Source organism: Chitinophaga sp. RCC_12 (assembly GCF_041360695.1).
GTDB lineage: Bacteria > Bacteroidota > Bacteroidia > Chitinophagales > Chitinophagaceae > Chitinophaga.
In genome coordinates this window covers 692,059-749,729 of sequence record NZ_JBFUPS010000002.1, presented here as the reverse complement: position 1 = coordinate 749,729, position 57,671 = coordinate 692,059, and the positions used below count along the sequence as shown (strand labels likewise).

Sequence of the window (57,671 nt, the reverse complement as noted above, 5' to 3'; positions counted from 1 at the left end):
TCTGCTGCGGCACTCATAAACTCATGTATTGCTCCGGTTGGAAATGTTGCATTCGGAAAAGCAGCTGTAACCCGCCCAAGTCCCATATCCACACTCGTATTACTGGCTTGTTTAAAGCCCTGCAAAAGGAGAATATCCCTTTGCAAGCCGGCAATAATAGCTGCTTTATCTGCGGGCATAGTTGACAGCTGGTTTAAATACTCACGACTAATTTATTTAGCAATAATACTAAATAAATTAGTATTTCATCAATATTCTTTCCGGATATATGTAACTTGTGGTCAGCATAATTTAAAGTGCATCGGCATGTTACAGAACAGAGTTGATCCATCCGGTAATATTATCCGGACAGAAGCGAGGGGGCTATTTATGGGCAACCGGGGTGTTTTACATAACGACAACAAAGAAATTGTTAGGCCTTATAAGATCAAGACCTGGATTACCTGTGTGCTGGCATTTAAAAACAGGAGAAGACCCGTAATGGCTCCTAACCGGTATACAGAACTCTTTTTTATGGATGAAGCAACTTCCTTTGCTGCCGGCCACCGGCCTTGTTTTGAATGCCGCAAAGCAGAAGCGCATCAATTTAAATCCCTTTGGTTGAAAGGTAATCCGGATAAAGGGTTTAACGAAAAAACACTTATTAAAGAGATAGATAACATCCTCCATGCAGAAAGGATAGATGAGCATAATTCAAAAATTACATTCAGGGAACGTCCGGAAAACCTGCCCGACGGCACATTTGTGCGCATCGGGGAGGAGCCTTATCTTCTTAATAAAGGGCTGCTATATTTATGGTCGCCCGGTGGTTATGCAAAAGGCATCCCTTTGCCGGGAAGCGGTAAATTACCTGTTTTAACGCCGGCCTCTGTGGTGAATGCCTTCAGGGCAGGCTATGTTCCTCAAATGGCCATTTAATAGGATTAAGGGCAAGAAACGGGTTCTTTCAGATGTGCGTGGATGGTAAATTTGTATCATCATAAAAAAATAAAAAGATGACATACTATCATAAAATAATGACTTCTCCCGTAGGGCAGCTTACGCTGATAGCGAGTGACAAAGGTTTGGCCGCAGTGCTGTGGGAAAATGAAGTTGCAGACCGCGTACCAATAAGCGCCGGTGCAAACGATATACATCATCCTATCCTTTGCCAGGCAGAAGAACAACTCAATGAATACTTTGCCAAAAAGCGAACTTCTTTTACCGTAGCACTGGATTTTGTGGGAACTGAATTTCAAAAGAAGATATGGAAAGCACTACTGACGATTCCTTTTGGTGAAACAAGGACCTATGGCCAGATCGCCAAACAAATTGGTGATCCGAAAGCAGTACGTGCTGTTGGTGGTGCAGCCAATAAAAATCCCATTTCTATTATTGCTCCCTGTCACCGGGTGATAGGCGCTTCCGGAAAACTAGTTGGATTTGCAGGTGGTATCGCCAATAAAAGCCGCTTACTTCAATTAGAAAATAGTGTTAGTCCCACGTTGTTTTAGGCACTTGCTGACGTGGGGAGTTTATACTATCTTTCCACAAACCTGAAATAAGTGTTGCATACCTTTTCAACAGAAAACTTTCACTCCATTTGTGATCAACTATGTACCCAGGATCCGGAGTTAGCCCTCATTGTGAAAACATACGGCTATCCGCCGATGTGGACAAGACCAAATACATTTGAAAGCCTGATACACATTATCCTGGAACAGCAGGTATCGCTGGCTTCCGCCTTAGCGGCGCTCAATAAATTAAGAGAGAAACTCACCAAAATTACACCCGCCAAACTGCTGGAACTCACGGACGAAGAATTAAAAGCCTGTTATTTCAGCCGGCAGAAGATGTCGTATGCCCGGTTTTTAGCCCAGGCCATTCAAAGCAAAGCATTCAACCCTAAAGCCATGGAAAAGCTACCGGACGAAGAGGTAAGGAAAGCGCTGGTAGCGCTGAAAGGGATCGGTAACTGGACAGCGGATGTGTACCTGATGTTTGTATTGCAGCGCGCGGATATTTTTCCCATCGGAGACCTGGCGGCTGTGAATGCACTCAAGCAGGTGAAGAAATTACCTAAAGACACTCCTCCAGAGAAGCTACTGGGAATATCGGCAGCATGGCAGCCTTACCGGACTGTTGCCACGATGGTATTATGGCATTATTACCTGTCGTTGCGGGTAAAAGACACTTCCGCAGAAACGGAGAAAATAAAGAAGGCGATAACGCTTTAGGGACGGATCATACCGTGCTTAAGTACGGCTTAAAGGTGGACTTGATCAAAATCACTTAACAGGAGTTATTTCATCAGCAATTTTAATACTTCTTCTTTGCGTTGACGGGAAACAGGTACCTGGCTGCCATCTTCCATGGAAATGGCGCCACCTTCTGTTTTTATCCAGGCTGTAATTTTGTGGCTGTTCACCAGGTGGGACTGGTGGGTGCGTATAAAATGTTTATCTGCCAGCAGGTCGTTGTATTCTTTAAGGGTTTTACAAACGATCAGTTTTTTTTGACCGGAGATGTATACATGCGTGTAGTTTCCTGCCGCTTCTAGGCGTACAATATCTTCCGGCAGGGCAAAAACAATTTTATCCGCAAGCGGGAATGCAATACGGTTTTCTGCCATGGGCTTGCCCATATTGGCCACCAGCTCCCGCAAACGGCTGTTTTCCTGCTGGGGAAGAATCTGTGCAATCGCTTTTTCCACCGCGCCGGAAAGTTCCAGTATATCTATAGGTTTCAGCACATAGTCGATAGCGCAGGCTTTTACTGCCGCAATACCATAGTGGTCATAGGCTGTTACAAAAATAACTTCAAAGCGCCTGTTGGCAGGAAGTGATTGCAGCAGCTGAAACCCTGAACCTCCGGGCATTTCAATATCGAGGAAAAGAAGGTCTGGTTCCAGTTGTTTGATGAGCCTGAGCGCACTCGCCGCAGAATCAGCTTCTCCGACGATGTCAATAGCCTGGCAGTATTCGCCCAGGAGTACGCGCAGGTTATCCCTGCTTTTTGCCTCGTCGTCTACAAGAATACTCTTTATCTTCATACACTTTCAATTGGAATAGTGAGTAATGCCGTTGTGCCGTTTCCGTTACTGATATGCAAACTAGCGGTTTGTCCGGCGATACTAAAAAGCTGCAGTCTTTCCTGTACCAGTTTTAGTCCTACACTTTTGTGCGCGCCGTTGCCAGCTTCCGGATGATATCCCGGGCCATTGTCGTACACTGCAATCAGTAGTGCCGCGCCTTGTTTCCCGGCTGTAATGCGGAGTAAGCCTGCTTTTCCTTTGGAAGAAATACCGTGCAGGATCGCATTTTCCACCAGCGGTTGTAAAATCATGCCGGGGATATCTACCAGGTCAGTAGCCAGTTCTTCGGGGATATCCATTTCAAAGGAGAAATCAAAACGCAGTTGTTCAAGCTCGCAGTAAAGGCGTATAGTGGCCAGTTCATCTGCCAGCGTGATCATATTTTTTTCCGCATTATGCAATACGCTTCTCAGTAACAACGAAAATTTTACAAGATAGGTATTGGCAGCTTTATATTGGCTGGTGTTGATCAACGATTGAATGGAGTTCAGCGCATTAAAAATAAAATGCGGATTCATCTGCGAGCGGATGGCTTTAATTTCCAGTTCCCGGATCGCGGTTTTCACGGCCTCCGCCCGCTTAATCCGCTGAATGCGCACCCGGTAAATCCAGATGCCCACCAGCACAGTAAAGAGGATGGAGCCAAGGCTCCATCCAATAATATTCATCACGCCGGATTTTTGCAGCGCCGAAAAGCGCGGTGCTTTTGCTGCATCATCGATGGCCGTATTCAGGTCATCCCATAAGTTGTCGTCGGAATAGATATGATCTGATATTATTTTTCCCCATTGATCCAGTACTACAACATTTTTCTTTCCCATTTCGGATATCCCGTATACTTCATAGTTTTTATCTCCCTGGCTTTTTATTTCAATACTGCTAAAGTTGGGCAGTGTTGCGAGTTCCGGATCATGTTGGCGGTTAAGGCCAGGCTCATTGATCCATGCGAACACAAAGGTTACTTCGGGATGCCTTTTAACCATTTTAACCAACGCACTATCCTGAAAGTAGCTGGCATGGTCAAATATGAGACAGGTAGTTTTACCATGCTGAGATTTCAAATCATACGTTTTGCCATTGGCCAGCGACAGAATCGGGTATGGCGCTGTATTACCCGGCGCCCAGTGTTCCATGAGCTTCCAATCCTTTATAATGGGTTTAATGATGCTGCTGTCGTCGCAATTACGAATAAAGTCTTCGAAATAAGGTTTCAGCCGCTGATTTTTTACAAAGCTATTTGCTTTCATACTTTCACTGATCCCTTTTGATAATTTATAGTACAATGGGTATCCTTTCAACATAGAAAGCAGGACAAAGTAATTACTGTAAAAGGAAGATTCTTCTGAGCTGCCGCCAGCAGAGAGGCCGATGCGTGATTGTTGATAAATCAGGAGCCAATCGAGGTATTGATGATAAAAGGAGAAATGATTGTCGTGATAAGAATTCATTGCCACCGGCATTGTATCAATACCGGTGGTAATCATTTCCGGTATGCCCTCAAATGGCCGTTTTTCCGGGGCTACCCGGTAGCCATGATTGTACAGAAAAACCAGCCAGTCATCCGCAATACGGTATTGCCAGTTGGTTTTATAGTAGTCGATACTTTCGGGAGATGCCTTTCCCTCATAGCTTTGCAGCACAGCTTTGAATCTGGCATTTGCGTTTTCCTGTGCGGCCAGCACTTCGGGTAACGTTTTGTTTCTGTACATGGTATTCATGCCTTCGTCACCGTAAAAGATGTCATCCATCTCGTCTGCCAGCATGGAACTCCATTTGGCACTGCCCGATAGCTTTCTGGGCCGCAGGGAAGTATCAGCATCCGCTTCAATGATCAGCGTATCGCCTGGTGCTAAGAAAGCATACCCTCCGTTATTTTCCATAGCAATATACCGGCGTTCCGGTTTTGTTAACAGCAACGGACAATAAAATTCTCCCCGGCTATTAACAGGAAAGCTGAGAGTGCTGTCTCCCAGTTCAATTTCCACTTGCTTTTTGTGAGCGTGTGCCAGCGTGCCTTTTATCAATGCATTGCCTGCAACCGGAAAGGACGCACCGGTAAGCAACTGGGCGTATTGATATTCGGTTTTGGCAGGAATGAGGCCAGGTATGCCGTTGTTGGCGCTGCGTAATTTCAGCATCGCTTCTATCGCGGGGCGCAACTCCTCCGGCGGCATAGGTGAGAAAGTTGAACGGATGGATATGCCGACCTGCTTCTGAGGACTATAACTCGTCATCAGCACCGGCAACGGTGGTTGATCTTTGTCGGTGGTAAGTGATACGATTTCGCCGTTGGCTGTAATTTCCAGCCGGAACATCCCTTTGGGCGGCTTTTTATCTAACCCCTGTTTATAAGGCGGATAATAACTATCATACCCCATCCAGCCGAATTTCTGACTGTGAGGAGTATATGCCACCACTCTTTCCTGGGTGATGCTGTATTGCTGGTTGCCATTAGGCAACTGGTTCTGTAACCGGTACCGCAGCACATACCGGCGTTGAAACTGTAATAACGGCTCCATTACCGGATAGTAATTATTATCCTTGTGCTTCGTGATCTGCATATCAAACCAGTCGCCCGGTTTCAGGACAAAGTAGCCGGGCTTGTCCTGTGCGGGCAGCAGGTAGGGCAGGCAAAGCAGCAACCATAGATAAACTGTTCTTTTCATGATACAATAATTTTATTGTACCAAAGCTATCTTTATCAGAAGCCCGGGTTACATCCACTTAGCAAACGGTAAAGCTGACTGAATATCCGGTGAATATATGACTGAAACGGGTATTTTACGATTCTTTTTAAGCAGTATGGCCAGTGCAAGCTTGGGGCATCAGAGCTGATTTCGACTGAAAGATACTTTGCCCGGGTTGGGTTGTCTCCGCAGGCACAGTACGCGAAGGCGTTGATTGATTTTAAAAGAAAGTTTACACCACAAATTTATTAAGTGCGGTATGTAGATATTAGATACTAAATAAGTACTATTATAATTCATTTAGCTTTAGCTTTGCATTATGTTTTATAGAAGAAAAGTAATATTGAGCCTGCTACAAATATTTGAAGATCAATTAGATAAAATTAGTCTTCAAAAATTATCGTTTCTATTGTGCCAAAGACAAAAAGAACCGGAATACGATTTTGTTCCGTATAAATTTGGATGTTTTTCATTTTCATTAACTGCTGATTTAACAGCAATGGTTAGTAAAAATATTTTGAGTGAAACTGAAAGTCACTTTATTAAAAAAGACAAACAAGAATATTTTAAGACACTAAAAGAAGAGGATAAAAAAATAGTCCTAGATATTAAAAGACTATATGGAGAAATGAATAGCAATGCGTTAATGAAGCATACATATATCAACTATCCATACTGGGCAATCAATAGTGTAAAAGCAAAAAGTATCTTATCCCCGGAAGAATTGGTAAATATTGAGCTGAGTCGTTCAATTAGCCTTATTGAACCTGGATTATTTACAATCGGTTATGAAGGTATTTCTCTAGAAGCCTATTTGAATAGGCTTATAAAAAATAATATCCACATTTTAATTGACGTTAGGAATAACCCGTTAAGCATGAAATTCGGTTTTAGTAAAAACATGTTGCGCAAATACTGCGCAAGCTTAGGAATTGAATATTTGCATTATCCTGAAGTGGGGATTCAGTCTGACCAGCGTCAACAACTTAACAGTCAGTCAGACTATGACAACCTATTTAGTGCTTATTGTAAAGTGAATTTGACAAAAACTAAGCCTACGCAGAGTAAAATTTTTGACCATATAAAACAGGGAAAAAGAATAGCGCTGACTTGTTTTGAAGCCAACATCTGCCAGTGTCATAGAAAACATTTGGCAGAAGCCATTGGGCGGCTTCCTGGATTCATTTATGAAATAAAACATATTTAAAGCATGCCCTTAACAAAGGTTTTAGTCACAGTAAAGACGTACCCAACAATATCTTCAAAGTATGAAGAATTAGTTTGTACCGCTGGATTTCTGGAAGATGGAACTTTCATCAGAATTTACCCAATCCAATTTAGAAAGAAAGAGTACTCTCAACAATATAAAAAGTACGAATGGATTGAAATTGACATTGTTAAGAATAAGAGTGACTTCCGCCCCGAGAGCTACAGGCCATTCTCACACGATACACAAATTAGTATTGTAGGACATATTGATACACGTAACCATTGGGACGAAAGAAAGAAATATGTCTTAGGGAAAATCTATTATAACCTATCGGAACTAATAGCAGAAGCAAAAAACAAAAAAATATGTACGTCCCTCGCAGTTTTTAAACCTACTCAAATCATTGATTTTGTAGTTAAGCCAGTTGAAAGAGAGTGGGATAAAGCAAAACTGGCCAAACTGGAAGAGGAAAGGAAACAGGGCAACTTATTTACACAACCAGAAGACCCATTCAAAGCAGTACCCAAATTGCCATATAAATTTTCTTATAAGTTTAATGATAAACAAGAAGTTGAAAGTACCATGATGATTGAAGATTGGGAAATAGGGCAATTATACTGGAACTGCCTAAAAAAGTATGAAGGACATGATCGGGAGGCAAAAGCAATTGCAGACGTAAAGAAAAAATATTTCGATGATTTTGCCTTAACAAAAGATCTGTTTTTTTATTTAGGAACAACGCAACTACATCATTATACATCCCACAATCCGTTTATTATAATTGGTACTTTTCATCCCACACTTCCTCCTCAAAATAATAAACCGATTCAAGGGTCCTTATTTATATAAAAAAGTGATTAATACAATAGACGCATCGTTCTCAATTTGTATAAAATCTATTCCGGGACGACTGTAGTAAACTGTTGGTTCTCCCTCATTTTCTTTGACCCCTTCAGCGGTGATATCAGCCAATATAAAAGATTGGCTGAGAATACTTTTCAGCGCGTTGATCTCCACACGGATAAAGGCCAGATTAATGAGGAGGAAACTCTCGTCAAATAAATCAACCAACAGTTTTCAAAAACATGTATCAAAACATGCCCCAAATGAAAAAAGGCTTTCCGCGTCAAACCGCTGAAAGCCTTTTCTACTGCGTGGTCCCACCTGGGCATGATCCAGGGACCCCCTGATTATGAGTCTCTAAAAAGCATATTTTCAGTTACTTTCAGTTGTTGCTAATTACGTCCAAAACGCCCATCCCTACAGGTTTTAAGGAATTTAATACTTAAATTTATATTCAGTCAATTCGGCTTGTTTTTCGAAAACATGTATCAAATTATGTATCAAATTTTTTAAGCCAAAATTATCATGAAGAAAGATAGGGTTAATGTGAAGGTGGTCCCAGATGAACGACGGTCTAAAAATGACAAACGATTTCCCCTTAAACTACGGATTACATATAAAGGCGTTCGGAAGTATTACGCCACCGGTTATGATTCCACCGAAGAAGAATGGGATATGATCAACAGCGCAGACGCTAAAGCTTCCCTCAGAAAGATAAAACAGGAGATCGGCATCATAGAAAAGGACGCGCAAAAATGCTGTGACGACATTACCCCGTTTTCTTTTTTTCAGTTTGAGAAAGCATTCTTTGGTGAAAAGATACAGTTTGAGAATGTAGAATCAGCATACAAGGACTACATAGCGAAGTTAAAGGCCAATGAGCAGTTCGGAACCGCGGATTCCTATACTACTTCGCTCAATTCTCTGAAACGGTTTAAAAGTAAGCTTCACTTTGAGCAGGTAACTAAGGAGTTTCTTCATAGCTTTGAAACCTGGATGCTGGCTGCCGGTAAGTCCGTTACTACCGTGGGCATATACCTACGCCCGCTCCGGACCATTATGAATATTGCCAAAGAAAACGGTATTATCAAACCAGAAGCTTATCCTTTCGGGAAGCGTAAATACATCATCCCGACTGGCAGGAACATCAAAAAGTCCTTGACCAAGGCGCAGATTAAACAAATCTTTGATTACGAAACCGAGCCAGGCTCCGGGATGGAGAAGGCTAAAGACTTCTGGATCTTCAGTTATCTCTGCAATGGTATCAATATGATGGATATTGCCATTTTGAATCAGAAGGACATTTTCACGTCCTATATCACCTTCATCCGGGAGAAGACCAAAAGAACTACCAAAGGGAATCCTATTACCATAACGGCTACCAGGAACATTTATATAAATAGGATCTTGGCAAAATGGGGGCATGGGCCTGCCAATGGAGATGATTTCGTTTTTGATATTGCGGAAAAAGGGGATTCTCCGGCGCTGATACGGACTAAGGTGAAGCAGTTTACTAAGGTGACTAATAAATGGATGAAGAGGATAGGAGAGGCACTGGAGTTTGAAATGCCCGTGACGACTTATGTGGCTAGGCATTCGTATGCGACTATACTAGTGCAGAGTGGAGCGCCGCTGAAGCTGGCTAGTGCGAATTTGGGGCACCAGAGTTTGATTACGACAGAGCGGTATTTTGCAGGGTTTGAGCTATCTACTCAAGCACAGTATGCAAAGGCACTTATAGATTTTTGACACAAAATATACCCTGTAATGAATTCTGCTCTAAATAACGAATACTCATTTAATTCTATTTATTATCTTTTGAATTACATTGTCTCTAAAAAAATTTTATTAAATCTATTTTTCCTCTCCCCCAATTTATCACTTTTCCTGTTTTCATGTTAAAGCTACATATGAACATATGCTACGTCTGTAAAAAATCATTTGTCCCCAAAACTGAATTAAGTGAAGGAAACATAAGTTTGGAGCACATAATCCCAAATAGTTTAGGTGGCTCCTTAAAATCAAAAGAATTACTGTGTAAATCTTGTAATTCAATGTTTGGGGAAACCTGTGATGCACATCTTTCTAAACAATTCTCTCATATCGCTAGCTTATTGATGATTGAAAGAGACAGGGGTGAAATTCAACCAATTAAAGGTGGGAAAAATGAAGATGGAGATTATACCATTCACAGTGGTTACAAACCCGCTATTGCTCATCCCATATTTAATAAAAAGGAGATTGAACCTGGAAAAACAAAAATAGAGATTACGGCAAGAGATTTAACCGAAATGAAAAAAATTCTATCGGGGTTAGCTAGAAAAAATCCAGGTTTTAATGCCGAAGAGGCAATGAAACGCGTTCAAATAAGCAAAGAGTATTTAGCTAAACCTATTCAATTAAATTTTGGAATTGGAGATTCTCAGGCATTTAAAGCAATAACTAAAATTGCCGCCAATTACTATGTACATACTCAAAATGAATGTGAACAAATTTCAAAAGTTATAGAATATCTTAAGACAGATGTCGATGCAGAGATCACTTTTCATTATAATCCGAATGAAAAACTTTATCCGTTAGAAGATAATGAGGTCTGTCATCTACTGCACCTTGTAGGCGATAATATCAATAAAATACTATATTGCTATATTGATTTGTTCAGCTCATTTTCATTTCTTGTCTTACTTTCTGATAACTATACCGGCCAATCTTTTTCTAACACATACGCATATGACATTTTAAAAAGAAAGGAAGTTTCAAAACCAATCTTTCTTAATTTCTCAAAGAAACAAATCCATTCGATATTAAGTAAAAATGAAATACTTAATGATAATGAATCCGTTACTAATAAATTGAACCGATTAGCAACTATAATTCACAAACTGCATAATGATGTGGTAATTGGAAAATTATCTCAGATCGCAGCAGACAAAACTTTAAAAAGACACCCTGAGGGCACTCCCATTTCTAAGGAAATGCTAAATGAATATCTTGCAGAAGTTGCAGAATCGTACGCAAGCTTTTTATTAAGAGAATCGAAGATAAAAAAATGATAATATGTCAAATACCAACAATCAAAAATTCAAAATTTTCATTATTGTTCCTATTTAGTGCATAATTGTATTTCCCCAAATTTATTGATTTCACATTTCTCTTATATGCTCTTACAGTACTAATTATATCATCTATTGAGGGAATTCCATTACTCCTATATGAAACAACTATTATAGAATCCTTATGCTTATTTATTAAAGAGTCTAGGTCATTTAAAAAATTAATTTTAGACTCAAATTCATGATTTTTATTGATCAAAATCTCCTTATTCCTTGATAAGGGGTTTATGAACTTCTCGATATCATGATAGTGAACTAGGCCTTCTAAAAAATGGTATTTTGCATGATAAGATACGTGATCATCATTTCTAAAATATGGAGGATCAATATAAACTAGGTCGGCAGTTTTCTTACAACTAAGTGCAGATGTGTTCAAAGAAAGATTTTTCTTCCCATTGCTAAATACCAGTGTATCCAGTTCATTTAAAAATTTTGAAAATAATTCTTCAAATGACCGCTCCCAGGTAACTTTATTCCCAAATCCACCTCCATTAAAATTAACCCGCAGATTTAGATTCTTTCTATGAAATAAATTATAGGGCCTTTTTATTAGGCAGGCTTGAAACAAAAGATAATAAGCGCTTGCTTTTTTTTCATTGTCATCAAGCAGTTCAATATTCTGTACAATAATATCAATTTGTTTATTCTCCTTTGGGGTAAAATAGATATCCTCAAAATTCTTTTCTATTATCTTCTTATATTTTATCCCCCTTTTTGCTTTTAAAAGATTATTAATGTCATCCTTGTTTAGCTTATTAGTATCATTTTGAATCAGTGCCTTTCCAATAATAGAATTAAAGCTAAATATGTCATTATAAATTACTCGCTTATTCTTTGCTTTAGCATAATATGAGAAAATTGCTGATCCTCCGAAGAGATCTAGTACAGAGTTAAATTCCAATTGCAAAGATTCCAACTCCTTCCATATACTTACAATTAATTTCCTCTTAGACCCATAATACCTTGTAACTGGCAAATTTATTTCTGACATATTTTTTCTATAAGTGACTTGAGAGTTTCATACTCCGGTTCTGCGATACAAGTTAGAAGAGCATTATTATGTTGTGCAATGGGTACTTGAAAATAATAAGGAACAGTTCTCACACCTTCTCTTTCAACATTATAACCTGGAACTTGATTAAGATTAATAAAATATTGTTTTAGCTTACAACTATCATCACTATAAGGCGATACGATGTAAAACTCAATTGGTAAAATACCTTCGATAGGTTTTAAGGCATCAAGTATTTTACTACATTTAACCAAGTACCCCTCTATATAATCATTTGTTAACTTGGTCTTAGCCTCAATAAAACAAATTTTCTTGTCTGTTTTTATTACGCAATCGATCTCCCCTAATGAATCGGTATTGTAAAACACTTCAAAATTAGTAATATAATTAAGCTTTAATTCCTCCACCGCAGTTTCTAAAAAATCTTCAAAGTAACTTGACATAAAGTAAAAGGCAATCTCCGGCTTTAAAACCAATACCTTTTCTTGAGGCTGTTTCGTAGGGCTTGCATCACTTCTGAAAAATTCAAATCCTTTTTCTGTATCATCGTCTTTGATCCAATGAAGTAAATTAAAGCTTTTTCCAATTTTCGTATTAGTATAAATACCAAGTGCGGTTTTCCCTTTGGCAGATGAAATATAGAAATCGTAATCTTTAATATGATCCAATTTCTTAACAACGCTAACCTCTTCGAAAAAATGTGAAAATTGTGCAGGTACAACTATACCTTGTATATAGTGGTTCTTCTGAATAAATGATAGTAACTTATTCAGTTCGGCTTCTTTAATAAATGCCTTAAACTCTCTCAATTCTTTGCTGTCTCCACCAGACTTCCTAGGAAGTCTTTTGGTAAACAAAAAATGCATTTGAAACCAAAAATAATCAAGAAAAAATTCCGGCTTTATCAGTGGCTTTAAATCATCTACAGAACTAGCAGTCAAAAAAATCAGTGAATTATATTTTACTCCAATTTCATTTTCATTTTCTTTACTGGCATCCAGTACTAAACTTATACTAGGCTCCTGTGAGGGGTCTATCTGAATTTCAAATACACTCTGAAATTTCGAATGGCTAATCCAAACGTCTTCGCTCTCGATAACATCTTGTTGTATTAAATCCTCTATTAAAAACTCAATTGGAACGTAAGGCAGCACCCCTCCCTTGGATTCTGTTAATTTCACTATATTAGAAAGATGCTCGTTGAATTTAAGAACTACAAGTCTCCCTAATATCCCTTTCAAACTTTCAAAAGCAACATTATCTATTAAGAAATTAAAAAATTGCTTTTCTTTTATTAAGTTAGTGATGCTCGTTTTTATTGCTTTACCCTTATCGGCAACGCTATTAAGGCAATAAATTAATTTCTTTGGCTTATATAAAAATAGTATGCCGGTTCTGTTTAAATCTATTTGATTTATAATATCAGCACTAACATAGTCAGAAATAGCAGCCGCAATTTCCAACAATATTGCAGGTTGGTCGATATTCTCATCAGCAGAAAACCTATAGCCAATCCTTTCTAAAAACTCGTCTTTAAACAATTTTGAAACATGGAAATCTTTTTCCATGTTTGCCCCCAAATCGTAGAGCAAAGTGCAGAAAAATTCAATTGAAGTACTTAAATCCACATCATATTTATAGCACTCGATATTACTTACATTATCAAACATACACTATAAATTATTCTTTGTATAGGTTGCAATTAGTTTGCTAACTTGTTCCTGATATTCAAAATTATCTTTATATATATTCAGCATTATGAAAAGTTCCTCTGGATCATAATCGATAATCTCAATTTGATAGATATCAGAACTCAGCCTAATAGAACTTTTGCGCAATTCCAGTTTAAATGGAGCGTATATTATGACATCATTTTCATACTTACCTATCAATGTATTTAACTTCCTATTAATGCCGTCGATGTCTTGTTCCTCATTAAATAGAAAAAAATGAGTCTTATTATTTCTCAAATCAATAAATGATTGGTTATCACGCCTATCCAGTTTGACCTCTCCAAAGTTGGCCTCCAGGTAGTAATTTAACGGATCGAAAAATTTCTGGTGTAGCGATTTAAATGCACCTTCTAATTCAAGTCTACTACGCGTTTCTTCAAAAATGGCCTTGAGTCCTTGTTCACGAGTCAATAATTCTTGCAGTGAAATTGTTTCAGTTTCATTGAGCAACAATTCAATAGCATTTCTAAGTAAATCTCTATTCCTCTGATGTCTTTTTTTCTCAAGCTGAATAACCATCGGGCCTAAAGCATCTTCTTTACCTGCAGAAAAGAAATCATTCAAATATGTTATCAATTCGAGTAAATCTGCATTTTCACTAATTACAGGCAAAGATTTAATATCAGGTTGAATTCTTGTAAAAAAAGCTTCATTAGCTTCCTGGATAATTTTGGTGCCAGCAGCATCAGTTAAACATGTTATCAGTAGATGCCCCTTAATCTTATTAAACAAATCTATCAACTCACGATATGATGTTAGAAAGCGATTAAATCTCAATTTTGATTTTTCTTGAATCTTTTCAACTTCATCAATTGCAAAAATGAAATAATTCCCTGATGCAGCTAGAATATTAAGAAACAAAACCAATACTTCACGTTTATTAAAGCTTTGCAATTGCTGAAGACCAAAATGAGTATAGTGTCCTTTTGTGTATAATCTACCTGTCCCCAGATAAATCAATCTTCTTAAGTCTTCGCTACTTCCCACAATTTCACTAGAAAATAACTTCTCCGTATATTCTCTAATTCCGGAAAAATCATCTCTATATTGATTTGCAAGGTCAGAATAATTTACACCTTGCCCATGTAATTTTGAAATCGACTGCTCAAGTAAAGGAGTGGCGTGATCTTGAATTATTTTCAGCAAAAACAACACGATATCTGGTTGTTCGATATCAGCCCTTGAATAAATTACCTTTGGACCAACATTCTCTTCAAAAAATAATTGTAAATACTTTAGAAGGTTAGTTTTACCATTTCCATACTGTCCAATTATTAGATTAGTTTGCATTCTTTCACCATCGATATCCCGTAGTTTATCAGCTAAAGCTGCCTTTACTTCATTTTGATCAATGATAAAAAAAGGCAATTCAGGAACTTTACCCTCCTTCAAATCCATTCTTACAATATCAATTGTCTCTGGACGGGGCTCCAGTTTATCCCATAATCCATTAATATTCATAAGACTATTTAATTTTCATTTTAAGAACAGGAATGCCACGAATATCAAATCGCTTCCGTCGATCAATTGAACTTACTATATTACTAAAGAAAATATGTTTCTTCCTTTTTTCGTTTTCGTAATACTTATTTACAAAGCTCTGAAATGTTTCAAAGGACATTCTAAATCCTTCCTTTAAATCATATAGATTAACAAACCCAAGTTCGCCTTTTCCTTCTTTTATGCAGTCACAGTATCTTTCCTCCAATACACTTCTTTGGCTATTATATAATTGCTCCTTCTTAAACTTATCACCTACGTATAAATTGAATTTTCCTATTAGATCTTTGTACCATTGAGAATAACTTTCATTTGAGTGAATAACATCTTGATAGTTTTTTCTTATTATCATTCTTTTATCCAAAAGATCAAGAGTACTCAACCAAAAGTTGCGAACAGTATTATAGTTTTCTAAGCTTGATTTTGTAAAATTAAAATGTCTAATCCCATAAAAATCGTCCAAAAAATCAAATTGATTTTCGATATAGTCGGAAAATTTATACTCGTAACTCAATCTCTTAAATAGACACAACGTAATAAGAAGTAAAAAATCAACCTCCAATAATTTCTTATAGTAAAAATCTTTTTCTTCTTGCTTATAGTTTGTAAATGACGATTCAATTGCTAAAAGGGTCTTGCCATCCTCTGTAAGAGTATTGTTTTTATCAACTAGCCCCAATTTATCTTTGGTAAAATTCACATAGTATGAGGCACTTTTATAAGTAGAATAAATTTGTTTCTCAAGTGCAGACTTGTTTTTCTTTCTTACTGCATCTTTAATGAACTCAATCCTCTCTGGTTTCTTGAGCAGTTCAAATGCTTTTATAACCTCTACAATTGCCTCCTTACTTGGTAAACCCGTAAAATCCTTAATCGCGTTTTTTGCGTACAAATTTGAAAGCTCATCAAGAAGATGAAAATAGAATTCAATGTTTATTACTGAACTGGCCAATGGCTTTTTTTGTTCATTAATAAAATCGCAAACCAGCCTAGTAACTTTTAAAGGCTGATTGAACGGTCTATGTAAACTTGTTATAAAGGGGGGTGTTGCCATTAATTAATCAAAAAAACTTCAATATAGCACAAATAGGTATTACTGGGACTTCTTTTATATCACATGTCTATTTTTTATCTTTATATATCTATGTAATTCAATAATGTTATCAGTGAATTTAGATCAGACAAAACCTTCTTTAAAAAACTCCTCCATCGTCATTCCAAAAGCACTAACTACCTTCACTAAACTACTAAATCTCAAATCCTTCCCTTGCTCATACCTCCCAAACTGCGCCCGTGGAATATTATGCTCATATGCAAAATACTCATAACTGGTATACCCCGCCTTTATACGCAAATCTTTAATCCTCGCCCCCAATTTTGTGAGCTGGTCATCTGGATCAAGTTGCACTTTTTCAGTGTTTTTCTTTTTACTATCCATATACTAAAATAAATGAATAGTTTACACATAAGTAACCATTTATATGTTACTATTAATAAGAAACCACTAATAAACAACTACACATAAGTAGCTAAATTCAGTTCTTTTTATTAATTTGCTTAAAAACCTAACAATATGATCAAGCCATCAGGTTAAAGAAAATCAAAGTACTATTTTAGCGATCTAAAGATATTTCAAGCTTCTTGCTTTAGATCTCGTCCTGGTAAAACTGGTAATTTGAAAGGCGACGAGGAGAAAAGTGGGTAGCCCATGCTATGACGCATGGGCTCACTTAATCGTCGCCAGGTATACCAGTACCTCCAGGGCGTTAAGTTGGGTCCTGCGTCTTTTTCATTTTAGGCCCTTCTCAGAATTCACAATTAAACGTTTCAGTTTGGAGTTAAACGACCTTCTCAGGCCGTATAGGAATGGTTTTGTCCCAAAACACATTAATAATAAAACCTTATCTCTTATGCAAAAAAAACAAAATCACCTTTCACCAAAGAAGGCGTGGTTAGAGAAACCATTTAGGCTAACTGTTGGTGAAATGAAGAATCCTCTATCTGTTTTAAAGGGATTTTTTAATACCTATGATCTCCTGAATGTCAATGACCACATTGGTAAATTACTCAATAGCTTTCCCGATGCAGATCCCGAACTTTTAGAAACTATCGAATTTGTTCAAGATCTTGAAAGGCTAATCGAAGCCAATCATTTCCTATTGAGAAAGAGTACCAAGAAAGTTAGAACCTCTCAATAAATTCAATTACTAGGGGCTAAAACTCTTAGTCTATTAATAATACTAATCATCTCCTAACTACATAGAACACAATTATGAATATGTCAATAAATGCTTTATTACAGATACATACCTTATTCTCTAAACTCCCAATTACCTTCAGAGAAAGGGTTTGCGAGGAATGCAATTGGAGTTTACCAACATTCTATAGAAAAATGAGGACGCGGGACGCGGAACGTGATGGTAAAGTCGTTCCAGCTTTAAGTAATGCTGAAAGAAAGACCATCATTCAGCTTATGAACGAAGTTTATTCTCAAGCTGATATTGAGATAAACGAACTCCTATCTGAATAATACAACGTATAAATGCTGTCGATTAAATGGCCAAATAATAGCCATAAAATTGACAGCATTTACCATTCCTGCTCAGTTACTTGTCATCAATGTTGTCATAATATCAAGTATCATTATCGCCAATTGCTAAAAACATAAGGAATAATAGCAGGAATTATCACCATTAATAGTGCAAGAAAACATGCCATTGCCATTATAATAATGGACTTCCAAGTGGGATTAATAAAATTGAATTTTACACCAAAAAATTTAATCTCAATCAATACTTTCATATATAAAAAATTTATTTCAACGAAGGTATCGGGAGTGAGAAATTTAAAAAAGGACAGGAGGAGCGCTATAATATTTATTTAATAATCAATCATTTATAATAATGAGATGATTTTCAGTATTTCCTCATTTTCAAAATAGATAACCTCATAATCAATGTCAATACACAAAATAGGATCACAAAACCTTGAGCAATAAAAAATTTCCGTGACGATCTTTCATATACCCCGATAGCGCTTCTTCTTTTTCTTCTTCTTAAACTGGTTCAATAGGGCCAAATCTTCACCATAATTAATGTAAACAGGGCTGAGCAAATCCCTAATAATATTGCTAATCCAAATTCCCGTTTGCGTTGCTGCGCGTACCTCGCTAAGGTCTGGTTGCGCAAGCCAATTACTAAATGTTCCAGGCTTTCTAACTGAAAGTGAATATCCTGTGAGCGCTGAAATAAACTTTGATACTCCTTGTTCAATCTGGTTAGGTGCTTTTGTTGTTCCTCTCTGTATTGCGTCTGACTGGACTGATGCCAGGCCTGAATTTCCTTTGTAAGCGAGAGAATTTTCTCCCAGTCTATTAGCTGAGTCGCTGGATTTTGTTCTAATGTTTGCCTGGTAAATTGCTGAATTATCTCTTTCTTGTTCATAGTGGATTACATTTTTTACACTTGACCATTTATAATCATTTCCTAATGTCGCGCCTTTAAAAATCATTCCCTCGTAGCTATAGCTAATCCCACTTACGAAGCCCGTTTTAGCTTGATTAAATAAAACATTAACGCCTCTTTTTCGCAGTGTTTCTATAAAATCCACTGTTGTCAAACGATGTTCTAAGGTACTTTTCAATATTACCTGGAGCTTCATTTTAGTCGAAATTTCTCCCGTGCGTTTCATCATCTCAAGCTCGTTCTTAGTCATAGCACGCTCCTTTGCCTGGTTACTGGACTGTACTTTGGTTAAGTTGTACTTAATTTCAAGTTGCCTTATAACTCTTTCGCTCCGGGCAAAATCCTGACTATCTGATAAAGCTTTACCATCAAAACCGATACGATTTACAAGGATATGAAGGTGCGGATGATCGGCATCCCGGTGGCGAAAAATGATGTACTGATGCTGTGTGAAGCCGTTTTCTTGTAGGTAATCGTTTGCAATTGCCAACATTTTTTCATTGGACAAATCTTCTTCCGGGGGGAAATTTAGAGAAGTATGATAAAAATATTTTTGCAAATTGGGGCGAAGAGCTTTTATCATGGCTACTTCTTTCATGATACTTTTCTCAGATAATCGGGAAAAATTACTTTCCAAAATCTCTGCAACGCCGTTGTTTACCTTCTCAAGATTGTAGCGCAATGCTCCACGGAAGCCTTTACCTTTCACCTGATCTGCCGTCATCGAGAAGAATTTTTATAGTTTTTTTGACCGTTAATGATAGATGCGTTAGTATAGTTAGATAGTCTCCGGGCATCTCTTGCTGGTTAATTCTATGGGTAGCCTGATTTAAATTGACACCGATTCTATGTAGTTCTCGGTATAAATCGGCTTCAATGGGAGACTGCTTTAGCTCTGGAAACTTACCGCTAAACATCTTCTGTCGTATCAAATTCGCCGGGCTTAAACAGCAGGATCTGGCCAGCACACACACCTTTTCATGCTCGATTTTAGTAAGCCTGATATTAACCTGTACAATCCTTTTTTCTTCCTCCTTTGCTTTGGGTCTTGCCATAATTATTAAAATTTTGAACGAAGTGAAAATTTTATCTCCGCCGACAAACTGTGGGCAAGCCGTTGTAGCGTAGCGAAAACATGGCTTGCTCCTCACATTTTTTCAAGGCCCTTTTGTTCGCAGACCTTTTCTGACCTTGTTATGATCATGGATAAGCCAATCGTTTAAATCTTTGCTGCCTTTATAGAAATCACTTCTATCAATGTACCGGTTACTCCACTGTAATGCCTGGGCGGTAAACTTTCTACCAGCATTGTCATTATCTAATACAAGGTGGATTTGTTTATGCTTCTCCATTAAAGACCGGCTTTTCTCAAAAAAGGAAAGGGAATTAAGCACAAGGCAATTTGTCAAAGGAGCCTGCTTACTATTGTTTATAGTTTGAAAAGATAAAAAATTGAAAAAGCCCTCAAACACTACTACCTCATCAGTGGAGTTATCTATAAAAGAAATGTCTTTAGGTGAGCTACTGCCTTTAAAATGTTGGCTGCGTAGTTCATAGCCTCCGGCCTTATTTGGGAAACCAATAACTGTATATTTTCTACCGTACAAAAGGAAATCTACCTCCCGGCAAAATCGATCAGCAATATTCAGCGGAATAGTTCTCCGATCCAGGTAAGTCAATAAAGATTTATCTGACAATGAGCGGCTTTCGAGAATCAGAACCTTACCGTCTGATCTATCTTTCTTTTCAACAGCCAAAGAAGGCGGGTGAAAAGAAAGAGCAGGGGAGAGGGGTTGCAGAGATAACCGATCCAGTAAATCTCGAATGCTACAATTGAAATAAAGCAGCCCAAAGTCTATCAAATTTCCTCCCTTACCTATTCCGTGATCATACCAAACATTCAACTGTCTGTTTACCTTGAAGGAGGGGGTCTTTTCCTCCCTTAGCGGTGACAAATACCAATAATCCTGGTTGCTTATCCTCTGGGGTTCATGTCCCAACTGAGCCAGGTATTGCACCATGTCCCGCTGCTTGAATTCCTTTATTGATCCATATTGAATATTCATCATTCTTTTTTATTAAATCAAAAGAGTCGTGATTTAAGAAAGTAGTTTACTGCCCTTACTTCCTTACTTAAATAGTTGGGCTTCAAGTAGGAGAAGTAACCATAAGTAGGTATAAGTAATCAGTGCTTACTTATGAAAATCCTTTATCCTGGCTGGTTCCAATCCTGAAGTAAGCAAGTACCTGGTGGGTTAATTTTTATTATAGTTTTTGAGATAATAGGCTTTAATGGGATAATCCTTTTCTTTTGAGTAGCGGTTATCCCGTACATATTCAAGCATCCGCAGCGCCTTTCCCAGTTGTTGGCTGGAAATCTTTAACAAGCCATCTGTTTCTTTCCTCAAAGCCACCTCAATTTCTCCCGTGGTAAGGAACAAGTCATAATCTTCCTTCATTCCGGGTCTATAGAATTTCATAAGTAATTCCATTTCCGGGGTGACCATTGTAAACTGTCGGTTCTCCTCCTCGTTTTCTCTGACCTCCTCGGCAGTGATATCGCAGGCAAAACCCGTTTTATATAACGCGTACGCCTGGGACCAGACATCGTCTATATTCACTTCCTGAGAATAGTTCCAGTCTATGCCCGATATCTCAAAAGGTATCCATCGAACATTTCCGGTGGGATCTGTCAAAAACTCCGTCATATTGGTAGATCCTATAAAGCTGGCGCGGCGGGATAGTTTCTTTGCTTTCCGCTCATAGGGATGTCGTTCCTTTACAAAGGATTTGCTTAGAATACTTTTCAGTGCGTTGATCTCCACGCGGGTAAAGGTGGCCAGCTCGTCCAGGTTGATGAGGAAGTTTTCAATTAGTGCAATGAGGCTATCTTTATCAAAGGAGATATTTTCCGCCATATAGTTTTTAAGGGCCGGCGGACATAAATAACGGATAAAAGTCGTCTTGCCAGAATTCTGCATCTCATGCACCAGAATAATAGCATTCTTATTACAATACTGATCTTCCAATGCGCATTTAATAGCCCTGACCATCCATTTCTTAAAATGCCGCTCAAAACGAGACGGATTCCGGGCTTTAATATAGCTGCTTAATTGCCCGATGAAATCCCCGTTCTCTGCGCTCCAAACAGGCAAATTTTCGAAGTAATTGATAAATGGGTTATACCTGTCTACATAATCAGATTTAAGCAGGTAGATAAGCTCGTTTAGGTTAATCTTAAAGCCTTCCAGGTTCAATTGACGGTAAATATTAAACTCATTAAGTTCTTCCCAACTGGTGGATAATTGCTTTTTGAATTCAATACTCCCGGTAATCTCGTTTAGCCGAAAGTAGAATTGTTCCGACAAGTACTTTTCCAGACGGATATGCTCTTGCTGCTTTTTATTTGTATCCTGGGTCATGCTATTACTGTTGAAGAGAAGGGAAATACTGGATTATAAAAGATAGGCTACGGCTTCCTATAGCGCTTTCTGCTGGCCAACATAAGATTTCCGGGAGTTGTCTCCGCACTTCCTTTTCGACTAAATTCCTCCACCCATAAAAGCAGTGCGGATAATTTCACGACATAGCTTTTGCCCACTTTAATAGCAGGTAGATTGCGGTGATGTATGTAATACCGGACTGTCCCAACCGGCTTTCTTACAATACCTGCGGCCTCTGGAAGATCTAATAACCTATCCGGGCTTTCATTCTGGGGCTTTGTTGATTTTTTTGAATTTTCTGATAATGTGTTTACAGTTGTCTGTAACTGTTCAATTTTGGTGAGAATCAGCTCAAATGGGTTAATCGTTTGCATCACAGTCGTTTTTAATTGTTACTAACTGAATGCAATTTGAGTCGGAATGCTGCTTTAATCAGGGAGATTGGGGAATGAAATCAGGGAATCAGGGAAATTCCTGATTTATCATTTTAACTTATTTATTTTCAATTTGTTAAGCCGGTCAGAATATTTGATAAAACTATTATCCTGCCTAAATTCTGAGAGAAATGAGTTGAATTTCGCAATACTATTGCCGCTGTAAGTGAAATAAGCCTCGAAAACCTGATCTAACGAATAGGCTTGTACGAAATAATTACGTTGGTAGAAGAAATCAATCATGGCAGCAATACAGCCGTTAAAACCATGTGGGTTCCTGTTGTCTTTTGATTTCTTGACAGGTGCAAATATATCAAACCTAAATTCTGCTTCCAGTAACTTGTCCTTAATAAATTGTAGCGTTTCGAGTGAGCTACCATTTGTGGGAACAATCATATCCAAGAGGGTAGGAGCTGAACTAGCCCCTTGAACTAAGCTATCCGGCTCAGGTAGAGTAGGTGTAATAGCCCTTTCTTCCAGGGCTAATTTAATCGCCTCTCTGTTCTCCTGGTCAAGGCGATACATATCCTCATATTTCTTTGATTCCCGCAAAGATTTATCCTTCAGGAAGCAAAATTGCAGCTCCTCATCTGCCTCTGGAAGCCTGGCATTATCATATGGGAGATAGTTCTCTGTCAAAAGCTGTAAACAATGACGTAGTACTGTATAAGATAATACCGGAACCTGCTGGATAAGCTTTAATCTGAAGCTCTTATTAAAAGTCCAAAAAATATACTTGGCTATATCTTCGAAGTAGTTAATATTCCAGAACGAGTCTACTGTGATAGAGTAGGGGTTGCTAAGTAGGGTTATGCAGTTACCGGTTCTTATTATTTGTGCAGCATATAAGTCATACCAACCAATTCTAAAGTTAAACTTACTAGTTGTTTTTCCTTCGACAGGAACTTCATTTAAGTAATGATGATTGGATAAGAATTTTGTTGGGTAACTAACTTTAATATGACCTTTCATATAATCTTATGTTAAGTGAAAAATTATGGTTTGTCATACTGTGTACTCTCTAAATTTTATTTATTTAAAAATATTTACCAAATCATTTTTTAAATCTCCATATCTATTATATTTTATAACACTATGTTTCTTAATGCAATATGATATTTTTTAATAAGTCAATTTTCATTAACGTCCAGTTAACTAATTACGGGAACAGAAAATCTTCTTTTGTATAAGAATGCTTGAAATGAGAAAGAATGTCATGCGGTAGAGACACCATAACATATTAAAATGAGGGCCTACCAACAAATTTTAAATCTTAGTACTAAAATAATATTCATCACAATAAATTTCACAAATGAATAAAGCCGATCTATTAGAAAGAATATCAAGAGATGCTGGAATTAGCAAACCGCAAGCATTGATTGTAGTAAACTCCCTTATTAAATCAATTAATTCGACTTTAGGAAAAGGAGAAAAGGTGACTTTAGTAGGTTTTGGAACATTTTCAATTTCAAAAAGAGCAGCGAGAACCGGACAAAATCCACAAACTGGCAAAATAATCAAGATTGGAGCGAAAAAAGTGGCAAAATTTAAAGCAGGAAAACAACTCCAAAGTAAAATAGGAGGGGGTACAGATGATACAGGACCTATGAAAACAAAAAAATAATATGAAACTGAGCGAATACAAAGAAACATCCAAAAAATATACTGAGAAAGCTAGTGAAATAACCAGACAACTAACCCTAGCTGGGATCGCAATCATTTGGTTGTTTAAAAACACTGGCATTAATCAACCTATTTTGGGAAAATTTCTAATTTTCCCTTTGCTATTCCTTTCTCTGGGGCTAATATTTGATCTACTTCAGTATGTAGTTGGAGGGCTTACCTGGATCTGCTTTTTTAGAAAAAATGAAAAAGTAGCTGCTAGCAATGATGTCGATATAAAAGCTCCTGAATATTTAAATAAGCCCATTTACTTTTTCTATTACGCCAAAATAGTTTGTATGATTGGGGCGTATATATTTCTTATTGCTTTTATTTCAGCTAAATTATAATCAAGTCTAAAATTATTTTCACTATACAAACTGTCAAGTAATCGTCAAAAATGAAATAGTCCAATTTTCAAAAACATGTATCAAAACATGTATCAAATGAAAAAAGGCTTTCCGCGTTAATCCGCTGAAAGCCTTTTGTAGTAAGTGGTCCCACCTGGGCATGATCCAGGGACCCCCTGATTATGAGTCAGGTGCTCTAACCAACTGAGCTATAGGACCTGTTCCGAAGAACGAATTCCCCTTTTCAGGGGACGGCAAAATTAATTATTTTATTGAATTAACCTAAATTTTTTTTTAATCCCAACGCTTACGCATATACTTAATAAATTTGCGGCATGCAAGGCATAAAGAACATTATTTTCGACCTGGGTGGCGTTATTCTGAACATCAACTACCAGCTTACCAACGAGGCATTTATTGCGCTTGGCGTGAAGAACTTCAATGAGTTGTATTCGCAGTTTCATGGTTCCAGCTTATTTAACGGCCTGGAAACGGGGCATGTTTCCGTGGAGGAGTTCCTGGCGGAAATGCAGCGCCATGTGCCGGAGGGAGTTACGGGTGAGCAGATAACAGCGGCGTGGAATGCGATGTTGCTGGATTTTCCTTTGCAGCGGCTGCAGTTATTACAGCAGTTGCGGCAGCATTATAACCTGTATTTGCTGAGTAATACCAATGCGATACACCTGGAGGCTTTCAACCGGTTGTTGCAGGAGAGCAGGGGAATTCCTTCGCTGGGCAGCTTTTTCGACAGGGCTTACTATTCGCACCTGATGGGACACCGCAAGCCGGACAAGGAGTCGTACCTGATGGTGATGGAGGAAAACGGGTTATTGCCGGAGGAAACGTTGTTTATAGATGATACGTTGCCGAATATAGAGGGAGCAAAGGCGGTAGGGTTGCAAACCATTCATCTGCAGGCGCCCCGAACGATTATGGATATTTTTCAGCCTAAAAAGGCGTTATAAAAAAGGCCGGTGATGCACCGGCCTTTTTCTATTTAACATCTTCAAAATCGAGGTAATCTCCTTTGTCCACATTTTTAGGTTGTGGGGTGGGAGGAGGTTGTGGACCTTTTGGTCCGCCATTTTGCTGTTCATACTGCTGACGCATATGATCCTGCATATCGCTCATTTGTCTGCGCACTTGCTTGGTAACCCTGTAGCCTGGTATGATCAGGTCGAATACCAGTTTGTACAGCAGCCAGGCCAGAATTATAGAAACAAAAAATCTTAACATAATGACACGAAGGTAGCGGAATATCCTTTTCGACCTCCTGAAAATCACCTCATTTTAAGGTTTTTTTAACTTTCAGGGAGCATTTAAAGTCCAAGTAAAGCGGCTGATGCCAGGGATTCTTTTTTATTGAACTGCCAGGCCATTTTGCGGGCGTTGATGGCGTCAATAATGGTACCGATGCCGCAGAAACCAAGGGTGATAAAATATACAATTCCCATGGCGATCTGGTCTACCAGGAAGCGTTGCACGCCAGCCACGCCCAGGAAACCTATGAGGCTGCAGATAAGGATTGTTTGCGGATCTTTACGTCTGCCCTGGTATACGGCCAGGAACCGCTGCTTGTTTTCGGCAGAATAGCTCTTGGTCAGTTCCTGTAGCCACATCATTTCCTCGGCTTCAATTCCGGGGAGCATCGCAAATGAAAAGTCGTTCATAGTGTTGGGTTTATGATTGTTTGAAATCAGCATATTGATACCGGGCCAGTTGCACGGTGCGGTACAGCAGCACGGCTACTACCAGGGGAGCAAGCCAGTGATGTTGAATGGAGGCAGTCCATTGTCCGTGTAAAAAATAGTGGATACCATGACCTAATCCGCAGCCGGGGCAAATAGGAAGACCTATATTTTTAAAGAAACACAGGCTGCCGGCATTTTCGTCGGGCGGCATCATATACAGGAGGGTCAGGCCCAGGGGCCATGCCAGCAGTTCGATATTTATTTTTCGCCAGAAAGCGGTCGCCACGTCAGATATTTTAAAAACACATATGAATGATGGCAGAGCATCTTACATAAATATTTACATACAAGTTAAAGAAATAGTTTTTCAATCAAAATAAAATCCTAATTTTGTATAAGGAAAAATGATTCAAACGAAGGGGACGAGATATTGTCCCCTTCGCGCTTTTTGTATGGCAAACGAACACGTGATAAAAACTATCCGGGAAATGGCAGAAGGACTGCTGGCGAATAATCCCGACAATTTTTTGGTAGACATCAGAATTAAGCCCACTAACAATATCAAGCTCTTTCTGGACGGGGATAAAGGGGTGCCGGTGGCTACACTGGTGTCATTCAACCGTCAGTTATATCCTTTGCTGGAAGCGGCTGAACTGTTCCCAAATAACGATTTCTCCCTGGAAGTTTCGTCCGCAGGCCTGGATGAACCGCTCAAACTGCACAGACAATACCTTAAAAATATTGGACGCAAAGTGGAAGTTACCCTGCTGGATGGCTCTGTAAAAGAGGGCACCCTGCAAACGGTAACCGAAGATGCTATTAACATCGAGGAACTGATTGGCAAGAAAAAAGAAAAGAAGTCAACTGATTTAAAACTTAATGAAATAAAGCACATAAAGGTGTGCATCGTGTTTTAAAATATAACAACTAAACATGGCTAGTATTAACTTGATTGAGTCATTTACCGAGTTCAAGGAGGCGGAAAACATTGACCGTCCTACATTGATGAAGGTCCTGGAGGATGTGTTCAAAACGCTTCTGCGGAAAAAATATGGCTCAGATGAGAATTTTGACGTGATTGTAAATACCGAAAAAGGTGACCTTGAAATATTACGCCGTCGAACCATCGTAACGGATGGGGAAGTAGAAGATGATAATGCACAGATCGCATATTCCGAAGCTATTAAGGTAGAACCGGATTATCAGGTCGGTGAGGATTTATATGAAGAGGTAGAGATCATGGATTTTGGCCGCAGGGCTATCCTGGCGGCAAAACAAACTTTATCTGCCCGTATCGGCGATCTGAAAAAGAACATCCTGGTAAAGAAATATGCCGACAAAGCAGGTGAAATTGTAAACGGCGAAGTATACCAGGTTTGGAAAAAAGAAGTTTTATTGCTTGATGATGAAGGGAATGAGTTAATTTTGCCTAAATCTGAACAAATCCCCACAGATTATTTCAAAAAAGGGGAGAACGTAAGAGCGGTGGTGAAGAAGGTTGAAATGAAAAACAATGCCCCACTCATCATTCTCTCCCGCACACATCCATCCTTCCTGGCTAAATTGCTGGAAATTGAGGTGCCTGAGATCTTTGACGGGCTTATAGTGATCAAGAAAATTGTTCGTGAACCGGGAGAAAGAGCCAAAGTGGCTGTTGAATCCTACGATGACCGTATAGATCCGGTAGGAGCCTGTGTGGGTATGAAAGGAAGCCGTATACATGGCATCGTGCGCGAATTGAGAAATGAAAATATAGATATCATTAACTTTACCACCAACATTCAATTGTTGATCCAGCGTTCTTTAACACCCGCCAGGATCAGCCGCATGGAAGTGGATAACGAAAACAAATACGCTTCCGTTTACCTCAACCCTGACCAGGTATCACTGGCTATCGGTAAAAAAGGAGTAAACATTAAGCTGGCTTGTGAACTGACTGGTTTCGAGATTGATGTATTCCGTGATGAAGCGCAGGAACAGTCTGAATTTGATATCGATCTGGAAGAATTCTCGGATGAAATCGAAGAATGGATAATAGATGAGCTTAAACGAATAGGTTGTGACACTGCCCGCAGCGTATTGGAGCTGACCGTTGAAGAACTGGTTCGCCGTTCGGATCTGGAAGAAGAGACAGTGCAGGATGTAAGAAGAATATTACAGGAAGAGTTTGACAAAGAATAAAGCCGAGCCACAACCCTTCCCAGGTAAAGGCCTTATTAGAAAGGGAATTGATTTTTTCGAGTTATTGTTTAAACGTAAAAAAACATCCCGTTTTGAAGAAACGGGAAACAGGGGAGGCCCGAAATACGATATGCCTGAAACAACAAACAACACACCACGATTGCTGGCTGCAGCCAAAGAGTTTAATATTGGTAAGGAAACCCTCATCGATTTCCTTGGCAATAAAGGCTTTGATATGGACGGCTTTGGTTCTCCCAATGCCCGTCTTACGGCTGTTATGTACACAGCACTGCAGTCGGAGTTCCAGCAGGACAAGGCTAACAAGCGCAAAAGCGACCAGATAGCCCTGCCTAAAGGAAGCGTGTTAGAAACGATGAAGAAGAAAGAGAAGGAGGAAGCGGAAGCGGCGGCTAAAAAGAATACCACCAAAGAAAAAGAAGAGGCTGCTCCTGCTGCTAAACAGGAAGCAAAACCTGAACCCAAACCGGAACCAGTTAAGGAAACCCCTAAACCGGAACCGCAACCACAGGCGAATGTTGCCCAGGCAACTCCGCCTCCCGCAAAGGAAAAAGCTGAACCGAAGCCTGAACCACCCGTTGTTACAGCTCCCCCTGTTGCGGAAGTTCCCAAAGCACCGGCAACGCCTCCTCCGGCAGAACCAGACGCGGTGAAGAAAACGGATTCGCCGAAAATCAACGGCCCTAAAGTGATCACCACTATCGATCTGGACGCATTAAACCGCAATAAAAAACCAGTTGCTAAAAAAGCAGACCAGGAAGAAACTCCGGCTCCGCAACCAGAAGCAGTGAAACCACCGGTAAAAGAAGAAAAACCGGCTCCCGTTACACCCGCTCCCCCAGTTGCTGAAAAACCGGAACCTAAACCCGTTCCTGCCCCTCCCGTACAGGAAGCAACTACAGCGCCAACTGAAAAACCAGTTGAGAAAGCTGATAAAGCTGAAAAAGTGGAACAGGCCCCTAAAGCCGAAACCTCTCCATCAGCAGAGAAAGTAGCGAAAACAGAAAAGACCGATACGACAGACAAAACGGAAAAAGCCGCACCGGTTGAAGATAAACCTGTAGTTAAAAAAGTGGAAGAAGTATTACAAGCCGCAAAACCGGCTGCAGTCAAAGAACCGGCGCACGTTCCTGTTAAACATGTCGTAAAAACGGAAAATCGCAAACCCTCTACTGCCGAAAACACCCCACCAACACCTCCCCCCGCGGCCCCACAGGCACAGGACGAGGCTGCTGGCTCTGCGGTGATCGAAAACATTCAGGCCGAAAAACTAACCGGCCCGAAAGTGATCGGCAAAATTGACCTGCCAGTTCAGTCTGACAGACGCGATAATAACAAGAACAGCAACTTTAGCCGGGACGAGAAACGCAAACGCAAGCGTATCATCGTGGAAAAGAAACCTGAACCCGTTCAGCCTAAAGACTTTAAAGAAGGTGACCGCAAAGAAGGCGGCGCCCCAGGCGAACATCGCCCGCATCAGCATGGTGGACAAGGCGGGAATCGCCCTCACCACGATAACCGCGGAGGTGGACATCAGGGCCAGGGCGGCGGAAATCGTCCGCAAGGCGATAACCGTACCCATAACCGTCCAGGCGGCACCAACACAGGTACCGGCGGCGGTGGTAACTACAACAGACCTGCCGGACAAGGCCAGGGTCAGGGCGGAGGCTATAACAGGCCCGCCGGACAAGGCGGTCCAGGCGGCGGAGGTAACAGACCAGCCGGACAAGGTGGCGGTTACAACCGTCCAGGCGGCGGACCAGGTGGTGGCGGCAACAGACCCGGACAAGGCGGTGGCTATAACAGGCCAGGCCAGGGTGGCGGCTACAACAGACCAGGTCAACACCGCGGTGAGGATAAACGTACTACCGAAGAAAAAGAAATCGATAAGAACGAGATCCAGAATAAGATCAAGGAAACAATGGCCAAGCTCGGTGGCGGCGGTCGCGGTAAAAACGTGAAAGCTAAACACCGTAGAGAAAAACGTGAGGAAAGAGCCAACCAGAAAATTAACCAGGGCGACGGAGACAACAAACTCCAGGTAACAGAATTCGTTTCTGTATCCGAACTGGCTAACCTGATGGATGTAAGCTTCGCGGAAGTAATCTCTAAATGTATGGGCCTCGGTATCATGGTATCTATCAACCAACGCCTCGATGCGGAAGTAATAGAACTGGTGGCCGGCGAATTCGGATACGAAGTTGAATTCATTGGTCTGGAAGATGCAGAAGAAACCGATGATGAAGATGAAGTAGATGATCCTGCAGATCTGGTTCCACGTGCACCGATCGTAACCATCATGGGTCACGTCGATCACGGTAAAACCTCCCTGCTCGATTACATCCGTAGTGCAAACGTGGTAGCCGGTGAAGCCGGTGGTATCACCCAGCACATCGGTGCGTACCAGGTAACAACTGCCAGCGGCAAAAAGATCACCTTCCTCGATACCCCAGGTCACGAAGCGTTTACCGCGATGCGTGCCCGTGGTGCCAAAGCAGCGGATATCGCTGTAATCGTGATCGCTGCTGATGATGCTATCATGCCGCAAACAAAAGAAGCCATCTCCCACTCACAGGCAGCCGGACTACCAATGGTGTTCGCTATCAATAAAGTGGATAAAGAAGGCTCCAACCCTGAGAAAATCAAAGAACAACTGGCCGGCATGAACCTCCTGGTAGAAGATTGGGGCGGTAAATACCAGAGCCAGGAAATATCTGCCAAAAGCGGGTTAAATATTGATGTGCTCCTCGAAAAAATATTACTGGAAGCGGAACTGCTGGAATTGAAAGCCAATCCCGACCGCGAAGCCTCCGGAAGTATCGTGGAAGCTACCCTGGATAAAGGTCGCGGTTACGTTGCCTCCCTCCTGGTACAAAATGGTACCCTCCGTCAGGGCGATACCATCGTATCCGGCTCCTTCTTCGGAAAAATCAAAGCCATGTTCAACGAACGCGGCCAGAAAATGGAAGAAGCAGGACCATCCATGCCGGTACAGGTACTCGGCCTGAATGGTGCACCACAGGCAGGTGAGAAGTTCAAGATGTACTCCGAAGAATCCGAAGCCAAAGAAGTGGCTAACCGCAGAGCACAAATCGTTCGTGAACAAGGTATCCGTACCAAGAAACATATCACCCTGGATGAAATCGGCCGCCGTTTGGCACTGGGTAACTTTAAACAGCTGAACCTCATCATCAAAGCCGACTTTGATGGTTCCGTAGAAGCGTTGAGTGACTCCCTGCAGAAACTGTCTACCGAAGAAATCGTGATCAGCATCGTTCACAAAGCAGTAGGTCAGATTACAGAATCCGACGTATTGCTGGCAACCGCTTCTGACGCCATCATCCTCGGATTCCAGGTACGACCTTCCTCCCAGGCTGCCAAGCTCGCGGAGAAAGAAAATATCGAAATCCGTAACTACTCCATCATCTATGACGCGATCGACGAAATCAAGAGCGCCATGGAAGGTATGCTGGAACCAAAAATCGAGAAGAAAGTGGTGTGCAACGTTCAGGTGCGCGAAACTTACAAATTCGAGAAGGTTACCGTGGCAGGTTGCTTCGTTATCGATGGCAAGCTGACAAGAAACACCCGTATCAACGTGGTGCGCGACGGTATCGTGGTTCACACCGGCGAACTCGGCTCCCTGAAACGTTATAAAGATGACGTGAAAGAAGTGGCCGCTAACATGGAGTGTGGTTTGAGTGTCCGCGGATACAGCGATCTGAGACCTAACGATAACATCGAAGGGTTTGAAGAAGTAGAAGTGAAGAGAACTTTATAAGAAGCCTGTAGCCAAAAACTACCCGCTTTAAAATAGCATACAGCGAAGAAAAGAACGATCCGTAGTGTAAAATCTATCATCGTTATTTTCTTCGCTGTTTTTTTGGCTAAGATGCTTATGGCTAAAAGGCGGCAGCTTATCTAAACTTTTGTTAAATCCATCGACATTCCCTATGCTACTGACTTTTAAATGGTTATTTTTGGTTTTTACCGCTTTTGTATGAAGAAACTTTTAGCATTATCCGCAGGTGCCTTGCTGCTATGGCAGGCTTCTACGGCCCAGAAACTGGTGGCAGACAAGATTATCGGCGTTGTAGGGGATAAAATTATCCTCAAATCCGATATGGACGGAGCACTCAGCGATCAGCAACACAACTCACCCGATGGCAATCTGGCGCCTGATGCTGCTTGCAAAACACTGGAAATGCTGATTTCCCAGAAAGTAATGGTGTTACAGGCGGAAAGAGACAGTTTACCGGTAAGTGACGGCGACGTGGAAGCGCAGATGGAAAACCGTATCCGCTACTTTGAATCCATGTACGGCAGTAAGGAGAAAATGAAAGAAGTTACCGGCTACTCCATTTACCAGCTTCGCGAACGCTTCCGTCAGCCTATCAAAGAAGGTTTGCTGGCCCAGGCAATGCGTAACAAAATCATTGAACCGGTAAAAGTAACACCCTCAGAAGTGAAACGCTTCTTTGACGCTATCCCAAAAGATAGCCTCCACTTTTACGAGTCAGAACTGGAAATAGGTACCCTCGTGCTGCAGCCCAAAGCTACCCGCGAAATGGACCAATACGCCATTGACCGCCTCCTCGATTTTAAAAAACGTGTTCAGAATAAAGAATCGGATTTCGGCTCCCTCGCTATCCTGTACTCCGAAGATCCGGGCGTAAAGGATAACAAAGGTGTGTATACCCTGAACCGTAATGATAAAAATACCTGGGATCCGGACTTCCTTGCATCTGCCTTCCGTTTGAAAGAAGGGGAGATTTCCTCCCCGGTGAAGTCGCAACACGGATACCACCTGATCATGATGCTGAAACGCTCCGGCGATAACGTTACTGTTCAACACATCCTCGTAAGAGCCGCAGTAACCAAATCCGACCTGGCCAGCAACACTGCCAAACTGGATTCCATCCGTAAAAGCATCGTAGCAGGCAAAATCACTTTCTCAGAAGCCGTAGCCAAATACAGCGACGCACCAAGCGCCAAATTTGATGGCGGTATGATGCAGTCCAAAACCGGCGACGGAAGCACCCTGATCACTATTGATCAGCTGGATGATCCAACCGAAAGGGATATCGTAATGATGCTCGACACCCTGAAAGCAGGTCAGATTTCCGCCCCCGTACAGTATACAGACGAAAACGGCCGTGCAGCAGTACGGATCGTATACCTGAAAACACGTACCCAGCCACACCGGGAGAACCTTACAGATGATTATTCCCGCATCCAGCAAAGAACACTGGATATCAAACGCGCGGAAGCCATCAACAAGTGGCTCATCGAAAAGATCCCGACCTTCTACGTTCACGTAGATGATCAATACAAAGACTGTAACCATATCAGCCAGTGGATGGCTGCCCTGGCCAAGCAATAACAATACTATTTATATAAAGCGGAGATAGGAGCGGAAGCTCTTATCTCCGCTTTTTTATGCCCTGATACTGAATAGGCAAAGGCTGATAGCTTTACAATCGCTTTCTGGTTTTCTCCTTTTTTGGCGTACCTTTGCGACTTCAATTTTCTGCCATGAGTGATGCGATCAAACATGAATGCGGTCTGGCATTTATAAGATTAAGAAAGCCGTTTTCCTACTACCAACAAAAATATGGGAGCGTTTTCTATGGGCTGAACAAACTGTACCTGCTCATGGAAAAACAACACAACAGAGGCCAGGATGGCGCTGGTTTGGCTACCGTGAAACTGAATACCGAACCAGGCGTTCCCTTCATGCACCGTATCCGCAGTGCTGCTCCACAAGCCATCGGAGATATTTTCGCGAAAGTACGTGATGAGATACAGGAGATAGAAAAATATCAGCCGGAAATCACCAAATACCCCGGCCTGATGAAAGGCCATGTTCGTTTTCTTGGTGAACTCATGATGGGACATATCCGTTATGCCACCCAGGGTAAAAACAACGTGGAACTCTGCCATCCCTTCGTACGCTACAATACCATTCCTGCCCGCAACCTCGCCATGGCCGGTAACTTTAACCTGATTAACACAGACGAACTGTTCGAGTTTTCCAAGGCACAACCCGGCGAAGTACACAAAAACAGTGACCTTGCCGCCATGCTGGAAGTTGTACACCATTTCCTCGCTAAAGAGGACAATGAAGGCAGCAACGACCTGGATATCAAAAAGATCCTGCAACAGGCATTTTCCATGTTTGATGGTGGTTATCATACCTGCGGCCTGATCGGCTCCGGCGATGCTTTCGTGATCCGCGATGCACACGGTATCCGCCCTTCCTACTACTATATTAATGAAGATGTGATTGTAGCCGCCTCTGAAAGGGCTGCTATCCGCACTACTTTCAATGTAGGCGAAAATGAAGTACTGGAACTGATGCCAGGAAATGCGCTGATTGTTAAAAACAACGGCGACTACTCCATAGAACAAATTCTCGAACCTAAAGAACGTAAGGCCTGCAGCTTTGAAAGGATTTACTTCTCCCGTGGTAACGACGAAAAAATATACAAGGAACGCACTGATCTCGGCCGCCACCTGTCCGGCACCGTATTAAAGGCGATCGACAATGACCTCCGCAATACCATTTTCTCTTTTATACCAAATACTGCTGAAGTAGCCTTCTATGGCCTGTTAAAAGGGCTGGAAGAATATCTCAACAAAATAAAAGTAGAACGCATCCTTTCCTGGGGTAACGATTTTGATGAGGAAAAGCTCACCGAAATGGTGAACCGCCGTATCCGCATCGATAAAATAGCCACCAAGGACGTGAAAATGCGTACGTTCATCACCGAAGACTCCAGCCGTAATGAAATGGTACAACACGTGTACGACATCACCTACGGTAAGGTAAGACCCGGTATTGACTCGCTGGTGGTGATCGATGATTCAATTGTACGTGGTACCACCCTGAAAGAAAGTATCGTTAAGATGCTGGACCGCTTAGGACCCAAAAAGATTATCATCGTATCTTCTGCGCCGCAGATCCGCTACCCCGACTGCTACGGTATTGATATGAGCAAGATGGGCGATTTCGTAGCCTTCCAGGCCGCTATTGCCCTCCTGAAAGACCATGGCAAGGAACATATCCTGAACGAAGCCTACGGCCTCTGCAAGGAATTGCAACGCACCAATACTCTTCACGCACAAAACGTAGTGAAAAACATCTATAAGCCGTTTACCCCGGAACAGATCTCTGCCAAGATCGCAGAAATCCTCAACCCGGGCGGTATTAAAGCAGAAATAGAAGTGATCTATCAATCTATCGAAAGCCTCCATCTGGCTTGCCCGAACAACCTTGGGGACTGGTACTTTACCGGTAATTACCCTACTCCGGGCGGCAACCGTGTAGTGAATAAAGCATTCATGAACTATATGGAAGGCAAAAACGAAAGAGGATATTAATCGTATAAATAATCAGAGATCTGGTCATTTGGTTATCAGAAGAAATTCTTCTTTTGAGCTGAATAATCAGATCTCTGATTTTTTAAATGACTATTTGTTTTCATGTTAATTTTATCTTAAATAACCCCCTTCCTCCTGACTGTATAAGTCTAACAAGTTAACTTCCTGTAAAATCTGTATTTTCGTAATAGTTAATTATAGGTTTTCAGCCCATGAAAACATTACTACTTATACGTCATGCTAAATCCAGCTGGACCGATCCGGATATGGATGACTTTGACCGGCCCCTCAATAAACGGGGAAAAGCGAATGCGCCCGAAATGGCACAACGCCTCATTACCCGCGGCATGGTGCCGGAATTAATTATTTCCAGCCCGGCCAAAAGAGCCAGAACCACTGCTAAAATAATGGCGAATGAGTGGAGTTATCCCAAACAGGCAATCCTGCTGGAAGAAGAACTGTATCTCTGCTATGCCGCCACCTTCCTGAAGGTAATCACCAAAATTGATGACGACTTTGGCGCCGTAGCCATTTTTGCCCATAACCCCGGCATCACCGATTTTGCCAATTATCTCACCGAAGAAATCAGGATAGATAATGTACCCACTACCGGTATCTTTGGTATCCAGGCAGACACCGATAGTTGGAAAGATTTTGACCTGGCAAAGAAAAAGTTCCTCTTCTTCGAGTATCCCCGTAAAGATTAGTCTTTCACAATTTTATTGTAAGAAGCGGTAATTCCCTTGATCAGGGAAGAACTGAAGCCCTGGTGTTCCATTTCGTTAAGACCGGCAATAGTGCAGCCTTTCGGAGTGGTTACCTTGTCGATTTCCTCTTCCGGATGACGGTTTTCGCGGATCAGTAGCTCTGCAGCCCCTTTTACCGTTTGAGCGGCAATTAAACTGGCCGTGCGCACATCAAATCCAATTTCAATACCCCCCTGGATATTTGCCCGGATATAACGCAGCGCAAAGGCGATACCACAGGCGCCCAGCACTGTAGCGGCATCCATCAGTTTCTCATCGATCGTTACGGTAGCTCCGAGCTGATCGAACATGGTTTTTACATACCGGATCTGCTCTTCGGTGGCGTGTTTATGGGAAATACAGGTAATAGACTCCTGTATGGCGATGGCTGTATTAGGCATGGCCCGTACTACCGGCATGCCGGGTACCACATGTTCCAGGTCGTCGATGCTTACGCCGGTAACCACGCTGATCAGTATATGTTTTGCCGGGCTAAAGGACCCTTTGAACTCCTGCAATACTTCCCGCACATTGTACGGTTTCAAAGCTACCACAATAATTTCCGCTTCGCGGATGGCAATATCATTGTCCGTTTCTATCCGCACACCTGCGTCACGCAGATCCGTAAGGGTACTGGTGTTACGCTTGGTAACAATGATATCGCCGGCCTTTGAAAACCCGCTCTTCAGCAATCCCTGGGCGATGGCCGATCCCAGATTTCCTCCACCTATAATGGCTATTTTTTTGGCTGACATAAAAAATGAAGATTACATTATAAATCGTAAGAAAGGTATAACAAATGCTGCATCCATGCAAACGGCAACGATTCATTAACTTGCGGATATGCAGGCATTACACACAGCAACTGCGTTTTACGCCAGAATAAAAGAAGCCCACAATATTCCTGATACGGAAGATAAAACCCGTCACTATAAACAGATACTGGAAATCCTTTTCCGGGAGCTGACCCGCAAAGAAACCCGCTCTTTCGGAAACCTGTTTGCACGCATGCAGTTTTATTTCGACCGGCAATCCGTGCCACCGGATATCCATCAGCAGCTGACGGCGCTCCGCATACTAACTAATAAGGCTACACGGGGAATGTTTCCCCTGCAGGACGCCGAACACCTCCTGTGCATCAAAGCCCTTACGGAATCTGTGGCCTGGTGCTACCAAATAGCGCCGCCTGCAGAACTCACCGCACTATACGCCTCCGCAGGCTCACATAAACTGTCGCTTGCATGGCAACACCGCCCCGGCAGCCTGGCATTGCTGAAATGTATGGTTACCACAGTAGGCACGCTCACCACCACCACGCTCGGAAAATATACCCTGCTGCTGGATGTAAAAAATGACGAGCAGGGAGATTTCCAGCTGCTGCTGGAACATATGGACCCTGAAGCAGTAATATCCCTGCATGGACTGCTGCGCCCTTACGACACCATTCACGTACTCCACTGCCGCCAGGGAACCAACGGACACGAATACACTACCACCAGCGAAAGCCAGGTTGTACTGGAGCCGGATTTGCTGATAGATATCAGCGACCTGGCAGAATGTTTTACCCATAAAGGACCTAACCGGTTATTATATCTTGTTAAAAAACTTACTCCCCAGCAATCCAGCCCGGCGGCATTTAAGGGAAACCTGGTAAATGCCCTCCTGGATGAAATGCTCCGCAACCGGGACATAGATTTCAAAAGTTCTTTTGTGGAAGCCGTGGCAGAAAACGTGCTACAGGCGGCCGCCTACGGCCGGGAAAAGATCAACGACATGTTTCGCGATATCCGGCAGCAACACTGGGGCAACCTGCATAATACCGTAAAAGAACTGCAGGATAAACCAGTGAAGATAGAACCCACCTTTTTGTCCGCCCAGTACGGTTTGCAGGGGCGACTGGACCTCATGGCAGAAGATGATACCGATGAATACCGGAAGGAAATTTTTGAGCTGAAAAGCGGGAAATGCCCCGACTTCAATACCTGGAAAAACCACGAAATGCAGGTAGTGGGGTATAATCTCCTGCTGCGCTCTGCTTTTGGCCGTCAACGAAAGGGAGGATCCGCCATCCTGTATTCTGCCGCCGCCACCAATCCTCTGCGAAACGTGAGCAGTACACATCACACCGAAAATGATCTGCTGCTATTGCGCAATGAAGTCGTGGGTATGTTGCTGCGGCTCGCGGGCGGCGAGTTTGAAATACTGTCCTCCATCACCACCGCGGCCGCCCTGGGGCTGCCTTCTTTCAGTGCTGCGCATTTCACCACTTTTGAACAGGCCTGGCAAACGGCGCCTCCTGTGGCAAAGGCCTATTATCACGAGTTCCTCGCCTTTATGCTGCGGGAATACCTGCAGGCGAAGTGCGGCATGTTTTCAGAAATTAACCGGGAGGAAGATGCAGACGGCTTTGCAGCGCTATGGCTACAACAGGAAAAAGACAAACTTTCCCGCTTCAATATTATACCGGGGCTACGCTTCCGGGAATTTGATACTGTTAACAGCTCTGTATTATTTGATATAGTCGTTCCCGTTAGCCATAATTTCCGCAAGGGGGATACCGCTATTATTTATCCGCGTACCAGTACAGAACTACAGCCGTTGCAGCAACAGCTGCTGAAGGGCAGGATAGAGGATCTCGGGAAAAACCAGTTGAGCTTTTCCCTGAATAACCGGCAGATGACGCTCGACTTTTTCCGGCAATTTGATGAATGGATCATAGAGCATGATATTTATGAATCCAATTACTGGATAGCAACGGCGTCGCTTTTTCATGTGATTTCCCCGCTTTACCGTGAGCGCACCAATATGCTGCTGGGGCTTACCACACCCCGTTGGTATCCTTTGCAGCACACTACTCCCGCCATGTTTAATCCTAACCAGGAACAACTGGTAAAGCATGCCCTGGAGGCGCAGGATTATTACCTGTTACAAGGCCCCCCGGGCACCGGTAAAACATCTTCCATGCTTACTACTATTGTAGGGGAGATGGTAAAACAGGACCACCATGTGATCATTGTTGCGTTTACCAACAAGGCGGTGGAAGAAATATGTCATAAGCTGACGGCTAAAAATATTACGCACCTGCGTATGGGCGGGCGCAACTCCTCCGCTTCACTCACGCTCCGGCAATATTGCCTGGAAGGCTCCCTGGATGAGGCGCGGAATTATATTACCAGTCACCGTGTGTTTGTAGCCACAGTGGCTACTATGGCCACCCGGCTGGAGCAGCTTACGATGATGGGGATTCCTACCGATACTTTAATTGTGGATGAAGCCTCCCAGTTAACCGAGCCACAGCTACTGGGGCTGCTGATGCCGTTCCGTAAATTTATCCTGATAGGCGACCAGAACCAGTTGCCGCCGGTAGTGGCGCAGGAAGCACATTTCTGCCAGGTGAAAGCGCCCTGTTTACAGGAGCTGGGTATCCTGGATTTACGGACCTCTATTTTCGAGCGGCTGATACAACGTTGTAAAACCAGCCAGTGGCGGCATGCCTGGGGCATGTTGAATACCCACTTCCGGATGCATGACAGCATTGCGGCATTGGTAAATCATTACTACGCAGGTCAGTTATCTTCCGGAAGAGAGGAACAAAAAGCCGGCTTCGATTTATATGGCGGTCATGAAAATTTAGGTTGGGAGCGGGTTTTATCTTTAGGAAGAAAAGTATTTATTGGCAGCCCGTATGAGCCGAGTTCCAAGATGAACAGGACGGAGGCGGCGTGGGTAGTGTCGCTGCTGCATCACCTGAAGAACCGTTATGGTGCGGGTTTCAGTAAAGATACCGTAGGGGTGGTAACGCCATGGCGAACGCAGATCAGCTTGATCCGGGAGTTGATTGCGGATGATGAAGCGTTGCAGGACATTAATATTGATACCGTGGAGCGGTTCCAGGGTTCTGAAAACGATATTATCATTGTGTCGCTGGCGGTATATCATGCGGCGCAGGTGCAAACGTTGCAGTGCCTGGGGCAGTTTAACTGGGAGGAAGAGGAGATAGAGGTAGACCGGAAGTTGCTGGTAACGTTGTCGCGTGCACGAAAACAGGTGATATTGCTGGGATATGAGCCAGTGTTGCAGGATAGCGCTCATTACCGGAAGGTGTTAGGGGAGATGAGCAGAGGCGTGCTCTAACGGGAGGTACTCTACGTTGCGGCTCCAAGTAACAATGGCCATACGGTTAGTATGGCCATCGTCAGACAACATCATATATGATCAGTCCTGGTAAACCAGGCTTTAATCCAGTGTAACGTGCCCCCAGTTTTCGCCGCTTTTAATGCGGTAGAGCTGCATTTCACTGATATCGAACTGTTCAGCGATTTGCTTCATTGTTTTCTTGCCGGGTTTATTCAGCAGGCGTTTGATGCTCTTTACTTTGGTAACATTCAGTTTAAGTCCTTTCACGCGGTTGCGTTGCTTTTCTTTGTAGGCAAGCTTGGCGGGGCTTTTTTGCTGATGTTCTTCCATTTCCTCTTTGGTAGCCCATTGGAGGTTGGAGGCTTTATTATTTTTTTTATCGTAGTCCAGGTGTATCACATATTTATGTGCCCGTCCTCCTTTTTTGCTGAAAAGTTTGGCCACTTCCCTGTGGAGGTACAGTGACTGGTAGCTGTCTGCGGGCTTTACGTTTAATACCGTATAGCCTTCTACGGTAGACCCCGTGAGCAGCTTACCATCTTCGGTACTTTCATGATAACTGATCACTCTCCCCATGTTTGAAACGGCGTATTTTTTACGCAGGGCAGATTTGTTTTTAATCTGTAAGTCTTTCCAGACTTCATTTTTCAGATTTTTAATTGTGGTCATGTGAAAGTATTTTTTATTTTTTTTATATCCTGGGGTTTATCCGTTTATCCGTAAACGTTACAACCGGCCATTTCATTATCAGCCGGCAGAAAATCGTGTGCAGCTAATTGGGGAGCGGCCCGCTCGAATATATGGTCCTTGTATTGTAACACAACCGCGTCTAGTACTTCCTCAATCTCAGCTAATGTATTGTAAGTTACTAATTGTTGTCTGAATTCCTTGATATGCGGCAAACCTTTGAGGTAATTTGTATAATGCCGGCGCATTTCCAGTATGCCTACTACTTCACCTTTCCAGGAAACTGACTGGTGAAGGTGTTTTTTGCAAACTTCTACTCTTTCCAAAACAGTTGGCAGGGGTAAATGTTCGCCTGTCTTCATAAAATGCTTGATCTCCCTGAAAATCCATGGATAGCCGATTGCGGCTCTCCCGATCATAACGCCATCCACGCCATATTTCTGCCTGGCGGCGATTGCCTGTTCCGGCGTACATATATCACCGTTACCAAAGATAGGAATTTGTATGCGGGGATTGTTTTTTACTTTTCCGATGAGGGTCCAGTCGGCACTGCCTTTATACATCTGTGTACGGGTGCGGCCATGAATAGTAAGGGCTTTGATGCCTACGTCCTGGAGCCTTTCCGCTACATCTTCAATATTTTTGGTGTCGTCGTCCCAACCCAGGCGGGTTTTAATGGTTACCGGCAACCTGGTTGCCTTTACTACGGCAGCCGTAAGTTTTACCATTTTAGGGATATCCTTCAGGATACCGGCGCCGGCGCCTTTACAGGCTACCTTTTTAACCGGGCAGCCGAAGTTAATATCCAGCAGATCGGGATTGGTGGCTTCCACAATTTGTGCAGCCAGCGACAGGGATTCTTCATCTCCACCGAAAATCTGGATTCCTACCGGACGTTCGTAGTCGAAAATGTCCAGTTTTTTGCGGCTTTTGATGGCATCACGTATCAGTCCTTCCGAAGAAATGAACTCCGTATACATGAGATCGGCCCCATTATCCTTGCACACCGCACGAAAAGGCGGATCGCTCACATCTTCCATGGGCGCCAGTAATAAAGGGAATTCTCCCAATTCAATATTTCCTATCTTCACCATAATTTATATAACCACAGCAGCTTTTGCCGGAGTTATTATTTTAATATTTTATATACTATTTCTTTTACAAGCAGGATTTCTTTGCAGTAACGGCTATCGTTCAGCAGTTGCGGTAAGCGGTAAGCATCTGCAAAAACTTAATTTCGCGCTGTAAATTTACGCAAAAAAATACAGTATCTTCTTATGTCCGGTTATCTGAAGCAGTCTCCCGTTTCATTGCAGTTTGTCTCTTTCCTGGGCTTTTCCTTTGGGTTCTTTGCCCTGTACCTTTATGCGCTTCAGGCAATTACGCCGGGTGTTACCGGTCAAACGCTGGAAGCGCTTCAAACCGGCACGCTTACCGACCCTAACTCGATCGGCTATCTGAAAATAACACAATTCCTTTATACCGTGGTCGCCTTCTTTGTGCCGGCGGCAATTTTTGCCTACCTCTGGCAGCCTTATCCGATGAAATACCTGGGGCTTAAAACGCCCACCGGTTTACAGGTTATACTGGCGCTGCTGGCTATGTACGGCAGTTTACCATTGGCCAGCCTGCTGGGTGAGTGGAACGAAACGTGGCCTATTTCCCAATCGGCCCGCGACCTCCAGGATATGGCGGAAAAGCTGCTCGGCATTATGCTGAAGATGCCTACCCTGAAAGATCTTTTCATTAACATGATACTGGTAGCCATTGTACCGGCTATCGCAGAAGAACTGTTTTTCCGCGGCGTTTTACAGCGGCTCATTATTAAAGCCACCGGGAAAGTATGGCTGAGTGTATTTATCACAGCAATCTTATTCAGCGCCATCCATGGCGAAATGCTGGGTTTTCTGCCCCGCGTGTTAATGGGTTTTGCGCTGGGAGCCATCTACGTGATCAGTGGTAACCTGTGGTTAAGCATCTTTGCCCATATCCTGAACAACGGGCTGCAGGTAACGCTGCTGTACCTGTTCCAGCATGGCATGATAAAAGACGATCCGATGAAAAACACTCCCGTGGAATGGTATTATGTCGCTTTAAGCGTTCCCGTAACCATTGGGCTGTTTTGGGCGTTAAGTAAAAAATCTACCCCCATCCTGATGACAGATCCCGTGGATAAAAAAGAAGGGGAAGAGGTGGATGAAATTGGAACAGACGAAAATTTTTAAATAAAAGACACTAAAACAATCATTATGGAAAAGGACTGGATTAAAATTTTTTCGAGCGACAGGCCATTTGAAGCCGAAATTGTAAAGGGTATGTTACTGGACAACGACATTGAAGCGGTTTTACTCAACCGTCAGTCGTCGTCCTACAATATCACGCTGCCGGGACAGGTGGAACTGTATGTACATGAATCAAAGGAACAATTAGCCAGGGATCTTGTACACAATCACAACAACCTGCCTACCGGCGATCCTAATGAAATAGATGGCGAAGAATAAGTGACAGCTCCCGTGGAATGGCGTCCTCCGGACAGTTCGAGAACGGGATTTGCTCCGTAGGCTATTTTTATCCACTTTTGCGGGTAGAACTTAATCAACAGATACAACCATAATGAAGACATTTTTCACCCGCACTGCCTCTGCGCTTGTGTTTGTGGCAGTAATGCTGGGAGGGATCCTATGGGCCGACTATACTTTTTTCCTGCTTTTCTTTCTGATAGGCTGTTTTGCCCTCCAGGAATACTTCAGGCTGCTGCGTGGGATCGATGCTGACTATGCCGGCGTTTCGCCCTGGCATAAATGGGGCGCTACCATCGCGGGAGCCGCCATCCTGCTTACTTTTACCGGAGATAATTTTCAGATAGGCGGCATGCCCACCGGGCTGATTGGCTGGTGGACGGCCGTTATTTTCCTGCTGGTAATGCCTTTGGGAGAAGTATTGATGAGTAAAGATTTTTCTTTAAAGAATATCGGGTATTCGGCTATCGGGTTGTTGTATGTGATCATTCCGTTTGGGTTGCTGATCCATATCCGGATGAATGCCATCAACATTCACTATACACCCGAAAACGTGGGTACCGCTCCCGGCTGGCTCATTCCCTTACTGCTGATCATATTCATCTGGATCAATGATACCATGGCTTATATAGTGGGGTCGCTGATTGGGCGTACCCCTTTTGCCCCGGCTATTTCTCCGAAAAAAACCATTGAAGGGACGGTAGGAGGAATGATCCTTGCAGTAGCCACTGCCGGCATTTATGGCCATTTCTGGGGCTACCGGTACCTGGCGTTACAACACTGGATAGCGCTGGCGCTCATCGCCGCTATATTTGGCACCATTGGCGACCTGATTGAATCGAAACTCAAAAGGATGGCCGGCGTAAAGGATTCCGGCCGGATCATGCCCGGCCATGGCGGCTTTATGGACCGGTTCGATTCCCTGTTGCTGGCGGCTCCTTTCGCCTGGATCTATGTTCAGTTTTTTATGATGTAATACGTTAACAAAATATTCGTATTCTAAAAAAATTGAATTAAAGTAACTTTGCACCCAGATTAAACACATAAATCAAACATCTAATAAAAAAACAATGAAGATCCATCGTGAAGGATTTGCTACTATTTCCCTTGTATTCCTGGTACTGGCGTTAATAAACGGAGCAGTATTTTATTGGTTCGGTAACGCGCCGGCGCTATGCTGGACGGTATCCATTATCTCCCTTGCGTTCTTCCTGTTCATCGTTTCATTCTTCCGTATTCCCTCCCGTCAATATACAACAGGTGATTCGCTGGTTGTTTCTCCCTGCGATGGTAAAGTAGTGGTAATTGAAGAAGTATATGAGCCGGAATATTTCAAGGATAAGCGTTTGCAGGTGTCTATTTTTATGAGTCCTGCTAATGTTCATGTAAACCGGAACCCTATCAGGGGTACGGTAAAATTATCGCAATACCACGCCGGCAAATACCTGGTGGCCTGGCATCCAAAGTCTTCCACTGAAAACGAAAGGCATTCCGTGGTAATCGGTAATGGTAAAACGGATATCCTGGTAAGACAAATTGCCGGTGCACTCGCCCGCAGGATTGTGAACTACCTGAAACCAGGCATGGAAGTAAATCAGAATGAGGAAATGGGCTTTATCAAGTTTGGCTCCCGTGTAGACCTTTACCTGCCTATCGGTACAGAAGTAGCGGTACAGCTGGAACAGGTAGTGCAGGGTGGCATTACGGTTATTGCTAAAATCTAGTTATCTTTAGTAGCTAAACGGCATTTTTATGATAAAGAAAGCTTTTACCGGCCTGGCTGCCTTACTGCTGATAGCAGGCATAGCGCTGGCGCAGGAGAAAACCAAAACAGCCGCTAAATCTAAAAAGGATTGTTCGGCTGCCTCGTGTAAAACTACCGCAAAAGGTAAAAGCTGTTGTCAGCAGCCGTCTAAAACCGCCAGCCTGAGAATGGCTGCCGCTACCAAAACAAAAGCGAAAGCACAATAAAAAAAGAAGGAGATGTGGTTACCCACATCTCCTTCTTTTTTACAGAATATTTCTCAGCTCCCGAAGGTGCCCGATCACATATGTAGGTTGAAAATCAACCGGTGGTTTAGCCGGATTAAAATATACCTGGTCCATTCCCACACCATGGGCGCCCTTGATATCCAGCTCCATGGCATCTCCGATCATAATACTCTCTGTAGCGCTGGTATTGGCCTTGCCGATGGCATAGTCAAAAATTTCCCGGTACGGCTTTAAGCTGCCCGCCACTTCCGATGTAACGATGTGCGTGAAATAGTGGTCAATCCCGGCGTTCTTCATTTTCAGCAACTGTGTTTCCTCGAAACCGTTGGTGATCATATGCATAGGGTACTCCTTTGCTGCCAGGTATTCCAGCGTTTCCTTTGCTTCCGGGAATAGTGCTTTTTTATATGGCAGTATTTCCAGGAATTCTTCGCTGATTTTCTGGGTCAGTTTTTCATCTCCTATTTTAAAGTCGATCAATGTAAGGCGGAAGCGCTTGTCACGCAATTCGCGGCGGGTGATGAACCCTTTACGGAAGCGATCCCACAGGCGCTCGTTATGATCCACATAAGAAACGGAAAACGCCTCAAAAGATGGTATTCCCCTGCTCTCCAAACCATGCCTGTTATAAAGCTCCAGCAAGGTTTCCTGTTCATTTGTTTCAAAGTCCCAGAGGGTATGGTCCAGGTCAAAGAAAAGATGTTTGTATTTCATGACGGCGCAAAGGTACAAAATACCTCAGAGATGGGTGGAAGGCGCCGGTGTATTCAAAGTAAATTCCTTATTTTACTGCATCAATGAAAGAAACTATGAATGCAGTAATTACGGGCGCCAGCAAGGGGATTGGAAAGGCTATAGCAGAAAAACTGGCGCTGGAAGGATTTAATGTGGCTATTTGTGCAAGACATGCCGACACGCTGGCTTTGGCCAAAGCGGATATTCTGCGGAAAAACCCGGCGGTAACGGTGCTGGCGGAAGTGGTGGATATGGGAGATAAAGCACAGGTACTGGCTTTTGCAGATAAAGTTAATACGACATTTCCGCAGGTGGATATACTGGTGAACAATGCCGGTATTTTTGTACCTGGCGCCCTTCACCAGGAAGAAGAAGGGTTACTCGAAAAGATGATGGCGGTAAATGTATACAGCGCTTATCATCTTACCAGGGCATTATTACCCGCCATGATCACCCGGCGTAAAGGATATATTTTTAACATGTGTTCCACTGCCAGCTACCGCGCATACCCCAATGGCGGCGCTTACAGCATTACCAAATATGCCTTGCTTGGCTTCACCAAAAACCTGAGGGAGGAGCTAAAGGCACACTACATCGGGGTTTCGGCGGTAAGCCCGGGCCCAACCTTAACCGCTTCCTGGGAAGGCTTTGACGCCCCTCCCGACAGAATGATGCCCCCCGAAGATATAGCCAGCGTAATATGGGCCGCATGGACAATGGCCAAACAAACCGTTGTAGAGGAAATTGTACTGAGACCTATGTTGGGAGATATTTAAACATCTTATTATATTGGCTTTTTAGTGGATGGTAATTGTTCTTTCTCCGGATAACTAAATAAGAACATATTAAAATGTTTTAACTAACTTTTAACGGGGCCTTACAGCGCTTCCGGCGCGGCTTTGGTTAAATTTGTTGACATAATTATGATGTACAGATTTTGCATAAGGAAGTGTATTTACGCCATTTTGATTTGTATAGGACTGGTAGCTTGTGCCCACGCACAGGATTTCCGCTTTACTACCACTGTGAGCAATAATGCCGTGACGCAGGATGAACCATTCCAGATCCAGTTTATGCTGGAAAACGGCGTAAACGTCTCCAGCTTTACACCACCCAGTTTCAAGGATTTTGAAGTATTACAGGGTCCCTCTCAAATGCAGGGTCAATCTATTTTCAATGGAAAACGGTCTGAATACATTGCACTGAGCTACCTGCTGCAACCAAAGCATGTGGGCAGTTTTACCATCGCCGGCGCCCAGGCCCGTGTAAACGGGAATATCGTAAAATCAAACCCGGTTTTAATTGAAGTCAGAAAAGGCAATGCGCAACAACAGCAACAGGTCGCACCTCCTGCTGCCGGTTACCCGCCGCATCGCGGCTCCCCCGGTGGTAACGAAGATATCCAGGAAGGTATTTTGAAGAAAGGAGAAGACATCAACGAAAAGCTGAAGAAAAATATTTTCCTGAAAGTAGAAGTAGATAAAACCAATTTATACGAAGGAGAACAACTAACGGCCACGTATAAACTTTTTACACGCCTTCCAACCAATTCCAGTGTAACCAAAGTACCGGCATTCAAAGGATTTTCTGCCAAAGATATTGAGCTGCCTAACCCGCCGCAGGCTACCGAGGAAAGGGTTAACGGCATTCCGTACAAAGTGTTTACCATCCGCAAAACATTGCTTTTCCCGCTACAGTCGGGCACCCTGGAACTGGACCCTGTAGAGGTGGACAACCAGGTGCGCCTCGTTAAAATGGTGAGCAAAAAAGGCGGCAGCAGGGGCAGGGATCCGTTTGAAGATTTCTTCAACGATCCTGCATTCAGGGATCCGTTCTTTGATGATTTCTTTAACCGCCCGGAAGTGGAATACCAGGATGTTCCTTACAAAATTCAAAGCAACCCGATAAAGATCAATGTTAAACCCGTTCCGGTCGACGGGCGCCCGCTCAGCTACAACGGCGCAGTCGGTAACTTTAACATGACCGCGGTAGTGGATAAGAAGAAGCTTACTACAGATGATGCCCTCACGCTGAAAGTAACCGTTAGCGGACAAGGAAACGTAAACCTCCTGAACTCTCCGAAGGTGGAAACGCCTACCGGCTTTGAAAAATATGATCCGAAAGTAACAGACGACATTGAAAAGAACAGCAACCCGCTTTCCGGCAGCCGTACTTTTGAATATGTGCTGATGCCGCAGGAAGCCGGTGATCATACTATACCAGCAGTAGAATTCTCTTACTTTGACCCAGCAGCCAACAGCTATAAAACATTGCGTTCCCAACCTTTCGATATCCATATCGAACAGGGCAAACATATTAAGCAGGATAAACAGGATTATGGCGCCGGTAAAAATGAACTGGTGAAAAACGAAACCGGTATCCTCGACTGGACCAGAAATCACAGCTGGTTTATTCTCAGCCCGTGGTTCTATATCCTGTTGTTATTACCGCTGCTGATAGCTGCAGGTATTATTTTCTACAAACGCCGCAAGGACTACAACACCACCAACGCCGCAGTGCTGAAACACCGCTACGCCAATAAGGTAGCCCTGAAGCGACTGGAACTGGCTGCGCGTTATCTGAAAGAAGGCAAGGACAAGGCATTTTATGAAGAAACCTCCCGCGCCGTTTGGGGTTATCTCAGTTCCAAACTGAAAATACCAATGGCCGATCTGAGTAAACAACTGATACAGGATAAGCTGAGCGCCCGTCATATCAACGGCAGCAATACGCACGACCTGTTTAACCTGATCGATAATTGCGAAGTGGCTTTATATGCACCCGGGCAGGATAACCGTAAAATGCAGGGTACATATGAACAGGCGGTGAGCATTATCACCAACCTGGAAGATGCGTTGAAGAACTAACTACTTAACGAAAGGCGAAATGCTGAACTACAGAAAAATTAAACCGGTATTATTGGCTGTTATATGCCTGCTCTCTTTCACCGGGAGCCGCGCACAAACGCCGCCACAGAATCAGCAACAACGGTTTGAAGAAGCGAACAAACTCTTTAACCAGAGCAAGTTTACAGAAGCCGCCAGGGTTTATCAGCAGTTGCTGGATGAAGGTCATACGCAGAAAGCACTTTACTTTAATGCCGGCAATGCCTGGTACAAAGCAGGTAAAACCGGGCAGGCTGTTTATAACTATGAGAAAGCATTGCAGTTGTCGCCCAACGATGCTGCGGTGAAACATAACCTCGCTATTGCCAATCAGAAAGTAAATGGTTTTGTGGAAGAGCTGCCGATGGTATTTTTCCAGCAATGGTGGCTGCAATTGCAACATCTTCATAAAGCCAACGGCTGGGCTACAGGCACCATCCTCTTTTTCTGGTTGTTTATTGCCTCCATTATGCTCAATGTATATATCCCCGGATGGAGAAATAAATTTTTGCGCTGGGGCACTTATGTGTTGGGAGTATTGTGTGCCTTATACCTGATCATGTCTGTAGATACTTACCTGTGGTCCAACAACCATGAAGCGGGTGTTGTAATGAACGGTAACATCAGGGCCAAAACGTCGCCTGATGAAAACAGCAAGGATGCCTTTGAAGTAGGAGAGGGCATGAAAGTGCGTATCACCGATGCTACGCGCGACTTCTGTAAGATTGAACTGGCTGATGGAAAAAACGGCTGGATCAGTTGTAACTATATCAGGCGGTTATAGTCTTTCGATCCGTTGCAGGAAGTCCTGTTTCTTGTCCCGTGCCAGCGGAACGCTGTAGCCATCAGACATAATGATCTCCCCGCCATCTCCTTTAATATATTTCTCCATAAAAGACAGGTTGATAAGGAAGCTGCTGTGTACGCGGAAAAATCCTTTATCTGTGAGCCATTGCTCCATTTCCACGAGCGTACGGCATACCATTACGGGCTTTTCCGGCTCCTGTAAATGCAACCGGGTTTGCATGCCTGCGCCTTTGCAATAAATAATATTCTTTGCAACTACCATGCGCAGTCCGTCTGACGTGGGCAATGCCAGCCGTTCGTCCTGGTTGAGGTGTTGTTGCAGAAAGCGGAGGAGGTCTTCTACTTTTCCGGCAGTAATAACGGTGGATTGGGTGCTGGCTTTTTCCACTGCGTCTTTTAATTCCTGGCTATCGATGGGTTTGAGGAGGTAATCTAACGCGCTGTGATGAATAGCCTGCAGGGCATATTGATCATAGGCAGTGATGAAAATAACGGCAAAAGAGTGATATTCACTGGCTTCCAGCACCTGGAAACCATCCATTCCCGGCATTTCGATATCCAGGAATACCAGTTCGGGATGTAGTTCATGAATGGCAGTCAGGGCTTCAGGACCACTGCTGCAAACGGCTTGTACAGAAACTTGCGGGCAATACCTCTCCAGCATCATGTGCAGCGCATCCCGACTATGCTTCTCGTCGTCCACGATAATGGTACGCATTTGAGATCAGATTAATGAAAGGTGGTTTCAGATTTACTGTTGTGGAAAGTATATGGTCATTGATTCTATTAATCCATGTAGAAATTAAGCAATTTGCCGGACATTTCCAATTCAGGCTATCCTGCCAGGGACTGCCGGGCGGCAACATGTTGCATGCTGATAATAAGGCGGTTACCGGAGGGTTCACGTTCTTCGTCATACATCTGCAGGGATTTGATGCTGGCCTGCATGTGATATTTCTCGCTCATCATGTACAGCCTCTCCGAAGCGATATCAATGCCGGAGGCCTGCCGTTCGCCCGTGCTGTCGAGCATTTCAGTGATCAGTATCCCATTATCTTCCAGCTGGATCTGGAGCCGGTCATTTTCTTTGGAGATGGTGATCCGGAGCAATCCACCTGATTTTTCGGGGCGCAGCAGGATCCTGTGCCAGATGGCATATTGCACATAGGGTTGGATGATCAGGGGAGGGATGAGGGTAAACTGCCGGTTTACTTCCGGCATTACGATGAGCTGGTAATCGAACTGTTCATCAAAGCGCAGCTGTTCCAGCTGTATATACAGTTCCAGGGCATCCAGTTCATCCTGCAGGGAAATCCATTCTTTATTGAAATTGCCTATCATGAGGCGCATGAGGCGCGAAAAGCGGGTGAGATAAAGGGAGGCCATGTCCGTACTGGTGGTAAGGATATAGTGGTGAATAGCATTGAGGCTATTAAAAATAAAATGAGGGTCCATCTGCGCCTGGAAAGCATGTAGCTCCAGGTTAATCAACGCATGGTTCTTGGTGATTTCTTTCGCTGAGGCTCTCCTGATTCTTCTTTCCCGCAGGGTAAAAAATACTATTAGGGTAACGAGACTTAACAAAAAAAACAGCCAGAAGGGCCACTCCGCAGCAAAGATAATATCAGTATAATGTGCCACTAACTAGGTTTATAGGAAGTACTTCTCTACGCTTATAAGCTCAATAAATATCGGCTAATTAATCTCCACGGTAAAGTGGGATTTACTACGAGGTCGGATTTTAAAGGAAACTGGGGAGAATGAGGTGAAAAGTGGCTGTTTGCTACAGGTATTTAGCCTTTAGCAAATACAGCAAAGATGGTTATACTTATCTACTGCTGCATTTGCCAAACGGCTGGTATTTAGGCTTCCGTAAACTTATAGCCCACTCCCCTTACGGAGTGGAAATAGCGGGAATTCCGGCTATCTTCTTCAAAATACTTACGGAAATTGAGGATAAAGTTGTCGATGGTCCTGGTAGTAGGATATACGTTATAACCCCAAACCACCTGGAGGATTTTTTCGCGGGTAACTACTTCGCCCTTATTTTCGATGAGCAGTTTCAGCAGCATGGCTTCTTTCTTACTCAGTTCGTAGTGTTTTCCATCTTTACCAACGCATTCCTGCGCGGCAAAGTCGATTACATTATCGCCGAAGCGGTATACGTTGGGTACGCTGTCTTTGTCCTGGATCTTTTTATTTTTTACGATGAGCTTTTCCACCCTTAACAGGAGTTCTTCCAGGTTAAAGGGTTTGGTCATATAGTCATCGCCGCCTTTTTTGAGGCCCAGCACGCGATCGGCGCTGCTGTTTTTGGCGCTCAGGAAAAGGATGGGGATTTCATTATTCTGAATACGGATGTTTTCGCATACCGCGATACCATCCATTTCAGGCAGCATAATGTCCAGTATAATGAGATCGAAATATTCGTTTTTTACTGCTTTGAGAGCAGCAGTGCCGTTGTCCACTGCGGTGACCTCGTAACCTTCCAGCTCCAGGTTCAGCTTCAGGGCTTCCTGGAGATTTTCTTCATCCTCCACCAGCAGTATTGATGCCTTTGTCGCTTCCTTCATGTGTTATTGTTTGATTTTTACATCGAATCCGGATTCCGGTATTCATCAATCCGTCATCTAATTTACGCCGTTTGAACGGAATATTCAGGCCATGATATTTCAAAGCAGCTGCCGGCAGGTACATTGTCTTTTACTTCAATGCGTCCGTGGTGCTGTTCCACGATTTTGGCGGTCAGGAACAGGCCCAGTCCGGAGCCTTTAGCTTTGCGGGTATTTTCGTTACCCACGCGGTAAAATTTCAGGAAGATCCTGCTTTTCTCTTCTTCCGGGATGCCCGGGCCTTCGTCGATCACCTGTAATTTCAGTTGCTGGTTACTTTCAAATAGTTTTACAGAGATGGTGGTATTTTTCGGGGCATATTTCGCGGCATTCTCCACCAGGTTGCTCAGTACAATTTGTAAAGTCAGCTTATCGCCATCCATCCATACGTCCGGTAAAATATCCGCGATGATCTGATGGGTACCAATGCGGCCATCGAGGTCTTTGATACTGTTTTCTATCAGGGCTGAAAAATCCAGCGGTTCTTTAAACACCTCGTATTTGTGTGTTTCCAGTTGCGCCGCCAGCAGGATGTTGTTGCACAGCTGGTCGAGGCGGTTGGTTTCACGGATCGTATTATTGATCAGCTTCAGTTGTTTTTCTTCGTCGAGTTTATGTTTACGGATGGTTTCGAGGTTCAGTTTGGCGGCAGCGATGGGTGATTTCAATTCATGTGTTACCGCCATCATAAAATTCTGTTGCTGCCTGCTGAGCTTCATATATTTCCATACGGCCCGGTATACAAAGAGTGCGCCGAGTAAAATGATCCCTAAAAAGATGAGGCCTTCGCCCAGGTATTTAAAAGAGCGCATACGCTCTTCTTTGTTGATCCGCTCCAGTTGTAGCTGATGTTCTACCGGTTGTGCGAGGCTGTCTACCCGCAAAGAAAGATTCTGTTGTTCAAAGCGGCGGATCTGTTCACTTTGTCTGAACAGCAAAATGCCCCACCAAACCAGTGCGGCAATTGTGTACGCCATTACTAAAAAATAAACGAAGGAAACGGATTTCCCTTCCTGCATTTTATTGGAAATTCTTTTCATCATGGCCTTGTGCCGGCTTTCTCAATCCGCAAGCCAACATTCATTACATGGGGGAGCGGATTTTGCCGCATATTTTGTTCAAAGGTAAATTTATAGGTCCCTGGTTTATTAAAAACAGCCCGTTGCTGAATGAAGATACGGTGTTCATAAATATCATCCAGTCCGGTACCGGACCATTTGCCTGTTACATCTGCGAGTGGCAGTTCCACCCGCTGTTCCTTTACGGTACTGTCACCGGGATACTGTGTGCCTACCAGTAACCAGATATTACTGTATGGATAAGCATCCGTATGTCTTACGTTCACGCAGATATTGTAAAGGTACGCAGTATCTTCCGGTTGTATTTTTACTTCAAAAGACGGTTTATAATCATATGCCCACTCATGCCTGGGGATCTCCAGGTTTTTCTCGTAAGTGTCCATTTTAGGCGGCATGCAGGCGGCAGCCAAAAGTAACAAGCCTGCTGTGGCCAGGAAAAGTTTGTTCATACGGTATTCGCCTTACTATAAAACGTTTAATACTTGTTCTTTGGCTTTTTCCAGTTCATCTTTCATCAGCACCACCCATTGCTGGATACCGGCATCATTGGCTTTGGAACCGGTAGTGTTGATTTCACGGCCTATTTCCTGTAACACAAAACCCAGTTTCTTGCCCTTGGCAGAGTCATTGTCTTTCAGTATTTCCGTGAAATAACGGAGGTGATTTTCCAGGCGGGAGAGTTCTTCAGAGATATCCAGTTTTTCCAGATAGAAGATCAGTTCCTGTTCCAGGCGGTTGCCATCTACATTTTCTTTTCCTACATGCTCGGCCAGCAATCCTTCGAGGCGCTGACGGATACGGTCTTTACGGAGCGGGTCCAGTTCGCGGACCTTTTGCATATAGCTATCGATGTTTTCTATGCGTAACTTCAGATCGGCTTCCAGCATGAGGCCTTCATCCTGGCGATGTGTATCCAGGTCGATCAGGGCTTCACGCAGTGTATCTTCCACATCTTTCCATTCTTCTTCGGTCATTTGCTCTGAAGCCGGACTTACCACTTCCGGTAATTTCATCAGCACGTTGAGCATATCTCCCTGGGGGAGTTCCAGCTGGTTGGCCAGCATGGTAATAGACTGGTAATAATATTTTGCAAGGTCTGTATTGATCACAACCGGGCGGGTGGCGCCATTCTGGCGGATATTGATCGTTGCATCAAGGGTGCCGCGCTGCAACGTTTGCTGCATTAGGGTACGGATGTCAAATTCATAGGGTCTTAACAAAGGAGAAAACTTCAGATTCACCTCAAACTGCTTTCCATTCAGCGATTTGATCTCCACTACGATACTAGTTTCGCCTCTTGCGCTTTCTGCCCTTCCGAAGCCGGTCATTGATTTCAGCATAATAGAAATTTGTAGGTGACAAACCTAGTTAAAAAAGCTGAAAGCATAAAGCTTAAAGCAAAAAGCGGGTGCAGGAGGACGGGAGCTGCAGCCCCACCTCAGAGGCGCGACTATGCCAATAGTGCGCTGAGAGCCGCCATCACTACTTTGCCCTTAGCTTTAACTTCCTGTAGATCTCTTCTTTGCTCATCTCCACCATCTCTCCTGATTGCATGCCTGCAATGGTGATATCTTCCATGCGGTAACGGACAAGCCTCAACGTAGGAAAGCCAACAGCGGCAGTCATCCGTCGCACCTGCCTGTTTTTGCCTTCCTGCAGCACCATCCTGATCCAGGGTGCGGGGATACTTTTACGGAAACGGATGGGCGGGTTCCGTGGCGGCAACAACGGCTCTTCCTCAAATATTTCTGCCCGGCACCGTTTGGTACGGTACATCTTACCATCTACATTGATCTGCACCCCCGCTGCCAGCTGCTGCACCGCCTCCGCAGTTACGGCGCCATCTACCTGTACCCAGTACTCCCGTTCATGTGCATGCTGCGGTAACAGCAGTTGCTGGTTCAATGTCTTATCGTTTGTAAGGATCAGCAGCCCTTCGCTGTCATAATCCAGGCGCCCTACGGGATACACATCCGAAGGCACCTTAAAATAATCCGCCAGGCAGGCCTTGTTACCTTCCGGTGTAAACCGGGTTAACACTTCATATGGTTTATATATAATATAATAATAAAGAGACACGAATGCTTTTGCTTTGGTTAAGGAGCCGTAAATTAGTACTTTTGCAAATTGATTATGGCTACATCGTTCCACAATCCTTCATGTCATCATTGCAAGGATCGCTTCTCATCAATATTCTGCAAGGCGGAACAATGCAATCTCGATCAGATTGCAGAAGCCAAAGTATGCTCCGTATACAGGAAAGGACAGGTTATCTTCCACGAAGGAGCCTATCCCTTCGGTGTGTACTGCGTAAATGATGGCAAAATAAAGCTCTCGCACAGTGGTGATGACGGCCGGGAACAAATTATACGCCTGGTCAGAGACGGCGATATCATGGGTTACAAAGCCCTGCTGAGCAACGAAAGGTACACTGCTACCGCCACAGCCCTCGAAGATTCTTCTATCTGCTTTATACCTAAAGACCTGTTTCTCAATATTCTGCAGAAAGATGCATCCCTGTCATTTGAAATGATGCGCATCTTATCGAGCGAACTGCGCAAAGCCGAGCTGAAAATAACCCACCTGGCACAAAAGCCGGTACGGGAACGCCTCGCAGAAACCCTGCTTTTTATCAAAGAAACTTACGGACTGGAAGCAGATGGCCACACCCTCAGCGTACGCCTCTCCCGTGAAGAAATTGCCAACCTCGTAGGCACAGCCACAGAATCCGCTATCAGGCTGCTTTCTGAATTCAAAAAAGACGGCATGATAGAACTGGAAGGCAAAAAGATCCGCCTGCTTGACCTCGCCGAAATTATCAGAACTGCAAACCTGCAGGAGTAGCCCCAATCCTGACAAATATCATATTCCCGCTTGACGCATATCATTGCGCCCCTCTGCCGCGACCGGTACTTTTGCAATAACACAACTATTGACTGATGGCCGTTTCTTCGCATGTTCAAACCAACACCTCCTGCTATCACTGCGGGGAAAACTGTACTGACAACGATATCACCCTGCAGGAGAAAGTATTCTGCTGTATAGGATGTAAAACGGTATACGAAATACTGAACCAGTACGACCTCTGTGAATACTACCATCTTAACAGCAAACCAGGTATCAGTCAGCGGGTAGCCATGCGAAGCGATAAGTTTGCTTTCCTCGACGACGAAAAAATTGCGCAACAACTCTATCTCTTCAGGGACGATACCCACACGCATGTTTCCTTTTATATCCCGCAAATCCATTGCAGCTCCTGTTTATGGCTACTTGAAAACCTGCACCGGCTAGAGAAAGGAGTACAGCGGGTCACCGTTAATTTCAGTAAGAAAGAAGTATTAATCATCTACTCACATACCGGCAACTCTTTAAGAAGGGTGGCAGAAATATTAACCGCCATCGGGTATGAACCGTACATCAGCCTGCAGGATCTGCAACGCAAAAAACCGGCGGTTAACCGGCAGCTGGTATACCAGCTGGGTGTGGCCGGCTTTTGCTTCGGCAATATCATGTTGCTGAGTTTTCCCGATTATTTTGCCGGCGCCGGTGGTCTTGATGAAATATTTAACCGCCTGTTCCGGTATATGAACCTGGTACTGGCATTGCCGGTATTGCTTTACAGCGCACAGGCATTTTATAAACCGGCCTGGAACGGGTTAAAGCATGGATTCCTTA

Annotated in this window: 56 protein-coding genes and 1 tRNA gene (2 of these 57 only partly in view); 28 read left to right on the top strand and 29 right to left on the bottom strand. The window is 43.2% G+C overall.

The genetic code is table 11. The features are described from left to right. A protein-coding gene (locus AB6805_RS08395; RefSeq protein WP_370908985.1) for an ImuA family protein crosses the window boundary here: on the bottom strand, nt 1-179 show its start. It extends 553 nt beyond the left edge of the window; 179 of the gene's 732 nt are visible here — the first part of the coding sequence; the start codon lies at nt 177-179; its stop codon lies off the left edge, out of view. A gap of 127 nt (nt 180-306) precedes the next feature. Between AB6805_RS08395 and AB6805_RS08390 the strand changes: the two genes are divergently transcribed. From AB6805_RS08390 to AB6805_RS08380, 3 genes are all read left to right on the top strand, one after another. Then, nucleotides 307-918, top strand: a complete 612-nt coding sequence (locus AB6805_RS08390; protein ID WP_370908984.1) for a hypothetical protein — start codon at nt 307-309, stop codon at nt 916-918. A 77-nt stretch (nt 919-995) separates the two neighbouring features. Beyond that, nucleotides 996-1,493 (top strand): methylated-DNA--[protein]-cysteine S-methyltransferase, encoded by a 498-nt coding sequence (locus AB6805_RS08385; RefSeq protein ID WP_370908983.1) that lies wholly within the window; start codon nt 996-998, stop codon nt 1,491-1,493. 156 nt (nt 1,494-1,649) lie between these two features. Further along, a complete protein-coding gene (locus tag AB6805_RS08380; RefSeq protein WP_370908982.1) occupies nt 1,650-2,216 on the top strand; it encodes a DNA-3-methyladenine glycosylase in 567 nt (188 codons plus the stop codon). Nucleotides 2,217-2,281: 65 nt separating this feature from the next. Here AB6805_RS08380 and AB6805_RS08375 read toward each other — a convergent pair whose 3' ends face one another. Together AB6805_RS08375 and AB6805_RS08370 are read right to left on the bottom strand one after the other, a co-directional pair. Next, a complete protein-coding gene (locus AB6805_RS08375) occupies nt 2,282-3,031 on the bottom strand; it encodes a LytR/AlgR family response regulator transcription factor (RefSeq protein ID WP_370908981.1) in 750 nt (249 codons plus the stop codon). Beyond that, the gene (locus AB6805_RS08370) at nt 3,028-5,739 is read right to left on the bottom strand and encodes a sensor histidine kinase (protein ID WP_370908980.1); all 2,712 of its coding nucleotides are present in this window, start codon (nt 5,737-5,739) and stop codon (nt 3,028-3,030) included. Before AB6805_RS08370 ends, AB6805_RS08375 begins: the two co-directional genes overlap by 4 nt. Nucleotides 5,740-6,079: 340 nt before the next feature. Between AB6805_RS08370 and AB6805_RS08365 the strand changes: the two genes are divergently transcribed. From AB6805_RS08365 to AB6805_RS08350, 4 genes are all read left to right on the top strand, one after another. Beyond that, nucleotides 6,080-6,967, top strand: a complete 888-nt coding sequence (locus AB6805_RS08365; RefSeq protein ID WP_370908979.1) for a DUF488 family protein — start codon at nt 6,080-6,082, stop codon at nt 6,965-6,967. A gap of 3 nt (nt 6,968-6,970) precedes the next feature. Continuing rightward, complete coding sequence (locus AB6805_RS08360) at nt 6,971-7,819, top strand: hypothetical protein (RefSeq protein WP_370908978.1); 849 nt, start codon at nt 6,971-6,973, stop codon at nt 7,817-7,819. Between the two features lie 519 nt (nt 7,820-8,338). Beyond that, a complete protein-coding gene (locus tag AB6805_RS08355) occupies nt 8,339-9,562 on the top strand; it encodes a phage integrase SAM-like domain-containing protein (protein ID WP_370908977.1) in 1,224 nt (407 codons plus the stop codon). Between the two features lie 161 nt (nt 9,563-9,723). Continuing rightward, nucleotides 9,724-10,866 (top strand): HNH endonuclease, encoded by a 1,143-nt coding sequence (locus AB6805_RS08350; protein WP_370908976.1) that lies wholly within the window; start codon nt 9,724-9,726, stop codon nt 10,864-10,866. A 7-nt stretch (nt 10,867-10,873) separates the two neighbouring features. On the opposite strand, the gene AB6805_RS08345 is transcribed toward AB6805_RS08350, so the two are convergent. The 5 genes from AB6805_RS08345 to AB6805_RS08325 all read right to left on the bottom strand — a co-directional run bounded on the left by AB6805_RS08345 (nt 10,874) and on the right by AB6805_RS08325 (nt 16,609). Continuing rightward, the gene (locus AB6805_RS08345; RefSeq protein WP_370908975.1) at nt 10,874-11,917 is read right to left on the bottom strand and encodes a DNA adenine methylase; all 1,044 of its coding nucleotides are present in this window, start codon (nt 11,915-11,917) and stop codon (nt 10,874-10,876) included. Beyond that, nucleotides 11,905-13,608, bottom strand: coding sequence for a hypothetical protein (locus AB6805_RS08340; RefSeq protein ID WP_370908974.1), 1,704 nt, complete (start codon nt 13,606-13,608; stop codon nt 11,905-11,907). Before AB6805_RS08340 ends, AB6805_RS08345 begins: the two co-directional genes overlap by 13 nt. Nucleotides 13,609-13,611: 3 nt before the next feature. Next, nucleotides 13,612-15,132: a hypothetical protein gene (locus AB6805_RS08335; RefSeq protein WP_370908973.1), complete on the bottom strand. Its 1,521-nt coding sequence runs from the start codon at nt 15,130-15,132 to the stop codon at nt 13,612-13,614. A 4-nt stretch (nt 15,133-15,136) separates the two neighbouring features. After that, a complete protein-coding gene (locus AB6805_RS08330) occupies nt 15,137-16,225 on the bottom strand; it encodes a hypothetical protein (RefSeq protein WP_370908972.1) in 1,089 nt (362 codons plus the stop codon). A 123-nt stretch (nt 16,226-16,348) separates the two neighbouring features. After that, the gene (locus AB6805_RS08325; RefSeq protein ID WP_370908971.1) at nt 16,349-16,609 is read right to left on the bottom strand and encodes a helix-turn-helix domain-containing protein; all 261 of its coding nucleotides are present in this window, start codon (nt 16,607-16,609) and stop codon (nt 16,349-16,351) included. Between the two features lie 472 nt (nt 16,610-17,081). On the opposite strand from AB6805_RS08325, the gene AB6805_RS08320 reads away from it, so the two are divergent. Continuing rightward, complete coding sequence (locus AB6805_RS08320) at nt 17,082-17,369, top strand: hypothetical protein (RefSeq protein ID WP_370908970.1); 288 nt, start codon at nt 17,082-17,084, stop codon at nt 17,367-17,369. Between the two features lie 820 nt (nt 17,370-18,189). On the opposite strand, the gene AB6805_RS08315 is transcribed toward AB6805_RS08320, so the two are convergent. The 6 genes from AB6805_RS08315 to AB6805_RS08290 form a co-directional block, all read right to left on the bottom strand. Continuing rightward, nucleotides 18,190-19,359, bottom strand: a complete 1,170-nt coding sequence (locus AB6805_RS08315; protein ID WP_370908969.1) for a relaxase/mobilization nuclease domain-containing protein — start codon at nt 19,357-19,359, stop codon at nt 18,190-18,192. Next, complete coding sequence (mobC, locus tag AB6805_RS08310; protein WP_370908968.1) at nt 19,334-19,690, bottom strand: plasmid mobilization relaxosome protein MobC; 357 nt, start codon at nt 19,688-19,690, stop codon at nt 19,334-19,336. The genes AB6805_RS08315 and mobC overlap by 26 nt, the downstream gene beginning before the upstream one ends. Before the next feature lie 102 nt (nt 19,691-19,792). Next, nucleotides 19,793-20,704, bottom strand: coding sequence for a toprim domain-containing protein (locus AB6805_RS08305; protein WP_370908967.1), 912 nt, complete (start codon nt 20,702-20,704; stop codon nt 19,793-19,795). 186 nt (nt 20,705-20,890) lie between these two features. After that, a complete protein-coding gene (locus tag AB6805_RS08300; RefSeq protein ID WP_370908966.1) occupies nt 20,891-22,057 on the bottom strand; it encodes a VapE domain-containing protein in 1,167 nt (388 codons plus the stop codon). A 47-nt stretch (nt 22,058-22,104) separates the two neighbouring features. Beyond that, complete coding sequence (locus tag AB6805_RS08295) at nt 22,105-22,452, bottom strand: helix-turn-helix domain-containing protein (protein ID WP_370908965.1); 348 nt, start codon at nt 22,450-22,452, stop codon at nt 22,105-22,107. Nucleotides 22,453-22,560: 108 nt separating this feature from the next. Then, nucleotides 22,561-23,484 (bottom strand): hypothetical protein, encoded by a 924-nt coding sequence (locus AB6805_RS08290; RefSeq protein ID WP_370908964.1) that lies wholly within the window; start codon nt 23,482-23,484, stop codon nt 22,561-22,563. A gap of 340 nt (nt 23,485-23,824) precedes the next feature. Here AB6805_RS08290 and AB6805_RS08285 point away from each other — a divergent pair, with 340 nt between their 5' ends. Further along, a complete protein-coding gene (locus AB6805_RS08285) occupies nt 23,825-24,136 on the top strand; it encodes an HU family DNA-binding protein (RefSeq protein ID WP_370908963.1) in 312 nt (103 codons plus the stop codon). 1 nt (nt 24,137) lies between these two features. Next, the gene (locus AB6805_RS08280; RefSeq protein WP_370908962.1) at nt 24,138-24,524 is read left to right on the top strand and encodes a hypothetical protein; all 387 of its coding nucleotides are present in this window, start codon (nt 24,138-24,140) and stop codon (nt 24,522-24,524) included. 145 nt (nt 24,525-24,669) lie between these two features. On the opposite strand, the gene AB6805_RS08275 is transcribed toward AB6805_RS08280, so the two are convergent. Then, nucleotides 24,670-24,743 (bottom strand) — tRNA-Ile (locus tag AB6805_RS08275). Between the two features lie 116 nt (nt 24,744-24,859). Between AB6805_RS08275 and AB6805_RS08270 the strand changes: the two genes are divergently transcribed. After that, a complete protein-coding gene (locus AB6805_RS08270; protein ID WP_370908961.1) occupies nt 24,860-25,489 on the top strand; it encodes an HAD family hydrolase in 630 nt (209 codons plus the stop codon). Nucleotides 25,490-25,517: 28 nt separating this feature from the next. Here the strand turns inward: AB6805_RS08270 and AB6805_RS08265 are convergent, their stop codons facing one another. The 3 genes from AB6805_RS08265 to AB6805_RS08255 form a co-directional block, all read right to left on the bottom strand. Further along, on the bottom strand, nt 25,518-25,760 hold the full coding sequence (locus AB6805_RS08265; protein WP_370908960.1) for a hypothetical protein: 243 nt from the start codon (nt 25,758-25,760) through the stop codon (nt 25,518-25,520). Between the two features lie 83 nt (nt 25,761-25,843). Continuing rightward, on the bottom strand, nt 25,844-26,194 hold the full coding sequence (locus AB6805_RS08260; protein WP_370908959.1) for a TM2 domain-containing protein: 351 nt from the start codon (nt 26,192-26,194) through the stop codon (nt 25,844-25,846). A 10-nt stretch (nt 26,195-26,204) separates the two neighbouring features. After that, nucleotides 26,205-26,501, bottom strand: coding sequence for a DUF2752 domain-containing protein (locus tag AB6805_RS08255; protein ID WP_370908958.1), 297 nt, complete (start codon nt 26,499-26,501; stop codon nt 26,205-26,207). 166 nt (nt 26,502-26,667) lie between these two features. Between AB6805_RS08255 and rimP the strand changes: the two genes are divergently transcribed. The 6 genes from rimP (at nt 26,668) to AB6805_RS08225 (ending at nt 36,504) form a co-directional block, all read left to right on the top strand. Further along, nucleotides 26,668-27,132, top strand: coding sequence for a ribosome maturation factor RimP (rimP, locus tag AB6805_RS08250; protein WP_370908957.1), 465 nt, complete (start codon nt 26,668-26,670; stop codon nt 27,130-27,132). Between the two features lie 16 nt (nt 27,133-27,148). Then, the gene (gene nusA / locus AB6805_RS08245) at nt 27,149-28,396 is read left to right on the top strand and encodes a transcription termination factor NusA (RefSeq protein WP_079471571.1); all 1,248 of its coding nucleotides are present in this window, start codon (nt 27,149-27,151) and stop codon (nt 28,394-28,396) included. After that, nucleotides 28,383-32,195: a translation initiation factor IF-2 gene (infB, locus tag AB6805_RS08240; RefSeq protein WP_370908956.1), complete on the top strand. Its 3,813-nt coding sequence runs from the start codon at nt 28,383-28,385 to the stop codon at nt 32,193-32,195. The genes nusA and infB overlap by 14 nt, the downstream gene beginning before the upstream one ends. 219 nt (nt 32,196-32,414) lie before the next feature. After that, nucleotides 32,415-33,797 carry a peptidylprolyl isomerase gene (locus AB6805_RS08235; RefSeq protein WP_370908955.1) on the top strand — a complete coding sequence of 461 codons (1,383 nt, stop codon included), beginning with the start codon at nt 32,415-32,417 and terminating at the stop codon, nt 33,795-33,797. A gap of 152 nt (nt 33,798-33,949) precedes the next feature. Continuing rightward, on the top strand, nt 33,950-35,797 hold the full coding sequence (locus AB6805_RS08230; protein WP_370908954.1) for an amidophosphoribosyltransferase: 1,848 nt from the start codon (nt 33,950-33,952) through the stop codon (nt 35,795-35,797). A gap of 212 nt (nt 35,798-36,009) precedes the next feature. Continuing rightward, nucleotides 36,010-36,504, top strand: a complete 495-nt coding sequence (locus AB6805_RS08225; protein ID WP_370908953.1) for a histidine phosphatase family protein — start codon at nt 36,010-36,012, stop codon at nt 36,502-36,504. Here the strand turns inward: AB6805_RS08225 and proC are convergent. Then, nucleotides 36,501-37,298: a pyrroline-5-carboxylate reductase gene (gene proC / locus AB6805_RS08220; protein WP_370908952.1), complete on the bottom strand. Its 798-nt coding sequence runs from the start codon at nt 37,296-37,298 to the stop codon at nt 36,501-36,503. The two genes, AB6805_RS08225 and proC, sit on opposite strands and share 4 nt — an antisense overlap. An 88-nt stretch (nt 37,299-37,386) precedes the next feature. On the opposite strand from proC, the gene AB6805_RS08215 reads away from it, so the two are divergent. Then, nucleotides 37,387-40,677 (top strand): AAA domain-containing protein, encoded by a 3,291-nt coding sequence (locus tag AB6805_RS08215; protein WP_370908951.1) that lies wholly within the window; start codon nt 37,387-37,389, stop codon nt 40,675-40,677. Between the two features lie 102 nt (nt 40,678-40,779). Here the strand turns inward: AB6805_RS08215 and AB6805_RS08210 are convergent, their stop codons facing one another. Beyond that, entirely contained in the window at nt 40,780-41,349 is a 570-nt protein-coding gene (locus tag AB6805_RS08210) for an NUMOD4 domain-containing protein (protein ID WP_079471790.1), read from the bottom strand. A gap of 44 nt (nt 41,350-41,393) precedes the next feature. Then, nucleotides 41,394-42,461: a tRNA dihydrouridine synthase DusB gene (gene dusB, locus AB6805_RS08205; RefSeq protein ID WP_370908950.1), complete on the bottom strand. Its 1,068-nt coding sequence runs from the start codon at nt 42,459-42,461 to the stop codon at nt 41,394-41,396. 183 nt (nt 42,462-42,644) lie between these two features. Between dusB and AB6805_RS08200 the strand changes: the two genes are divergently transcribed. The 5 genes from AB6805_RS08200 (at nt 42,645) to AB6805_RS08180 (ending at nt 45,857) form a co-directional block, all read left to right on the top strand. Then, the gene (locus tag AB6805_RS08200) at nt 42,645-43,592 is read left to right on the top strand and encodes a lysostaphin resistance A-like protein (RefSeq protein WP_370908949.1); all 948 of its coding nucleotides are present in this window, start codon (nt 42,645-42,647) and stop codon (nt 43,590-43,592) included. 24 nt (nt 43,593-43,616) lie between these two features. Beyond that, nucleotides 43,617-43,868 (top strand): DUF2007 domain-containing protein, encoded by a 252-nt coding sequence (locus AB6805_RS08195; protein ID WP_370908948.1) that lies wholly within the window; start codon nt 43,617-43,619, stop codon nt 43,866-43,868. A 112-nt stretch (nt 43,869-43,980) separates the two neighbouring features. Next, nucleotides 43,981-44,862, top strand: coding sequence for a phosphatidate cytidylyltransferase (locus tag AB6805_RS08190; RefSeq protein ID WP_370908947.1), 882 nt, complete (start codon nt 43,981-43,983; stop codon nt 44,860-44,862). A 94-nt stretch (nt 44,863-44,956) separates the two neighbouring features. Next, nucleotides 44,957-45,610 (top strand): phosphatidylserine decarboxylase family protein, encoded by a 654-nt coding sequence (locus AB6805_RS08185; protein WP_370908946.1) that lies wholly within the window; start codon nt 44,957-44,959, stop codon nt 45,608-45,610. 28 nt (nt 45,611-45,638) lie between these two features. Next, entirely contained in the window at nt 45,639-45,857 is a 219-nt protein-coding gene (locus AB6805_RS08180) for a hypothetical protein (protein ID WP_370908945.1), read from the top strand. 39 nt (nt 45,858-45,896) lie between these two features. Here AB6805_RS08180 and AB6805_RS08175 read toward each other — a convergent pair whose 3' ends face one another. Next, the gene (locus AB6805_RS08175) at nt 45,897-46,592 is read right to left on the bottom strand and encodes a YjjG family noncanonical pyrimidine nucleotidase (RefSeq protein WP_370908944.1); all 696 of its coding nucleotides are present in this window, start codon (nt 46,590-46,592) and stop codon (nt 45,897-45,899) included. 95 nt (nt 46,593-46,687) lie between these two features. Here AB6805_RS08175 and AB6805_RS08170 point away from each other — a divergent pair, with 95 nt between their 5' ends. The 3 genes from AB6805_RS08170 (at nt 46,688) to AB6805_RS08160 (ending at nt 50,282) form a co-directional block, all read left to right on the top strand. Next, complete coding sequence (locus tag AB6805_RS08170) at nt 46,688-47,389, top strand: SDR family oxidoreductase (RefSeq protein WP_370908943.1); 702 nt, start codon at nt 46,688-46,690, stop codon at nt 47,387-47,389. Nucleotides 47,390-47,536: 147 nt separating this feature from the next. Then, entirely contained in the window at nt 47,537-49,480 is a 1,944-nt protein-coding gene (locus AB6805_RS08165) for a BatD family protein (protein ID WP_370908942.1), read from the top strand. A 19-nt stretch (nt 49,481-49,499) separates the two neighbouring features. Then, nucleotides 49,500-50,282: a tetratricopeptide repeat protein gene (locus AB6805_RS08160; protein WP_370908941.1), complete on the top strand. Its 783-nt coding sequence runs from the start codon at nt 49,500-49,502 to the stop codon at nt 50,280-50,282. On the opposite strand, the gene AB6805_RS08155 is transcribed toward AB6805_RS08160, so the two are convergent. The 7 genes from AB6805_RS08155 to AB6805_RS08125 all read right to left on the bottom strand — a co-directional run bounded on the left by AB6805_RS08155 (nt 50,277) and on the right by AB6805_RS08125 (nt 56,075). Continuing rightward, nucleotides 50,277-51,023: a LytR/AlgR family response regulator transcription factor gene (locus AB6805_RS08155; protein WP_370908940.1), complete on the bottom strand. Its 747-nt coding sequence runs from the start codon at nt 51,021-51,023 to the stop codon at nt 50,277-50,279. The two genes, AB6805_RS08160 and AB6805_RS08155, sit on opposite strands and share 6 nt — an antisense overlap. 116 nt (nt 51,024-51,139) lie before the next feature. Beyond that, complete coding sequence (locus tag AB6805_RS08150; protein ID WP_370908939.1) at nt 51,140-51,946, bottom strand: sensor histidine kinase; 807 nt, start codon at nt 51,944-51,946, stop codon at nt 51,140-51,142. A 221-nt stretch (nt 51,947-52,167) separates the two neighbouring features. Further along, nucleotides 52,168-52,878 (bottom strand): response regulator transcription factor, encoded by a 711-nt coding sequence (locus AB6805_RS08145; protein ID WP_079471554.1) that lies wholly within the window; start codon nt 52,876-52,878, stop codon nt 52,168-52,170. A 62-nt stretch (nt 52,879-52,940) separates the two neighbouring features. After that, nucleotides 52,941-53,960, bottom strand: coding sequence for a sensor histidine kinase (locus tag AB6805_RS08140; RefSeq protein WP_370908938.1), 1,020 nt, complete (start codon nt 53,958-53,960; stop codon nt 52,941-52,943). Next, nucleotides 53,957-54,445, bottom strand: a complete 489-nt coding sequence (locus AB6805_RS08135) for a gliding motility lipoprotein GldH (RefSeq protein WP_370908937.1) — start codon at nt 54,443-54,445, stop codon at nt 53,957-53,959. The genes AB6805_RS08140 and AB6805_RS08135 overlap by 4 nt, the downstream gene beginning before the upstream one ends. Nucleotides 54,446-54,460: 15 nt before the next feature. Beyond that, nucleotides 54,461-55,336, bottom strand: a complete 876-nt coding sequence (locus AB6805_RS08130) for a YicC/YloC family endoribonuclease (RefSeq protein WP_370908936.1) — start codon at nt 55,334-55,336, stop codon at nt 54,461-54,463. Nucleotides 55,337-55,478: 142 nt separating this feature from the next. After that, entirely contained in the window at nt 55,479-56,075 is a 597-nt protein-coding gene (locus tag AB6805_RS08125) for a pseudouridine synthase (RefSeq protein ID WP_370908935.1), read from the bottom strand. A gap of 54 nt (nt 56,076-56,129) precedes the next feature. Here AB6805_RS08125 and AB6805_RS08120 point away from each other — a divergent pair, with 54 nt between their 5' ends. Both AB6805_RS08120 and AB6805_RS08115 read left to right on the top strand, forming a co-directional pair. Continuing rightward, entirely contained in the window at nt 56,130-56,840 is a 711-nt protein-coding gene (locus tag AB6805_RS08120; protein WP_370908934.1) for a Crp/Fnr family transcriptional regulator, read from the top strand. Between the two features lie 95 nt (nt 56,841-56,935). Then, nucleotides 56,936-57,671: the 5' portion of a heavy metal translocating P-type ATPase gene (locus AB6805_RS08115; protein ID WP_370908933.1), read on the top strand. 1,703 nt of this gene lie beyond the right edge of the window; 736 of the gene's 2,439 nt are visible here — the first part of the coding sequence; its start codon is at nt 56,936-56,938; its stop codon lies beyond the right edge, outside the window.

Coding starts and splice junctions, on each gene's coding strand:
- AB6805_RS08140 (WP_370908938.1), bottom strand. CDS start 53,960: ATGATGAAAAGAATTTCCAATAAAATGCAGGAAGGGAAATCCGTTTCC.
- AB6805_RS08335 (WP_370908973.1), bottom strand. CDS start 15,132: ATGAATATTAATGGATTATGGGATAAACTGGAGCCCCGTCCAGAGACA.
- AB6805_RS08260 (WP_370908959.1), bottom strand. CDS start 26,194: ATGAACGACTTTTCATTTGCGATGCTCCCCGGAATTGAAGCCGAGGAA.
- AB6805_RS08120 (WP_370908934.1), top strand. CDS start 56,130: ATGGCTACATCGTTCCACAATCCTTCATGTCATCATTGCAAGGATCGC.
- AB6805_RS08320 (WP_370908970.1), top strand. CDS start 17,082: ATGCAAAAAAAACAAAATCACCTTTCACCAAAGAAGGCGTGGTTAGAG.
- AB6805_RS08155 (WP_370908940.1), bottom strand. CDS start 51,023: ATGCGTACCATTATCGTGGACGACGAGAAGCATAGTCGGGATGCGCTG.
- AB6805_RS08175 (WP_370908944.1), bottom strand. CDS start 46,592: ATGAAATACAAACATCTTTTCTTTGACCTGGACCATACCCTCTGGGAC.
- AB6805_RS08170 (WP_370908943.1), top strand. CDS start 46,688: ATGAATGCAGTAATTACGGGCGCCAGCAAGGGGATTGGAAAGGCTATA.
- AB6805_RS08355 (WP_370908977.1), top strand. CDS start 8,339: ATGAAGAAAGATAGGGTTAATGTGAAGGTGGTCCCAGATGAACGACGG.
- AB6805_RS08325 (WP_370908971.1), bottom strand. CDS start 16,609: ATGGATAGTAAAAAGAAAAACACTGAAAAAGTGCAACTTGATCCAGAT.
- AB6805_RS08235 (WP_370908955.1), top strand. CDS start 32,415: ATGAAGAAACTTTTAGCATTATCCGCAGGTGCCTTGCTGCTATGGCAG.
- AB6805_RS08370 (WP_370908980.1), bottom strand. CDS start 5,739: ATGAAAAGAACAGTTTATCTATGGTTGCTGCTTTGCCTGCCCTACCTG.
- AB6805_RS08280 (WP_370908962.1), top strand. CDS start 24,138: ATGAAACTGAGCGAATACAAAGAAACATCCAAAAAATATACTGAGAAA.
- AB6805_RS08315 (WP_370908969.1), bottom strand. CDS start 19,359: ATGACGGCAGATCAGGTGAAAGGTAAAGGCTTCCGTGGAGCATTGCGC.
- AB6805_RS08190 (WP_370908947.1), top strand. CDS start 43,981: ATGAAGACATTTTTCACCCGCACTGCCTCTGCGCTTGTGTTTGTGGCA.
- AB6805_RS08200 (WP_370908949.1), top strand. CDS start 42,645: ATGTCCGGTTATCTGAAGCAGTCTCCCGTTTCATTGCAGTTTGTCTCT.
- AB6805_RS08135 (WP_370908937.1), bottom strand. CDS start 54,445: ATGAACAAACTTTTCCTGGCCACAGCAGGCTTGTTACTTTTGGCTGCC.
- AB6805_RS08385 (WP_370908983.1), top strand. CDS start 996: ATGACATACTATCATAAAATAATGACTTCTCCCGTAGGGCAGCTTACG.
- AB6805_RS08360 (WP_370908978.1), top strand. CDS start 6,971: ATGCCCTTAACAAAGGTTTTAGTCACAGTAAAGACGTACCCAACAATA.
- AB6805_RS08180 (WP_370908945.1), top strand. CDS start 45,639: ATGATAAAGAAAGCTTTTACCGGCCTGGCTGCCTTACTGCTGATAGCA.
- proC (WP_370908952.1), bottom strand. CDS start 37,298: ATGTCAGCCAAAAAAATAGCCATTATAGGTGGAGGAAATCTGGGATCG.
- AB6805_RS08390 (WP_370908984.1), top strand. CDS start 307: ATGTTACAGAACAGAGTTGATCCATCCGGTAATATTATCCGGACAGAA.
- AB6805_RS08160 (WP_370908941.1), top strand. CDS start 49,500: ATGCTGAACTACAGAAAAATTAAACCGGTATTATTGGCTGTTATATGC.
- AB6805_RS08185 (WP_370908946.1), top strand. CDS start 44,957: ATGAAGATCCATCGTGAAGGATTTGCTACTATTTCCCTTGTATTCCTG.
- AB6805_RS08345 (WP_370908975.1), bottom strand. CDS start 11,917: ATGTCAGAAATAAATTTGCCAGTTACAAGGTATTATGGGTCTAAGAGG.
- AB6805_RS08330 (WP_370908972.1), bottom strand. CDS start 16,225: ATGGCAACACCCCCCTTTATAACAAGTTTACATAGACCGTTCAATCAG.
- AB6805_RS08285 (WP_370908963.1), top strand. CDS start 23,825: ATGAATAAAGCCGATCTATTAGAAAGAATATCAAGAGATGCTGGAATT.
- AB6805_RS08130 (WP_370908936.1), bottom strand. CDS start 55,336: ATGCTGAAATCAATGACCGGCTTCGGAAGGGCAGAAAGCGCAAGAGGC.
- AB6805_RS08215 (WP_370908951.1), top strand. CDS start 37,387: ATGCAGGCATTACACACAGCAACTGCGTTTTACGCCAGAATAAAAGAA.
- AB6805_RS08300 (WP_370908966.1), bottom strand. CDS start 22,057: ATGACCCAGGATACAAATAAAAAGCAGCAAGAGCATATCCGTCTGGAA.
- dusB (WP_370908950.1), bottom strand. CDS start 42,461: ATGGTGAAGATAGGAAATATTGAATTGGGAGAATTCCCTTTATTACTG.
- AB6805_RS08210 (WP_079471790.1), bottom strand. CDS start 41,349: ATGACCACAATTAAAAATCTGAAAAATGAAGTCTGGAAAGACTTACAG.
- AB6805_RS08265 (WP_370908960.1), bottom strand. CDS start 25,760: ATGTTAAGATTTTTTGTTTCTATAATTCTGGCCTGGCTGCTGTACAAA.
- AB6805_RS08380 (WP_370908982.1), top strand. CDS start 1,650: ATGTGGACAAGACCAAATACATTTGAAAGCCTGATACACATTATCCTG.
- nusA (WP_079471571.1), top strand. CDS start 27,149: ATGGCTAGTATTAACTTGATTGAGTCATTTACCGAGTTCAAGGAGGCG.
- AB6805_RS08225 (WP_370908953.1), top strand. CDS start 36,010: ATGAAAACATTACTACTTATACGTCATGCTAAATCCAGCTGGACCGAT.
- AB6805_RS08305 (WP_370908967.1), bottom strand. CDS start 20,704: ATGATGAATATTCAATATGGATCAATAAAGGAATTCAAGCAGCGGGAC.
- AB6805_RS08195 (WP_370908948.1), top strand. CDS start 43,617: ATGGAAAAGGACTGGATTAAAATTTTTTCGAGCGACAGGCCATTTGAA.
- AB6805_RS08350 (WP_370908976.1), top strand. CDS start 9,724: ATGAACATATGCTACGTCTGTAAAAAATCATTTGTCCCCAAAACTGAA.
- AB6805_RS08270 (WP_370908961.1), top strand. CDS start 24,860: ATGCAAGGCATAAAGAACATTATTTTCGACCTGGGTGGCGTTATTCTG.
- AB6805_RS08145 (WP_079471554.1), bottom strand. CDS start 52,878: ATGAAGGAAGCGACAAAGGCATCAATACTGCTGGTGGAGGATGAAGAA.
- AB6805_RS08365 (WP_370908979.1), top strand. CDS start 6,080: ATGTTTTATAGAAGAAAAGTAATATTGAGCCTGCTACAAATATTTGAA.
- mobC (WP_370908968.1), bottom strand. CDS start 19,690: ATGGCAAGACCCAAAGCAAAGGAGGAAGAAAAAAGGATTGTACAGGTT.
- AB6805_RS08375 (WP_370908981.1), bottom strand. CDS start 3,031: ATGAAGATAAAGAGTATTCTTGTAGACGACGAGGCAAAAAGCAGGGAT.
- AB6805_RS08230 (WP_370908954.1), top strand. CDS start 33,950: ATGAGTGATGCGATCAAACATGAATGCGGTCTGGCATTTATAAGATTA.
- AB6805_RS08295 (WP_370908965.1), bottom strand. CDS start 22,452: ATGCAAACGATTAACCCATTTGAGCTGATTCTCACCAAAATTGAACAG.
- AB6805_RS08290 (WP_370908964.1), bottom strand. CDS start 23,484: ATGAAAGGTCATATTAAAGTTAGTTACCCAACAAAATTCTTATCCAAT.
- AB6805_RS08340 (WP_370908974.1), bottom strand. CDS start 13,608: ATGTTTGATAATGTAAGTAATATCGAGTGCTATAAATATGATGTGGAT.
- rimP (WP_370908957.1), top strand. CDS start 26,668: ATGGCAAACGAACACGTGATAAAAACTATCCGGGAAATGGCAGAAGGA.
- AB6805_RS08165 (WP_370908942.1), top strand. CDS start 47,537: ATGATGTACAGATTTTGCATAAGGAAGTGTATTTACGCCATTTTGATT.